General features: G+C 55.3%; 47 protein-coding genes and 2 pseudogenes (2 of these 49 running past the window's edge). 28 read left to right on the top strand and 21 right to left on the bottom strand.

Features of this window, described 5'->3' with window-relative positions:
• Positions 1-153: the 3' end of an ATP-binding protein gene (locus tag LCM31_RS07950; protein ID WP_224868974.1), read on the top strand. It extends 1,260 nt beyond the left edge of the window; only the last 153 of its 1,413 coding nucleotides appear in the window; its start codon lies off the left edge, out of view; the stop codon is at positions 151-153.
• Positions 154-315: 162 nt separating this feature from the next.
• Positions 316-1,014, top strand: a complete 699-nt coding sequence (locus LCM31_RS07945) for an SRPBCC family protein (protein WP_224868972.1) — start codon at positions 316-318, stop codon at positions 1,012-1,014.
• A 76-nt stretch (positions 1,015-1,090) separates the two neighbouring features.
• Here LCM31_RS07945 and rluB read toward each other — a convergent pair whose 3' ends face one another.
• The 5 genes and pseudogenes from rluB to LCM31_RS07920 all read right to left on the bottom strand — a co-directional run bounded on the left by rluB (position 1,091) and on the right by LCM31_RS07920 (position 6,018).
• A complete protein-coding gene (gene rluB, locus LCM31_RS07940; protein ID WP_224868970.1) occupies positions 1,091-1,960 on the bottom strand; it encodes a 23S rRNA pseudouridine(2605) synthase RluB in 870 nt (289 codons plus the stop codon).
• Positions 1,957-3,084: an SMC-Scp complex subunit ScpB gene (scpB, locus tag LCM31_RS07935; RefSeq protein WP_224868968.1), complete on the bottom strand. Its 1,128-nt coding sequence runs from the start codon at positions 3,082-3,084 to the stop codon at positions 1,957-1,959. Before scpB ends, rluB begins: the two co-directional genes overlap by 4 nt.
• A 311-nt stretch (positions 3,085-3,395) precedes the next feature.
• Positions 3,396-4,223 (bottom strand): annotated as a pseudogene (locus LCM31_RS07930) (segregation and condensation protein A); the annotation flags it as partial.
• Positions 4,224-4,451: 228 nt separating this feature from the next.
• Positions 4,452-5,075 (bottom strand): L-threonylcarbamoyladenylate synthase, encoded by a 624-nt coding sequence (locus tag LCM31_RS07925; RefSeq protein WP_222229094.1) that lies wholly within the window; start codon positions 5,073-5,075, stop codon positions 4,452-4,454.
• Between the two features lie 46 nt (positions 5,076-5,121).
• Positions 5,122-6,018 (bottom strand): PHP domain-containing protein, encoded by an 897-nt coding sequence (locus tag LCM31_RS07920; RefSeq protein WP_224868965.1) that lies wholly within the window; start codon positions 6,016-6,018, stop codon positions 5,122-5,124.
• A 261-nt stretch (positions 6,019-6,279) separates the two neighbouring features.
• Here LCM31_RS07920 and LCM31_RS07915 point away from each other — a divergent pair, with 261 nt between their 5' ends.
• The 7 genes from LCM31_RS07915 (at position 6,280) to LCM31_RS07885 (ending at position 11,362) form a co-directional block, all read left to right on the top strand.
• The gene (locus LCM31_RS07915) at positions 6,280-7,056 is read left to right on the top strand and encodes a VC0807 family protein (protein ID WP_224868963.1); all 777 of its coding nucleotides are present in this window, start codon (positions 6,280-6,282) and stop codon (positions 7,054-7,056) included.
• An 84-nt stretch (positions 7,057-7,140) separates the two neighbouring features.
• On the top strand, positions 7,141-7,440 hold the full coding sequence (locus LCM31_RS07910; protein WP_222229100.1) for a YciI family protein: 300 nt from the start codon (positions 7,141-7,143) through the stop codon (positions 7,438-7,440).
• Between the two features lie 50 nt (positions 7,441-7,490).
• On the top strand, positions 7,491-8,177 hold the full coding sequence (locus LCM31_RS07905; RefSeq protein WP_224868960.1) for a TIGR04211 family SH3 domain-containing protein: 687 nt from the start codon (positions 7,491-7,493) through the stop codon (positions 8,175-8,177).
• Between the two features lie 118 nt (positions 8,178-8,295).
• The gene (locus LCM31_RS07900) at positions 8,296-8,904 is read left to right on the top strand and encodes a peptidylprolyl isomerase (protein WP_224868958.1); all 609 of its coding nucleotides are present in this window, start codon (positions 8,296-8,298) and stop codon (positions 8,902-8,904) included.
• Entirely contained in the window at positions 8,901-9,656 is a 756-nt protein-coding gene (locus tag LCM31_RS07895; protein WP_224868956.1) for a pyridoxine 5'-phosphate synthase, read from the top strand. Before LCM31_RS07900 ends, LCM31_RS07895 begins: the two co-directional genes overlap by 4 nt.
• Positions 9,657-10,589 carry a Rossmann-like and DUF2520 domain-containing protein gene (locus tag LCM31_RS07890; protein WP_224868954.1) on the top strand — a complete coding sequence of 311 codons (933 nt, stop codon included), beginning with the start codon at positions 9,657-9,659 and terminating at the stop codon, positions 10,587-10,589.
• Between the two features lie 2 nt (positions 10,590-10,591).
• Positions 10,592-11,362, top strand: coding sequence for a TrmH family RNA methyltransferase (locus LCM31_RS07885; RefSeq protein WP_224868952.1), 771 nt, complete (start codon positions 10,592-10,594; stop codon positions 11,360-11,362).
• A 609-nt stretch (positions 11,363-11,971) separates the two neighbouring features.
• Here LCM31_RS07885 and LCM31_RS07880 read toward each other — a convergent pair.
• The 4 genes from LCM31_RS07880 to LCM31_RS07865 all read right to left on the bottom strand — a co-directional run bounded on the left by LCM31_RS07880 (position 11,972) and on the right by LCM31_RS07865 (position 16,485).
• A complete protein-coding gene (locus LCM31_RS07880) occupies positions 11,972-12,979 on the bottom strand; it encodes an ABC transporter ATP-binding protein (RefSeq protein WP_224868951.1) in 1,008 nt (335 codons plus the stop codon).
• Between the two features lie 8 nt (positions 12,980-12,987).
• Positions 12,988-14,499 (bottom strand): ABC transporter permease, encoded by a 1,512-nt coding sequence (locus LCM31_RS07875; RefSeq protein ID WP_224868949.1) that lies wholly within the window; start codon positions 14,497-14,499, stop codon positions 12,988-12,990.
• Positions 14,496-15,554 (bottom strand): ABC transporter substrate-binding protein, encoded by a 1,059-nt coding sequence (locus LCM31_RS07870; protein ID WP_224868947.1) that lies wholly within the window; start codon positions 15,552-15,554, stop codon positions 14,496-14,498. The genes LCM31_RS07875 and LCM31_RS07870 overlap by 4 nt, the downstream gene beginning before the upstream one ends.
• A 112-nt stretch (positions 15,555-15,666) precedes the next feature.
• On the bottom strand, positions 15,667-16,485 hold the full coding sequence (locus tag LCM31_RS07865) for a hypothetical protein (RefSeq protein WP_224868945.1): 819 nt from the start codon (positions 16,483-16,485) through the stop codon (positions 15,667-15,669).
• A 414-nt stretch (positions 16,486-16,899) separates the two neighbouring features.
• Here LCM31_RS07865 and LCM31_RS07860 point away from each other — a divergent pair, with 414 nt between their 5' ends.
• Complete coding sequence (locus LCM31_RS07860; RefSeq protein ID WP_224868943.1) at positions 16,900-18,423, top strand: adenylate/guanylate cyclase domain-containing protein; 1,524 nt, start codon at positions 16,900-16,902, stop codon at positions 18,421-18,423.
• 40 nt (positions 18,424-18,463) lie between these two features.
• Complete coding sequence (locus tag LCM31_RS07855) at positions 18,464-19,525, top strand: tetratricopeptide repeat protein (protein WP_224868940.1); 1,062 nt, start codon at positions 18,464-18,466, stop codon at positions 19,523-19,525.
• Positions 19,526-19,750: 225 nt separating this feature from the next.
• Here the strand turns inward: LCM31_RS07855 and LCM31_RS07850 are convergent, their stop codons facing one another.
• The gene (locus tag LCM31_RS07850; protein ID WP_224868938.1) at positions 19,751-20,797 is read right to left on the bottom strand and encodes an AraC family transcriptional regulator; all 1,047 of its coding nucleotides are present in this window, start codon (positions 20,795-20,797) and stop codon (positions 19,751-19,753) included.
• Positions 20,798-20,949: 152 nt separating this feature from the next.
• Between LCM31_RS07850 and LCM31_RS07845 the strand changes: the two genes are divergently transcribed.
• The 3 genes from LCM31_RS07845 to LCM31_RS07835 all read left to right on the top strand — a co-directional run bounded on the left by LCM31_RS07845 (position 20,950) and on the right by LCM31_RS07835 (position 25,801).
• Positions 20,950-22,626, top strand: a complete 1,677-nt coding sequence (locus tag LCM31_RS07845; RefSeq protein ID WP_224868936.1) for a sulfatase-like hydrolase/transferase — start codon at positions 20,950-20,952, stop codon at positions 22,624-22,626.
• A gap of 87 nt (positions 22,627-22,713) precedes the next feature.
• Complete coding sequence (locus LCM31_RS07840) at positions 22,714-24,486, top strand: arylsulfatase (protein ID WP_224868934.1); 1,773 nt, start codon at positions 22,714-22,716, stop codon at positions 24,484-24,486.
• A gap of 1 nt (position 24,487) precedes the next feature.
• A complete protein-coding gene (locus LCM31_RS07835; RefSeq protein ID WP_224868928.1) occupies positions 24,488-25,801 on the top strand; it encodes an NHL repeat-containing protein in 1,314 nt (437 codons plus the stop codon).
• Between the two features lie 116 nt (positions 25,802-25,917).
• Here LCM31_RS07835 and guaA read toward each other — a convergent pair whose 3' ends face one another.
• The gene (guaA, locus tag LCM31_RS07830; RefSeq protein ID WP_222229124.1) at positions 25,918-27,495 is read right to left on the bottom strand and encodes a glutamine-hydrolyzing GMP synthase; all 1,578 of its coding nucleotides are present in this window, start codon (positions 27,493-27,495) and stop codon (positions 25,918-25,920) included.
• 109 nt (positions 27,496-27,604) lie between these two features.
• A complete protein-coding gene (guaB, locus tag LCM31_RS07825) occupies positions 27,605-29,089 on the bottom strand; it encodes an IMP dehydrogenase (protein ID WP_224868926.1) in 1,485 nt (494 codons plus the stop codon).
• Between the two features lie 160 nt (positions 29,090-29,249).
• Here guaB and xseA point away from each other — a divergent pair, with 160 nt between their 5' ends.
• Positions 29,250-30,605, top strand: coding sequence for an exodeoxyribonuclease VII large subunit (gene xseA, locus LCM31_RS07820; protein ID WP_224868924.1), 1,356 nt, complete (start codon positions 29,250-29,252; stop codon positions 30,603-30,605).
• Between the two features lie 75 nt (positions 30,606-30,680).
• Positions 30,681-32,798: pseudogene (locus tag LCM31_RS07815) on the top strand (transporter substrate-binding domain-containing protein); the annotation flags it as partial.
• Between the two features lie 235 nt (positions 32,799-33,033).
• Here LCM31_RS07815 and LCM31_RS07810 read toward each other — a convergent pair.
• Positions 33,034-33,126, bottom strand: coding sequence for a hypothetical protein (locus LCM31_RS07810; RefSeq protein WP_318247444.1), 93 nt, complete (start codon positions 33,124-33,126; stop codon positions 33,034-33,036).
• A 135-nt stretch (positions 33,127-33,261) separates the two neighbouring features.
• On the opposite strand from LCM31_RS07810, the gene LCM31_RS07805 reads away from it, so the two are divergent.
• Positions 33,262-35,487 carry an MltF family protein gene (locus tag LCM31_RS07805; RefSeq protein WP_318247439.1) on the top strand — a complete coding sequence of 742 codons (2,226 nt, stop codon included), beginning with the start codon at positions 33,262-33,264 and terminating at the stop codon, positions 35,485-35,487.
• Here the strand turns inward: LCM31_RS07805 and LCM31_RS07800 are convergent.
• The 3 genes from LCM31_RS07800 to pdxH form a co-directional block, all read right to left on the bottom strand.
• Positions 35,402-36,379, bottom strand: a complete 978-nt coding sequence (locus LCM31_RS07800) for an NAD(P)H-quinone oxidoreductase (RefSeq protein ID WP_224868922.1) — start codon at positions 36,377-36,379, stop codon at positions 35,402-35,404. The two genes, LCM31_RS07805 and LCM31_RS07800, sit on opposite strands and share 86 nt — an antisense overlap.
• A gap of 62 nt (positions 36,380-36,441) precedes the next feature.
• Entirely contained in the window at positions 36,442-38,766 is a 2,325-nt protein-coding gene (locus tag LCM31_RS07795; protein WP_224868920.1) for a TonB-dependent receptor, read from the bottom strand.
• A gap of 488 nt (positions 38,767-39,254) precedes the next feature.
• Positions 39,255-39,893: a pyridoxamine 5'-phosphate oxidase gene (gene pdxH / locus LCM31_RS07790; protein ID WP_224868918.1), complete on the bottom strand. Its 639-nt coding sequence runs from the start codon at positions 39,891-39,893 to the stop codon at positions 39,255-39,257.
• Positions 39,894-40,326: 433 nt separating this feature from the next.
• Here pdxH and LCM31_RS07785 point away from each other — a divergent pair, with 433 nt between their 5' ends.
• The 5 genes from LCM31_RS07785 (at position 40,327) to tdh (ending at position 46,397) form a co-directional block, all read left to right on the top strand.
• Positions 40,327-41,982, top strand: coding sequence for a 5-guanidino-2-oxopentanoate decarboxylase (locus LCM31_RS07785; RefSeq protein ID WP_224868916.1), 1,656 nt, complete (start codon positions 40,327-40,329; stop codon positions 41,980-41,982).
• Positions 41,983-42,032: 50 nt separating this feature from the next.
• Positions 42,033-43,466 (top strand): aldehyde dehydrogenase family protein, encoded by a 1,434-nt coding sequence (locus LCM31_RS07780; RefSeq protein ID WP_224868914.1) that lies wholly within the window; start codon positions 42,033-42,035, stop codon positions 43,464-43,466.
• Positions 43,467-43,746: 280 nt separating this feature from the next.
• Positions 43,747-43,962 (top strand): hypothetical protein, encoded by a 216-nt coding sequence (locus LCM31_RS07775; RefSeq protein ID WP_077404741.1) that lies wholly within the window; start codon positions 43,747-43,749, stop codon positions 43,960-43,962.
• A 187-nt stretch (positions 43,963-44,149) separates the two neighbouring features.
• Entirely contained in the window at positions 44,150-45,349 is a 1,200-nt protein-coding gene (locus LCM31_RS07770; RefSeq protein ID WP_224868912.1) for a glycine C-acetyltransferase, read from the top strand.
• Between the two features lie 22 nt (positions 45,350-45,371).
• Positions 45,372-46,397, top strand: coding sequence for an L-threonine 3-dehydrogenase (gene tdh, locus LCM31_RS07765; RefSeq protein ID WP_224868910.1), 1,026 nt, complete (start codon positions 45,372-45,374; stop codon positions 46,395-46,397).
• 129 nt (positions 46,398-46,526) lie between these two features.
• On the opposite strand, the gene LCM31_RS07760 is transcribed toward tdh, so the two are convergent.
• Positions 46,527-47,405 carry an AraC family transcriptional regulator gene (locus LCM31_RS07760; protein ID WP_224868908.1) on the bottom strand — a complete coding sequence of 293 codons (879 nt, stop codon included), beginning with the start codon at positions 47,403-47,405 and terminating at the stop codon, positions 46,527-46,529.
• 236 nt (positions 47,406-47,641) lie between these two features.
• Here LCM31_RS07760 and LCM31_RS07755 point away from each other — a divergent pair, with 236 nt between their 5' ends.
• From LCM31_RS07755 to mmsB, 5 genes are all read left to right on the top strand, one after another.
• Entirely contained in the window at positions 47,642-49,135 is a 1,494-nt protein-coding gene (locus tag LCM31_RS07755; protein WP_224868906.1) for a CoA-acylating methylmalonate-semialdehyde dehydrogenase, read from the top strand.
• Between the two features lie 75 nt (positions 49,136-49,210).
• Positions 49,211-50,371 carry an acyl-CoA dehydrogenase family protein gene (locus tag LCM31_RS07750; RefSeq protein WP_224868904.1) on the top strand — a complete coding sequence of 387 codons (1,161 nt, stop codon included), beginning with the start codon at positions 49,211-49,213 and terminating at the stop codon, positions 50,369-50,371.
• 61 nt (positions 50,372-50,432) lie between these two features.
• Positions 50,433-51,218 carry an enoyl-CoA hydratase gene (locus LCM31_RS07745; RefSeq protein ID WP_404804274.1) on the top strand — a complete coding sequence of 262 codons (786 nt, stop codon included), beginning with the start codon at positions 50,433-50,435 and terminating at the stop codon, positions 51,216-51,218.
• 36 nt (positions 51,219-51,254) lie between these two features.
• Positions 51,255-52,361 (top strand): enoyl-CoA hydratase/isomerase family protein, encoded by a 1,107-nt coding sequence (locus tag LCM31_RS07740; protein ID WP_224868900.1) that lies wholly within the window; start codon positions 51,255-51,257, stop codon positions 52,359-52,361.
• A 24-nt stretch (positions 52,362-52,385) separates the two neighbouring features.
• Positions 52,386-53,279: a 3-hydroxyisobutyrate dehydrogenase gene (mmsB, locus tag LCM31_RS07735; protein WP_224868898.1), complete on the top strand. Its 894-nt coding sequence runs from the start codon at positions 52,386-52,388 to the stop codon at positions 53,277-53,279.
• Between the two features lie 79 nt (positions 53,280-53,358).
• Here the strand turns inward: mmsB and LCM31_RS07730 are convergent, their stop codons facing one another.
• The 3 genes from LCM31_RS07730 to LCM31_RS07720 form a co-directional block, all read right to left on the bottom strand.
• The gene (locus tag LCM31_RS07730) at positions 53,359-54,546 is read right to left on the bottom strand and encodes an acyl-CoA dehydrogenase family protein (protein WP_224868896.1); all 1,188 of its coding nucleotides are present in this window, start codon (positions 54,544-54,546) and stop codon (positions 53,359-53,361) included.
• A gap of 61 nt (positions 54,547-54,607) precedes the next feature.
• Positions 54,608-55,375, bottom strand: coding sequence for a ThuA domain-containing protein (locus LCM31_RS07725; RefSeq protein ID WP_224868894.1), 768 nt, complete (start codon positions 55,373-55,375; stop codon positions 54,608-54,610).
• A gap of 80 nt (positions 55,376-55,455) precedes the next feature.
• Positions 55,456-56,217, bottom strand: a complete 762-nt coding sequence (locus LCM31_RS07720; protein ID WP_224868892.1) for an SDR family NAD(P)-dependent oxidoreductase — start codon at positions 56,215-56,217, stop codon at positions 55,456-55,458.
• A 260-nt stretch (positions 56,218-56,477) separates the two neighbouring features.
• On the opposite strand from LCM31_RS07720, the gene LCM31_RS07715 reads away from it, so the two are divergent.
• The gene (locus LCM31_RS07715; protein WP_224868889.1) at positions 56,478-57,515 is read left to right on the top strand and encodes a zinc-binding dehydrogenase; all 1,038 of its coding nucleotides are present in this window, start codon (positions 56,478-56,480) and stop codon (positions 57,513-57,515) included.
• 98 nt (positions 57,516-57,613) lie between these two features.
• Here LCM31_RS07715 and cofH read toward each other — a convergent pair whose 3' ends face one another.
• Positions 57,614-57,671, bottom strand: the 3' end of a protein-coding gene (gene cofH / locus LCM31_RS07710) for a 5-amino-6-(D-ribitylamino)uracil--L-tyrosine 4-hydroxyphenyl transferase CofH (protein WP_224868887.1). It continues 2,417 nt past the right edge of the window; the window shows 58 of its 2,475 coding nt (coding positions 2,418-2,475); its start codon lies beyond the right edge, outside the window; it ends in the stop codon at positions 57,614-57,616.

Genomic DNA, 57,671 nt, shown 5'->3' with positions numbered 1-57,671 from the left:
GCCCGCAGTCGCGAGAGTGGAGGGTTTGGTTTGGGGCTCGCCATCGCACAGCGCACCGTGGCCCAGCACCAGGGTAATATTGAGGCATGCAACGCTGAACAGGGCGGCCTGAAGGTAAAAATCACCTTGCCTACCTTAGATAGCGGTTTCTAGATGTAGCCCGAGCCAGGAAAATATTCGCGCCAAATGCCGACTGGCGAACCACAATTCCAGCCAGTACACTTTGTCGAGCTATCGGCCACCCGCACGGCACCATATTTGCCCCTGCCAGTCGTCGACGCAGATATCTTGCACCTTTCCTACAGGGAGTCCGCCATGCGCTGGTTACTGTACCTTCTGATTTTCCTGGCTCTGCTGGTACTGGCCGGCTTTCTGTTTCCGCGCGAGGCGACCACCGAGCGCAGCGTGTATATCGCCGAACCTCCACAAGTGGTGTTCCCCTACCTGAACAACTTCCAGAATTTCAACAAATGGTCGCCCTGGTACCAGATTGATCCGAGCACGGAGTACACCTATACCGGGAGCCCTGAAGGAAAAGGCGCGGAGATGCACTGGAAGAGCGAAGATCCCAACGTGGGCAATGGCACCCAGACCATTACCGCCAGTGAGCCCTACTCCCGGATTGCAACCGATCTCGACTTCGGTACTCAGGGACAAGCCAAAGCAGAGTTCACCCTCAAACCTCAGGGTAGCGGTACCAACGTTACCTGGTCATTCAGTTCCGACATGGGCGGCAGCCCCATAGCGCGCTGGATGGGCCTGATGGTTTCAAAAATGGTTGGCGAGTCCTATGCCGAAGGCCTCGACAAACTCAAGACGCTGGTGGAATCCGAGGCCAATGCGGGGGCGCCGCCGGTAGACACCCGCGACGCGCCGCCTTCAGAGGGCAGCAATATTGAGCCGGAAAATATCGATCCGGGCATGGAAAACGAGATTATCGAGGGTGACGACGTTGAGTCACCGGATAGCAGCGGCGACGAACTGGGCGAGCCAAAACAAGAGATTCAACCCTAACACCATGCAGTTTGCGCGCATAACAACCAAAAAAGGCAGCCGATTGGCTGCCTTTTTCATCTCTATAAGCGCTCAATCAACGGCTCTTGCGTTTGGGCGCACGCCCGCCCGCTGGCACCGGCGACTTGCGCAGTTTGCGACGCTGACGCTGCAGAATTTCTTTTTCCGACTGGGTCAGCGAGCGCTGGCCAAGCTTCGGCAAACCCGCGGTAACGCACAGGTCGTCAATTTCCTTGGGTTCCATTTCGATCCACTGGCCCACACGTACGTGCGACGGAATAAACACGCTGCCGTAACGCACACGCTTCAGGCGGCTGACGCGCACGCCCTGTGATTCCCACAAACGACGCACCTCGCGGTTACGCCCTTCCATCACGACACAGTAGAACCAACGGTTGGTGCCTTCACCACCGCTTTCCACGATATCGGTAAATCGTGCTTGACCGTCATCCAGCAAAACGCCTTTGGTCAGGCGCTTTTTCATGTCGTCATCCACGTCACCCTGAATACGAACCAGGTACTCGCGGTCAATGACCGACGACGGGTGCATCAGTTTGTTGGCCAGCTCACCGCTATTGGTGAACAGGAGAAGACCACTGGTATTAAAGTCCAGACGCCCAACGGAAATCCAGCGCCCGCTTTTCAGGCGCGGCAGCCGATCGTACACCGTCGGGCGGCCTTCCGGGTCGTGACGGGAGCAGATTTCTCCCGTGGGCTTGTTATACAGAATCACACGTACGCGGTTTTCATCGCCACCGGAAATGTGCTTGCCGTCGAATTCGATCTGGTCGTCTTCGCTGACCCGCTCACCGAGTCCGGCGACTTCGCCGTTTACGGTGACCCGGCCGGCCTCAATGGCTCGCTCCATCTCCCGGCGCGAACCCATGCCAGCCCTGGCCAATACTTTTTGCAGTTTTTCGCCCAATGGCGCTGCTTCATTACTCATGAATGGAGGTTTTCCGGGGATTGTTGTTCATCTTCATCCTGCCCGTCGCCTTCGGCAACATCCTGCAGATTCTCTTCCGCCTGCGCATCTTGCTGCAGGTCGCCTTCGTCAAGTACGTCCTCTGCAACTGGTTCCTCGGCGGTCAGCTCTTGTGTGACGGGTTCTTCTGAAAGGTCCTGCGCTGCACTCTCCTCTTCGCCGGCAAGCACGTTTTCGTCTGCTGCCGCCTCTTCAGGGTAGACCTCGCTGTCGTCCTCCGCGATTTCTACTTGCGAGGCAGCGGCTTCGTCGGCTGCCGCGAACAGGCCTTTACTTTGCGCACCCTCGTAGAACGTCGCTACGGGTTCTTCATCGGTTTCTTCGTCGATTTCTTCATCAGCGTCTTCGTCGATGTCGTGATCGATGTGTTCGTCCGCAACCTCGTCCGAGTGCTCATCCGCGTCTTGAGCCGCTGCTTCACCAGCGTCTTCTGCCACAGTTTCGTCTGCGACTTCCGCTTCTGCCGCATCTTCTGCACCCGCCTCGGCAGCTTGCGCGTCACCCTCAGGGGCCGGCGCGCCATCCCCCAGGTCCAGCGCGGCGTTCAGGCTTTCAATATCGCGAATTTCCGCCAGCGTCGGCAGGTCGTCGAGGCTCTTCAGATTGAAGTAGTCGAGGAATTCTCGGGTGGTGGCATACAGCGAGGGTTTACCGGGCACATCTCTCTGGCCCACAACCTTGATCCAGCCCCGCTCGGAGAGGCTCTTAACGATATGCGAGCTTACGGCAACACCGCGGATTTCCTCGATGTCACCACGCGTAATCGGTTGGCGGTAGGCAATAATGGCGAGGGTTTCCAGGGTCGCACGGGAGTACTTCTGGGGTTTTTCTTCCCACAACTTATTGACCCAGGGCGCGAGCTCCTCAGGCACCTGAAAGCGCCAACCACTGGCCACCTGCTTGAGCTCAAAGCCGCGCTCGGCACAGCTTTCAGCAATTTCTTCCAGAGCCTGCTTCAACTCAGATTTTTCGGGGCGCTCCCCTTCGTCAATCAGGGAAAGCAGGCGATCTTCCGACAGCGGCTGGCCCGCCGCCATCAGCGCGCCTTCCACGATCCGGCGCAATAATTCCGGGGCGATACTCATGTTATTCGCTTCACTCACTCTTCGCTGAACAGCGATATAGGACGTACTCGAGCTGCGCTGCTCGATTCTTGTTCCGGCTCGACATCGTCACCGGCATCCGGCGTGTCTACGGGCTCCGATGCCTGAGACGCAAACTCTTGTGCGTCAGCTTCGGAGGCGAACGAAAACTCGTAGCTGTAGCGGCCATCTTTGGTTTCACCGCGATTTTCCGCGGGTATTTCAGTTTCCAGTGCACCCTCAGTGTCTGCAACAGTCCCCGCACCATACTCGGTTTCCGTCTCATCAACCCCTGGCTCGGTTCCATCGGCAACCTCACCGCGGGCACGCACGTGGATAGGGCCAAAGGATTCGTTCTGTACCAGCTCTACCAGGGACTCCTTCACCAGCTCCATCACGGCCAGGAAGGTAACCACCACCCCCAGGCGTCCCTCTTCCACCCGGAACAGGTTTACAAATGGCACAAACTGACGGTGTTTGATCGAGTCCAGCACCTGTGTCATACGCTCACGGGTGGAAAGCTTTTCCTTTTCCACCTGGTGACTTTCGAACATGTCCGCACGACGCAACACGTCCGCAAGGGCCACCAGTACCTCTTTCAGGTCCACCTCAGGCTCTGGACGGGTCAACTTGCGATCCGGCCCACTGGCGCTGGCCTGATGAATATCACGGCCCACCCGCGGCAGCTCGTCGATATCCTCGGCGGCGGTCTTGAAACGCTCGTATTCCTGCAGGCGGCGAATCAGTGCGGCGCGCGGATCTTCGCCCTCTTCCTCTTCCGCTTCTGGCGGACGCGGCAGCAGCATGCGGGATTTGATTTCCGCCAGCATCGCCGCCATCACCAGGTATTCCGCGGCCAGCTCGAAGCGCATGGAGGACATCATCTCCACGTAGCCCATGTACTGGCGGGTAATTTCAGCCACATTGATCTCGAGAATATCGAGGTTCTGGCGGCGGATAAGATACAGAAGCAGGTCGAGAGGCCCCTCAAAGGCCTCGAGAATAACCTCCAGCGCATCCGGTGGAATGTACAGATCGCTCGGCAGGTCGGTGAAGGCTTTGCCTTCCACCATGGCAAACGGCATCTCGCCCTGGCGCGGCCCAGCATCGGGGGCGGCAGAATCCTGTGCCTCAGGAGACACCTCAGACGGTTCTTCGGACACTTCCGCGGAGGGCTCTTCAGCCACTTGCGCTGAGGGCTCGGCAGCAGGCTCTGAGGCAGCTACGGGCGCCTGCGCGGCCTCATCCTCAACGGGGGCCACCTCTACCGTTTCTTGTAAATCTTCAATGGACACTGTTTCACCGAACCCAGCTTGACCGACTAACTGACCACCTTTCGGGCAGGCCAAACGCGCGATTATACATCAGGGTCAGCCGAGAATTTCATCTATTGCACCGCAACCCTGACGCACCAGTACTGGATCGTCGCCGGTAAGGTCCACCACGGTGGTCGCCTCAAAGCCACAGAAACCACCATCGATCACCAGCTCCACCTGATGCTCGAGGGTATCGCGAATGTCGTAAGGGTCGGTCAGCGGCTGCTCTTCACCGGGCATAATCAGGCTACAGCTCATCAGCGGCTCACCAAGGGTGCTGACGAGGGCCTGTACAATTGGGTTATCTGGAACGCGCAAACCAATGGTCTTGCGCTTGGCATGGGCCAGGCGGCGGGGCACTTCGGACGTCGCCGGCATAATAAAGGTGTAGGGACCGGGGGTGTGGTTCTTCAACAGGCGGAACATTTGATTGTCCACCTTGGCGTAAGTGGCGAGCTCAGACAGGTCTCGACACATCAGCGTGAAATTGTGGTCCTTGTCCAGCTGACGCAGCGCGCGAATGCGCTCCACCGCCATTTTTTCTCCCAATCGACAGCCGATCGCATACGCGGAGTCCGTCGGGAACACGATAACACCGCCCGATGACACGATATCCGCGGCCTGATTGATCAGCCGCGCCTGCGGGTTCTCCGGATGAATCTGGAAGAATTGCGCCATTAATACCCCCTTTGCCAATGTGAACAGGGCGCACCCTGCCCGAATACTATTTACTGGCGCCAGTTTGCCACAGATTCCATACGGGCTCGACGTTCGCCGGCAAGCGTACGCAACCCAGTGCTCGCCAGGGCTGGTCAGGCTGGTGGAAATCACTTCCCAGTGAACCGAGGAGCGGCCGTTCACCGTTACTCGCCTGCGCCAACAGCTGCAAGATTTCGCGGGTCTGCACCGGATTTTGCTGGCCGCATACCACTTCCGCCGCAGTGCCACCGGCCTGCTGAAAATCGCGTAACAACGCCTGCAGGCGAGTGCGCGTCAAACCGTATTTGAGCGGATGCGCCAGTACCGCTGCACCCCCAGCGGCCTCTATACTCGCGACCGTTGCTCCGAGATCCGGCCAGGGGACCGCTACGTCACCGATCTTGCCGGCTCCCAGATAGCGCTTGAACGCCTTCGCCGTATCCGTTACATGCCCTTCGGCGACCATCCAGCGGGCAAAATGCGGGCGACCAATCTCATCACCACTGGCCAGGTGCCGAGCCCCCTCAAACGCGCCGGCAAACCCCCGCTTTTCGAGGCGACGGGCAATCTCCATCGCTCGCTCGCGACGCAGTGCCGCGCGTACTGACACCGCTTCGGCGAGGGCTGCGGACGTACAGTCAACATTGAGCCCGACTACGTGAACCACCCGTCGCCCCCAGCATGCGGTAAACTCCACGCCAGGCAACAGGGTGATCCCCTGCTCGGCGGCGGCCTGACTGGCCTCTGCAATCCCGCCAACGGTGTCGTGGTCGGTTAGCGCCAACAGCGTCACACCAGCGGATTTGGCCCTCGACACCAGCGCTGCAGGACTTAAAATACCGTCCGACGCAGTGCTGTGGCAGTGTAGGTCGACCTGACCAGAAATAGCATCGTCGGTCACAACAGGTCGGGCAGTGTACATAGCAAGATCCATACTTTTGCGAGATCAGTTGGTCACCGTTAAACGGAACCATCGAGAACGGTTGCTGTCACAGAGAGTTGCAGGTTTGGAATCCTGCGCAGGCCATGTGGTGGCGCAGTAAGTGCCGCCGGCCGACAGGTTTTAAGACCTGCCGGGCTAACCGGATTGCCGGTTTCAGGGATAAGGCCCCTTACTGGGGAAAGCAACTTCGCCACTGACAGCTGTATCGTCAGCCAGCGGGCATTATCACCGGAACAGAACATGACCGATAGCAAACAAACACACTCAAATACGACGAACGTTGCCCCTCAGCCCGAAACTGCGGGCAAGAGTTCTGTGCAGCAAGCGCAGAAACCCGCGCACAAGGAAAGCCTGCTCGGCAACCTGCTGCTCAATATCGTGATCCCCACGCTGATTCTTACCAAGCTGTCCGGCGATGACTGGCTGGGCACCAAGTGGGCGATCGTCGTAGCGCTGGCCTTCCCCCTTATCTACGGGCTGCGCGACCTGCTGCGCTCCGGCAAGGTCAACTTCTTTTCCGCCCTGGGCGTCATCAGTATCCTGCTGACCGGCGGTATCAGCCTGCTAGAGCTGGACGCCAAGTACATCGCCATTAAAGAAGCGGCAATTCCCGGACTACTCGGTGTGGCCACGATCGCCAGCCTATACACCCGCTGGCCGCTGGTGCGCACGCTGATTTACAACGATCGCATACTCGATACCGGTAAGATCGCCGACCACCTTTCCGTGAATGGCAACGAGACCGCCTTCGAACGAACCCTGCAGCAAGCATCCTGGATGATTGCCGGTTCCTTTTTCCTGTCGTCCACACTGAATTACATTTTGGCCGAAGTACTTCTGCAAAGCCCCCCCGGAACCGAAGCGTTCAATGAAGAACTGGGCAAGATGACAGCCCTCAGCTTCCCGGTAATTGCCCTGCCCGCCACCATTATCTTAATGCTGGTGCTGGTATTCCTGTTCCGTCGTATCGGCAAACTGACCGGGCTTTCACTGGAAGAAATTATGGTGCAACAGTAAATAAGGCCGAGCACCCACTGCGCACTGTATACAGACCGATCGGCCACTCAACAACATAAAAAACTAAGGAATACGACACAGCTTATGTGGTACGCAATTATCAGTCAGGATGTAGAAAACAGCTTACCCTTGCGTAAAACCGCGCGCGCTGCGCATATCGCGCGACTCACCGCACTGAAAGACGAGGGACGTCTGCTGATCGCCGGGCCACACCCCGCCATCGACAGTGAAGAGCCGGGCGAAGCCGGTTTTACCGGTAGCCTGGTGGTTGCCGAGTTCCCGTCATTGGCCGAAGCCCAGAGCTGGGCCGACGACGACCCGTATATGAGTGCCGGCGTCTACGCATCGGTCACCGTTAAGCCCTACAAGCTGGTTCTGCCTTAAGCGCACCAGCAAAACCAAAACAAGATTTTCGAGTTCGATTTTTACTGGCCATGAAAAAACTGTTCACTACTGCCGTCACCTCAACCCTGCTCGCCATCGCCGCTAGCCCAGCACTGGCCATTAGCTCCGAACGCTATATTACCGACGAGCTGCATGTCCCGATGCGCTCCGGCCAGGGTAACGAATTCCGCATTCTGCACCGCGGCCTGCCCAGCGGCACCAAACTGACCCTACTGCAAGATTCCCCAGACACGGGCTGGGCACAGGTGCGCACACCCGGTGGTGAAGAGGGGTGGGTGCGTCGTCAATATCTGGAGTCTAAGCCGGTTGCCAAAATTAAACTGGCACAGGCACAACAACGACTGCAGCATATCGAAAGCTTGCAGGGCGACCTCGGTGGTGAGGTACGTCGCCTCGAAGAGGACAACACCAAACTGTCCACCGCCCTGAAGATTGAGCAGGAGCGCGCCCAGGCCCTGGCCAAAGAACTCAAGGATCTGAAGGCACTGTCCTCGGATGCTGTTGCCCTTAACCAGCGCCACCAGAAACTGCTCAACCAGCACGAGCTGCTCAAACAGAAACAGTCTATGGATCAGGCAGAAATCCAGCGCCTGTCCTCCAGCGACGCACACAAAACCTATATGTACGGTGCCTTCTCTGTTGCAATGGGGGCGCTCATCGCAATGATTGCACCGCATATGCGCCGCCGTAAGCGCCACTCCGAGTGGGCAAACTGATTCCTCTTTCGCCTACACGCGAGTTCCCCTACACGCGAGGCTACGGGTAGAATCCCTAGTCGGCTCTCCGGGCCTGGTCACTGACCGGGCCTTTTTGTGTTCGCTAATGGAAGAGATTATGAAACGCCTTACGCCCTTTCGCACCTTAATCCAAACCGCCCTCGCCACACTCTTACTGGGCCTCTCCAGCCTGGCACTGGCGGTTACCAACAACCCTCGAGTGGAATTGCAAACTGACCTCGGCACCATTGAGTTGGTCCTGTACGCCGATAAAGCGCCCATTACCGTGGAAAATTTCCTGAAGTACGTGGACAGTGGATTTTACGATGGCACCATTTTTCACCGCGTAATCCCCGGTTTTATGGCCCAGGGCGGCGGCTTTACCTTTGATTTTCAGGAAAAGCCGACAGACGATCCGATCAAGAACGAATCGGACAACGGGCTTTCCAATCAGCGCGGCACCATCGCCATGGCACGCACCAGCGTTCCCGACAGCGCCACCTCCCAGTTCTTTATTAACCTGGTGGACAACAGCCGCCTCGACGGTAGCGCCGATAAACCCGGCTACACCGTATTTGGCAAGGTATTGCTGGGAATGGGTGTCGTACAGCAAATCGCCGCAGAACCCCGCGGCCAACATCGCGCATTTCCCGACGCACCCAACATGGCGGTGCGTATACTGAAGGCGAAGCGAAAAGATTCGGACAGCGGAGAAAACGCCCAGTGATTGCACTCAGCGTCAACCTGAACAAGATCGCCCTGATTCGCAATTCCCGCGAGGGGAACTATCCCGATGTGGTCGCTCATGGCCGCACCTGCCTGGATGCCGGCGCCCACGGCATCACCGTGCACCCACGCCCGGACCAGCGCCACGTTCGCCCCGATGATGTGCGAAACCTGGCCGCGCTGTGCGCTGCACGCTCGGTGGAATTCAACGTAGAGGGCAACCCATTCGCGGGCCCGATGGGCAGCTACCCCGGCCTGTTGCCACTGGTGCTCGAAACTAAACCGCAACAATGCACACTGGTACCCGACAGCAACGACCAGCTCACCTCCGATCATGGCTTTGACCTCACCCGCGACGGCGAGCGCCTGGTGCCCATCATCCAGCAACTCAAAGACGCTGGTATCCGGGTAAGCCTGTTTATGGATCCGGACAAAAGCCAGATCAGCCTGGCCAAAGAGGTCGGCGCCGATCGTATCGAGCTGTACACCGGCCCTTTCGCCGAAGCCGTCACCCATCAATCCGGCCATGTTGAGAAGATCTTTGCCGAACACTGTGCCGCAGCGGAGCACGCACTCCACCTCGGGCTCGGTGTGAACGCTGGCCATGACCTGAATCTGATCAACCTGCGCCGCTATCGGACGCTACCTGGGTTGCAGGAAGTCTCTATCGGTCACGCACTGACTGTCGACGCCATCCAGATGGGCCTGGCGGATGCCACCGCGGCGTATGTGGCCTGCCTGGCGGGCAGTTAATTGCTCTCCCTTAATGTTGTAGGCGCGGGTAAACTCGGCCGCACGCTGGCCGCTCTTTGGCACCAAAACGGCGTGTTCGAGATTGCCGGCCTGTTCAGTCGCAGCGCGGCAAACACCCACGAAGCCCAGGACTTTATCGGCGCGGGCACGGCTGTCTCAGATTTGGACGAGCTGCCCCATGCACAAGTCTGGTTGCTGGCGGTGCCCGACGATCAAATTGAATCCACAGCGGCCGCCCTGGCCCCAATCATTGCGCGGCATCAGTCTCTGGTGAGCAAGCCCCTGATGTTATTTCACTGTAGCGGTGCCCTACCCGCTTCTGTGCTTGCCGCCAGTGGCGTAGATCTGCTCGCCAGCGCGCACCCGGTACACAGCTTTGCCGACCCGAAACGCTCGCTCGCGGATCTTCCCGGCTCCACTGTAGCCCTGGAAGGCCGCGAAGAAGTGATCAATGTTCTTGAGCCGGCATTCACGGCATTGCGCTGTAACTGTATTCACCTGAGCCCATCGCAAAAGGTGCTGTACCACACGGGCTCAGTAATGGCCTGTAACTATCTCACCGTACTTATGGATCTGAGCCTGCAGGTCTTCCAGGCCGCCGGTATCGATAACAAAAGCGCGATGACGCTGCTCGAACCTATTGTGGTACAGACAGTAAAAAACAATTTTGCCCTGGGGCCGGCCAGGGCGCTTACCGGTCCGCTGGTACGTGGCGATGTCGCAACGGTGGCGCGACAGATCGAAGCGCTACATCAACTGGCGGAATCAAGCAGCACAACCAACAACGACTCCGACAGCACGTCTGGCATCCAGGCCGCGACGCTTGCCGAAATGTATCGCGCGCTCGGAAAAGCTGCATTGCCTCTGGCGGAAAAAGCCGGCCTGAGCCAAGATGCTCGCCGACAACTGCAATCCATTTTTGACGAACCGTAACCGTGACCGACTCCCCCGAATACCTGAAAAAACGCGCGTTCTTCGACAGCCTGCTCACCATCTATGGGCGCAAGCCGGTTCTTGAAGCCCTGGAGGACAGCAGCCTGCCCGTGCACAAGCTGCACCTGGCAGAAAGTAACCGCAAGGACCAGCTGATTTCTCGCATTGAGCAGTTGGCCGAGGAACGCAGTATTCAGGTCGCCCACTGGGACCGCAAAGGCCTGTCTCGCATTTCAAAAAATGCCAAACAGGACCAGGGCGTAGCACTGGACCTGGCGCTACCGAAATACGGCAGTGCCGATACTTTCCTCAAAGAAAGCCAGAACAAACACTTTGAGTTACTCGCGCTGGACGGCATCACCAATCCGCAAAATTTGGGAATGATTATTCGCTCGGCGTGTGCAGGCGGTATCGATGGAATCTTGCTGCCGAAAAAAGGCGGTGCGCAAATAGACCCTCTGGTAATCAAGGCCAGTGTGGGCACGCTGTTTAAGACCCGTATTTTACGCTGTGATCAGCTGGCACCCGTGCTAAAAAAATTCGGTGAACAGGGTGCGCGCGTTTGCGCGCTTTCCTCACACGCGCAAGACACCCTGGGTACGCTGGATACCAGTGCGCCCACTGTATTCGTTTTGGGTAATGAAACCCACGGCGTAAGCCCCGCGGTGGAAAAGTCCTGCACCCATAAAATTCGCATCCCGATGAAGAACGACGTGGAAAGCCTGAATGTGGCAATTACCGCAGCGCTGATCAGCTTTCGCCATCAATTCTGACGCCCAACAAAAAAGTGCACAGTGCCCACTAATTATCGCCGCACTATCTGACGGCGCACAAAATCGCCGCGTCGAACTGACCTTCCGCTGATCAGACTGGTTTCTGTGCTTGAGGCCAAACTTCAGGTGCGGAATTAACCTGGTAGCACAATTGCCGGCAACTGCCGGCTTTTTTTATTCACAATCCACAGAATCTGTGGATATCTCTGTTAACAACACCCGGGAAAACGCCGCCAGCCCCCATGGTCCGTTGTAACCAGTTTGTGAAGAAAATTTAACCAAATAGTTTTTCTCTTTAGAAATCAAAAGGTTACAAAAAACTTCAAATCAGGATTGACAAATTTCTCTCGTAACTATCTAGCAGTATTCGTTCACACCGCGCTGTGGAAAGCTTTTCCCTCTAGCCCCAAAGGGCTAAAAATTTTTGGCATTTAATTAGTTAACTGGTGAAAAGTAAGCGGCTTGCCCACATACCGCACAGGCGCCCAACACTGGTCAACCAGCGGGCACCAAGGAAGAGCGTATAAAAGAGATTAGGCGCCGAGACAGCAAAGACCAGCCCCGTTGCCTTCAAGCCAATGAATACCAACGGGAACAGGTTGGGCGAGGTTATCTGAGAAACGCGGCCAGGGGGTGGGTTGTAGTGATCCCCATTTGCACGCGCGCGCCGGGCTCGGCCTGCACTTCGTGACTGGTACGTACCTTGAGCTGCACGCCGTCGCCAACTTGCACCGCATACAGGCGCGAGCAGCCCTCGTAGCGCACCCAATCCACCACTCCATTGCCAATTTCAGATGGCACCAGGGACAAATCGTCTGGCCGCAGAAGTAGATCAACCTCTCCACGGGCACCATCGATCGGAATGCCCGGTGCCGGGCCAAGGTCGGTGGTTACCTGGCGCCCATCGAGCACCCCGGGGAGAAAACTTGCCTCCCCCAGAAATCGTGCAACGAAACGGCTGGCAGGTTCGGCGAAGCATTTCTCCGGAGAGTCCAACTGCTCCAACTTGCCACCGTTGAGGATTCCCACACGGTCACCAACCGAAAGTGCCTCTTCCTGGTCGTGGGTAACCCAGATCGCGGGGATACCGGCGGCTTTGAGCGCCTCGCGGATTTCCCAGCGCAAACTGTCTTTCAGTGCCGCGTCCAGATTGGACAGCGGCTCATCGAGAAGAATAAACGCGGGCTGGTGCGCAATGGTTCGAGCCAGGGCGACACGCTGCTTCTGTCCACCCGAAAGGCTGGCGGGTTTGGCCTGACGGAACGCCTCCAGTCCCAGCAGCTTCAACCAGTGATCTGCCAGCGATGTATCTTTTAGGCGAAAGCACACATTTTCCTGTACGGAGAGGTGGGGAAACAGGGCGAAATCCTGAAACACCATGCCGACATTGCGCTTCTCGGGTGGCACCGGGCGCGTGGAGGTTGAACACCAGTTACCCAGTGAAATCTCACCCTCTGTTACCGGGATCAAACCTGCCAGCGCCTGCAGAATGGTGGTTTTGCCGCAGCCTGTCGGGCCGACAAGCATCAACACCTCGTCCTTTCCCAGGGCAAGGTTGAGATTGTCCACCACGCGCGTGGAACCGTAATCAACAGACAGGTTGCGAACGTTCAGCATTATCGCGACTATTTTCCAGAAACTTCGAGTTCGGCCCGGCGCTCACCGGACAACATCAGCGCCAGCCCCAGTGCTGACATCAACACCAGCAGCAGGCCGGGAATGGCTGCGCGGCCAAAATACCCCGCTTCGTATACACGCCACAAGTAGGTAGCCAGGGTTTCGAACCCGGTGGGCCCCAACATCAGCGTAGCGGGCAGCTCCCGCATAGCCTCAAGGAACACCAGTGCGGCGCCGGCAATCATACCGCGCATGGTCAGGGGTAACGTAACCCGCTGAAACGCTTCCCGGGGGCTGGCCCCCAGTACACGCGCCGCCTTTACCAGACTTGAATCCAAACCCTCGGCGGTTGAACGGACAGAGCTGACCGCCAGCGGCAAAAATCGCAATACGTAACACAGCACCAGCAAACCCAGCGTCTGGTACAGAAACGGCAGCTTCAGGCCCACATACACCAGTGCGGTACCCATTACGATACCGGGCACACCAAATCCAAAGTACGTCACCCGCTCCATGATGCGGCCCGCACGACCGGCAATGGCGGCATGCGCGACCGGAATCGCGAGCACCACCGCACATACCGCAGCGAGGAACGAAGCGTGTACCGAATTCCACGCATAGCGCAGGTCAAAACCCGCGCTGCCCTCGCGCGCAAGCCACACTGCGAAAATAGCGAGAGGTAACACTACCGCCAGCAGAATCACCGGGGAAACCGCCACACCAATCAGCCAACGCTGCCAGCCATTGGGCCAGAGCGTGAGGTGACGACCGGGTTTCTCACGACTGCCGCGCACCCGGGATTCCAAAAACAGCACCAGCCCGACGATTGCCAGCAGCTGCAGGGACAGCATCGCCGCCTGGCTCAAACCAAATGCGTTGTACTCGACAAAGATCACCCTGGTGAAAGTATCCAGCCGCATAATCGCCGGCGTACCAAAATCGGACAGGGTATAGAGGGCCACCAGTAATCCGCCGGCGGCAATTCCGGTAGCAACCCGCGGCAAGACGACCCTCAGCAGACTCATTCCCAGAGACATGCCCAGCGTGCGCGCCGCGTTCACCAGGCTCGCATCCAGACTCAACAGGGAAGCGCGGGTGGTCAGCATCACGAATGGGAAAGAGTAGAGAATCATTACCAGCGAGGCGCCGAGCAAACCGTCCATCGCAGGTAACGGGATTCCCAGCAAATTGTGAATTTCACCACCACGACCAAACGCCGCATAGATCGTAAACGCACCGATATAGCTGGGGATAGCGAGCGGTGCGGCAAGAATCACCAGCCAGAGCCTGCGCATGGGAAATTGCACGTAAGCGGTTACAAACGCCAGCGGTACGCCGATCAGCACCGAGCCCAGTACGGTAAATACCATCAGTAGCAGGGTGTTGGTGAGCACGCGCAAATTGTGCGCGTCGAAAAACTGCGCCTCGCTCGCCGCGAGGTCGAACAACACACCGATGGGCAGGATAGCCAGCAGCGCGATCAGCGCGGCCAGCGGATAGGACCGGGGCCAATGGGTCATAACACCCCAGTGCGACGCATCAGATTCAAGGTAGGACGCAAATCAGCCAGCTTGGTGAGATCCAGCTTGGGCGGCGAAATCTCACTCAGAGGTGGCAAGCCTTGCGGCGGCTGTACGCCATTGACGAGAGGAATCTCGTAGGCCTCACGCGCCAGGTAAGATTGCACTTCGCGGGTCAGCAGATAGCGGATGAAGTTGATCGGCAGATCCCCTTCGCTTAACGCCAGAATGCCGGAGGCATTCACCAGGCAACCCGCGTCATTCTTGGTAAACGCCAAGTCGACATTCGCATCGGGTTTGCCGGCTTTCAGGCGCAGGGTGTAATAGTGGTTGGCAAAGCCGATATCCACTTCGCCGCGCTCCACGCCCATTACCACACCCAGTTCACCCGCGTAGCTCTTGGCTCGCTGGTTTACTCCGCGCAGCCAATCTGCCGTGGCTTTTTCGCCCTCAAGCAAACGCATGGCAGTGACAAAGGATTGGAAGGAGGCATAGGCCGGCGCCCAGCCAATAGCAAAGTCGCTATCCGCCAGCGCCATAACGCTATCCGGAATTTGCGCGCGCGCCACCCGCTCGGTGTTGTATGGAATGGTCCGAATACGGCCAGTCACCGGTGCCCACTGCGGGTACTGGAACCCCGGGCGCAATGCTTCGGTAACATCGGCCGGCAATGGCCGCGCCAGGCCCGCATCGGCGACAAGGCCAATGGCTCCGGAGTCTACCGCCCAAAACACATCTGCCCGCCGCACGCCCGCCTTGGACTCGGCAACAATGGTATTAGCCAGCGCCGCAGTGACACCGCGGCGGACTTGTAGATTGAGCTTGGGATTGCGCTTGCGAATCGCATCGAGGACGTTTTCATATAGCCCGCCTTCCCCGCGCCCCAGATACAGGGTGAGGTCCCCTTCCAGCGGCGGCAATTGATCGACGGACACCGCATCCGGTCTTACACCCGCTACATCAGATGCAAATACAGGAAACGGCAGGGCCCCCAGGGCACCTGCCGCAGCAAAACTATTCAAACAGGCACTACGTAAAAAAGCTCTGCGCTGCACGGATAATCCTTAATCGAAAATTCACAAGCTCGGCAAGGGGCAATTAAGCCCCCCGCTTTTCCCTGGTGGAATGAATTGTGGCTTCTATCTAACTGTGGCTTCTATGAAGACCTTAAAAAACGTCCTTGCGTTTTTTCTCTGCGGCAGCCACCAGATCCTTCGCGCGATCCAGTTTTGCTTGCATGGATTCAACGACCTTGCGCACATCGTCAACACTGGACTTGCCGTCAATGGCCTGCGGCAGGGTTACGTTGAAGTCTTTTTCCAGATCTTCCACCAGATCAGCATCCTGTTCGATCAGAACACCTTCAACGCCCTCAAAGCGATGCAGGTAGGTGTCGTGAACGATGCTGGTGGCGGCTTCCGGCAGTTTTTCTGCGTATTTGGCGACCACGCGATCCAGGCGATGTTTAATGTCGTCCAGGGTCTCAGGCACCGTGGTGGGCTCGGTTTCAGTGGTTTGAACCTTGGCTAGCAGACCTTTTTCCTGATACTGGGAGGCCAGCTTAACGGCGCCCAGCGCCTGCCACAGGGCCTGGTTCAGCTTCTTTTGTTCTTCACGTACTTTGGCAATCGGTGCGCCGGCATCAATCGCCTGTTTTACGCCGAAAATGCCCTGCCAGATGTTGGCGTAAACGGGTACATAACTGGTTTCGATAGCGGAGTGGAAATCGACCTCTTCCCAGTACTCGAGCATCGCATTGGTGTTGGTGCCCTTTTGCCCTTTCTCTTCGTAGGTATCGACGACAGCGCCAAATTTGCCGACCAGCCAGTTCACCTCTTCTGAGTACTGCCCCAGATGGGACTTCAGATCATTCACGTGATCGCCGATTTCCCCATTCGCGGAAACCTGGCCTGCACCCAGCAGTGCCACAAGGCCCAGCACCATGCCGAGATTGCGAGGCTTGCGGATAAAAGATTTAGCTTGCATGAATTCCCACTCTCATTTGCGTTTCTTTATTACAGACAGTGCGCAAATGATACTCATTATCAAAAATGGAATAAAGTAGTCCGGTGCAAAGACTCGATGTTCTGCCTCCATCCGAGACACAGCTTGGAACAGGCTTCTAACATTGGCGCCAGAAAACGGCATATCGGATCAAATTGATGCCATTTCGGGCGCCCAGCAGCGCGAACAGCGACGGGATACTATCAGTCCGGGCCGGTTTTTTCATCTTCGCCGACAGCGATACGAACCTCTCCCGGGCCAAAATGGGCTAAATTCTCCGGTGGAAACCACCTACTCACGACAAACGAGCGAGGAGCTAACAGCAAAGAGCTGGTATAGTCTGTGTCCCGGCTCCCAGAGTCACACGGCCAACAAGATTTAAATAGAGCGCACCCGTTGATCATTAAGACCAAAGACAACTTGCGAACACTCGCCCGCGGTCTGCACGTGCGCCTGGCCCGGCTGTTGCCGCGCCACGTCCCCATCGCATTCAAACTGGCGTTGGTCATGACCCTCCTACTAGTGGTGGGAATGACCAGTCTCGGTCTAGTGATTAGCGACAATCAGAATCAATTGATCCGCACCCAGCTGGATGAATTTGGCAACGCCATGGCGCTGCAACTCGCCAAGCAGGCCAGCGAACCCATTCTCTCCGAGAATGGTCTCAACCTGCAGATGCTCACGAGCAATCTGGGGCAAGAAGAGAAAATCCTGGGTGCCGCCATTTATGCCCACGATGGCCAGCCTCTCTCCGGCACAGGCCGCCTGCCCAACCTGGGCAAAACCCTGTTCGAATCGAACGCCGTGATCGCCCACCCGTGGTTTGGCGTGGATGATAATGGCAACAGTGAACGCCTGATCAGCTTTATCGCGCCCGCCAACTATCAGGGCGTACGGGCCGGCTCGGTAGTCATCACCCTGTCCGCCTCCCTGATGGACCAGGCTGCAGCCGAGGCCCGCGAAGCCGTCATCTACGCCACACTGGCCATGACACTGCTGGCCTCCCTTTTCGCCTACTGGCTCAGCCGAAGACTCTCCCTGCCGATTCATCATTTAATGAAGGCCACCGAGGCCATCGGCCGTGGTGACCTCGCCACCCGCATCGACCAGCGCCGCAATGACGAACTCGGCTACCTGTTTGAAGGCTTCAACAATATGGCCGCAGGACTTCTGAAAAAGTCGCAGGTGGAACAGGTCTTCTCCCGCTACGTGTCGAAAAGCGTTGCCGATAAGGTACTCGCCAACCTCGATGAAGTCCGCCTGGTGGATCGCCCCATCGAGGCAACCGTACTATTTGCCGACATCAGCGGCTTCACTGCCATGTCGGAAAAACTGGAACCGAGCCAGGTCTCCGGGCTGCTTAACGAATACTTTTCGTATATTTCCCACGCTTGTGCGTTGCACGGCGGTGTGGTCGATAAATTTATCGGCGACTGCGCCATGCTGGTTTTTGGTGTCGCCGAAGACGATTCAGACCACGCATTTAACGCGGTGAGCTGTGGCGTGCTGATTCAGCAGCTGGCGGCAGAGCTGAATCAGCAGCGCCTGACAGAAGGCAAGCCGGAAGTGCATTTCCGCATCGGCATTAATTCCGGCACAATGCTGGCAGGCAACCTGGGTTCTGATGACCGGATGGAGTACACGGTGGTCGGTGATGCCGTAAACTTGGCCTCTCGCCTGTGCAGTGAAGCTGAGCCCGATCAAATTATTATTCGCGAGCAGCTGCACAATAATTTACAGTGCCGAATTGTGGCTCAAGCGGGCCAATCGATTAAGATTCGCGGCAAATCCGCACCTGTGCAGATCTACTCCGTCGATGACCTATCTAAAGAAGGAAGATCGCAGCTGCGCAACCACCTGAAGGCATTGCGCAAAAGCTTTAACGCGCAACAGGATGAAAAAACCGTCGACCATGCTTAACTGTCGAATAACACTCACGCGGTTATTCTTTTGCTTCTCAATGGCGGCACTGCTCCCTGCCTGCAGTCTGGTCCCCACCACACAACCAACACTCGAAGGTTTTCCTGCGGAAACAGCGCAGCGCGTCCGCCAGCAATCGACCGAACTCGACCAACTGCAAAGCCTCAACGCGCCATCGCCATCTCAACAGAGACAACTACGACAATTACGCCGTGAGCTGCATCGCTTTGAACGAGAAGTGCTGGAATCTGCAAGCCGCCTCGAGCGGAAAAACGAATGGTATCGCGCAGCTCAGCAGCTCGAGGGCGCTATTGCTGTTTTGCCCACCAGCCCGGTACTCACCGCCGCCTATGGTGAATTTCAAGAGCGTCGCAAACTGCGGGGTGAACGCGTCCGCATGGAAATCGCGATCCACCAAGGCGAACAACTGTTAAAAGACATCGACGCATACAAGCGCTTGCAGCAACTGCAGGGTCGCGATGTATTGACCTGGGTGGAGTTAAAAAATTTCAACCGCAAGCGACGCGCTTCTGCTGAAGAACTGCAGAAATACGCGGAGCTGGCGCTGCTGCGGAAAGATTACGGTTTGGCCCAGAGCGGCCTGAAAGTCGCCAAAGCCCTGTACGGCGACGACCTTGAACAGGATAAAGAAAACAAAGAACAGCTAGAACAAAGCCTCACAGAAGCCAACCACCAATTGCGCAAACGAAATCCTCGGCGTACAAAAGTCGCAGCCCGCAAACCCTCTCCCGCAAGTGCGCAGCCCATTCCTACAGCGGAACTGGAACAGACACTGGATAACGGAGACCTGCCCAGCGCACGTCAACAGCTCACCGAACTGGAACAACAGGCACCCGACCACCCTGAACTGCAGACTCTGCAGGCACGCTTTGATTCGATGGTGAGCGCTCAACTGGAGTCCGCGTTGCAGCGTGGCAATGAGCTATACAGCCAGGGGGAAATCGAACAGGCGCTGGCAGTATGGCGGGAAGCGCACACCCTCGCACCGGAAAATATGGAGTTGCGCGGCAACATCAGCCGCGCCGAAAGAGTGCTGGAAAACCTGAGAGCATTAAGCACACCCAACGGTGCTAAACCCTAATCGGTCCTGATCCTCCCTAACCTGCCGCACCAAGACTAACCCGGGATCCGAAGGCCCCAGGTTAAACGTTCAAGCCTTATTCCCACTCGATTATCAATAAGCCATTATCATCTTTTATATTCAATGACTTATTTTCCTGATCATTGGGAATACCATGAAAAATACCATGCTCTTAAACTATCTGTGAAAATTATGAGCCCTTGACCGGAGGCTTTGCCACACAAGTCATCCGGAACACATTCTTTGAACATACTCACTGGGTGAACATCCTACCCTGCGTTTAAAGAAATTTGAAAAGGCTGCTGAATCTGTAAAATGTAAACGTTCAGCAACAGCACTGACCGACAGTTCAGACTGGCATAAGTAGTGCTTTGACAGTTCCTCACGCGCGTTATCGTACAGAGCCTGATAACTGGTGCTCTTTTTCTTTAGTCGGTACTGTAAAGTGCGTAGCCGAATATTCAAAGCAAGGGCGACGTCATTTGCTGTAACGCCTTGATTATTGATCAAAGTACGAATGATACGCTCAACCCTCCAGACAAAACTCTTGCCTTGTCCGATTTTGGATTCCAGTTCACGTGTTACGAGCTTCTTAGCGTCACTGGATATCGTGTTATCAGGATTGCGATAATTCGGAGTTTGCGCATCCTCTCTAGTTAAATGAATCGCGTTGATATCCTGATTAAAAAACAGGTGTTCGCCAAAAACCTTCTTCAACGGCGTAATATCCTCTGGCGCTGAATGCCTTAACTGTATGTACTTGGGAAACCAGCTTCGCCCCAGTGAGCCCAGTAACTCCCTGTTGATTACGGCCATAATGTGCTCAACAACCTGAATGACACTGCTGTGTTTTGGGACCTTTTGAAAGTACTCTAGTGTTGGTGTGGAGATTTCAATTGCAACGGAAATACCGGCCTCGCCGTGATCATAGATGAAGATGCTAAAACCTTTGGCGTGCAGCGCTATGTTTTCTGATAGCAGAGTTAACACTTCTCCAACCGTACTTGCCTGCTGAACTAGTAACCATAGGGGGCCGATCATATCCAGATCCTTCAACTGCCCAGCTTTGAGCCCGAAGAAGCGATCATCACAAACTCGTGCCGCTTCTTCGAACAGATCATTGATCTTAACTTCGCTAATCGGAACATCGGACTGGTACAAGGCTGCAGGATTGAGTTCTACGGCCTCAGCGATCGCCGCAGGATCTTGTCCTGCTATTTCAATCAGGCTGGCAACGCCCTCTAAAACATAACTCGGTATGATGTCGGCCATATGTCTTTAATCCTGCGCCACTGGAAATTGCGCAATACTACAAACATGCTGCGCAATATTACAAGTTTGAAGTGGTAACTCTCTCTAGAATATGAGACTTTCCAAGCCAAGCTGTGCATCAAGTAGCAGCAGTAAAAAATAAGAGCAACAGCATGAAAAAGAGTCTTTCACTATTAGTAGTTGTAGCCATTGTCGGTTTCCTTGCCTACAGCCAAAAAACCAACATTTTGCTAGCGCTTATCAAATACAAAGGATCCAAGGTAGCCGTGGCCGAAGCCCGCGATGTCCCTTGGCAACAGGGGCCATTAGAGGCGCCTGTCGAAGTCGGTGAGCGCCCTCCCAATATCATCCTGATCGTTGCCGATGATCTGGGATACAACGACATTTCTACTTTGGGTGGAGGCATAAGCCGCAGCGATGGCAGCATCTTTCAAACACCGGGGATTGATCGCCTGGCTGCCGAAGGGGCGGTATTTAATCAGTCCTATTCCGGTGCCAGTACCTGCGCACCTTCCCGTGCCATGCTGATGACCGGGCGCTACCCCACCCGAACCGGCTTTGAATTCACGCCAACCCCCGACTCGATGGAGTCAATGGTTGCTCGCATCTATAACGAGATGGATAACAACTTGCCGCCCGCCATTTACGATGCAAGCATAAACGAAAGCAAAGCTACCTACGAACTGCAGGGTTTACCCGCAACAGAAATTACTCTGGCTGAAGTCCTTAAAGAGCGAGGTTACTACACTGCCCACATTGGTAAATGGCATTTGGGTAATGATGGCAATATGGGCCCCCACAAACAGGGATTCGATGACAGCTTGTTAATGACCAATGGCCTGTATTTACCAGAAGATGATCCAACTGTGGTCAATGCTAAACTCCCCTTTGATCCCATAGACCAGTTTCTGTGGGCGGCTCTGGGGTTCAGTAATTCCTTCAACTCCGGCAGTGCGGATCAATTTGAACCCGCCCGCTATATGACAGACTACTGGACAGACGAGTCCGTAAAAGTCATTCAGGCCAACAAGCATCGTCCCTTCTTTTTGTATTTAGCCCACTGGGGCCCACACACGCCACTGCAAGCCACGCGAGAAGACTATGAAGCCGTGGGTGATATCGAACCGCACCGCAGACGAGTATATGCCGCGATGATTAGAGCGGTGGATCGCAGTGTGTCACGCATTCTGGAAACACTTGAAGAAGAAGGTCTTGCCGATAACACCATCGTCATGTTTACCAGCGATAATGGTGGCGCCGGTTATGTTGGCCTGCCCGAATCCAATAGCCCCTTCCGCGGCTGGAAAATCACCATGTTTGAAGGTGGTCTGCGCGTGCCGATGTTTGTTAAATGGCCAAAACAAATTTCCGCAGGTAAAACCGTAGACACGCCGGTAGCTCATATTGATGTGATGCCAACCCTGGCTGCCGCCGCAGGTACCGCAACGCCTAAAGGCGTTGAGATCGATGGCAAAAATATACTGCCTCTGCTGGACGACGAAACCAACTGGCCGCGCAAAACCCTGTTTTGGCAAAACGGCCACTACCAGGTCGTGCGCCACGGTGATTGGAAATTACAAATTAATGATCGCCCTGCTGACGGGCTGCAAACCTGGTTATTCAATTTGGAAAAAGATCCGACCGAGCAAAACAATGTCAGCAGCGAACACCCCGAAAAGGTCAATGAACTGCGACAACTTTTAGCCGATCATCAAGCCAGCGCCCGTGGACCGCTCCATAAATCAGCCATCCAGATACCGGTGATGATTGATAAAACTCTGGCAGAGAAGTTCGAAATCGGTGACGAGTACATCTACACGCCTAACTAAATAAATAAAAGATTCAAACACCCTACGTATTTGACGGATGCACTCTATAAAATGCCTTTAACATTTACACGTCTAAAGAAAAGCTGGGTGCTGCTGCTATCCAGCCTCGCTACGGTGAGCTTCGCGGCAACAGAAAACACTGAATCAGTCACAGGGAAATCACAACCCAACATTGTTGTTATTGTGGTGGACGATGCAGGATTAATGGATTTCGCTCCTTTCGGCGGTGAAGCCAATATGCCCAGCATTCAACAACTCGCCGATCAGGGTACGCGTTTTAGCGAATATAGAACTTCGCCACTATGCTCCCCGTCTCGCGCCATGCTGCTGACCGGTATCGATAATCACCGTACCGGTATTGCCACCATCCCTGAAGTGCTACCCAGAGAACATAAAAATGCCCCCGGCTATTCCATGCACTTGGAACCTGGTGTTAAAACCATTGCTGATAGATTACGTGACAATGGATATCGCACTTACATGACAGGTAAATGGCATTTGGGGAGTCGAGTAGAAGATTTACCCGTAAGCCATGGTTTTGATCGCTCCTTTGCCTTGGATGCTTCCGGCGCTGACAACTGGGAACAAAAGTCTTACATGCCTTACTATGATACAGCGCCCTGGTTTGAAGATGACAAGCCCGCAACCCTGCCAGAAGATTTTTATTCTTCTGCATTTATTGTCGACAAGATGATCGACTACATTGCTGCCGATGAAGTAACAACAGAGAGACAAGAACAGCCGTTTTTTGCTTACATGGCTTTTCAGGCAATCCACATCCCTATTCAGGCCCCTCGGGAATTCACCGAAAACTATGAAGGCCTTTACGATCAAGGCTGGCACGTTCTGCGCGAGAAACGCTGGCAAAAAGCCCAAGCATTAGGATTGATCCCCCAGGGAGCTCCCTTGGGCGACATGCCTAACAACCTGCGCGATTGGAACGTTCTGTCTAATGACGAACGTCGTTATTATTCGAAGGCCATGGCCGTTAATGCCGGCATGCTTGAAGCAATGGATCATCATATTGGTCGCTTAATGGAATGGCTGGACAAGCAAGGCAAACTGGAAAACACCCTGTTTGTGGTGACATCTGATAATGGCCCGGAATTTAATGACATAGTCAACACACCGGGCATAGGGCTATGGTATGCCATAAGCGGCTATAACCGTGACATAGACTCCATGGGTGAAAAAGGCAGCCTGGTATCCATCGGCCCAGAATGGGCCGCAGCCGCAGCGTCCCCAAACAGTAAATTTAAGTTTTATAGCAATGACGGTGGCATTCGTGTGCCGCTGATTATTTCAGGCCCTGGAATTCCTCAGGGAAAAACGCAATCGTCACTCAGCCTGGTGACCGATATTACGCCAACCCTGCTCGATTATCTCGATATCTCAGCAACACCGCTATCACAAGAAGAAGTTGCCATTACCGGCCGTAGTTTACTGCCCGTAATACAGGATGAAGCAAAATACACCTACGGCCCTGATGAAGCCGTTGGTCTCGAAGTAGCGGGTAATATCGCTCTATTTAAAGGCCAATATAAATTGACCCGTAACCTGCCACCCTATGGCGACGGTAACTGGCAGCTGTTTGATATACATGCTGATCCCGGTGAAAGTAACAATCTGGCCTCTACTGAACCCATGATTCTAAATGCACTGAAAGAAGACTATAAAACCTACGCCACCAGCGTTGGTGCTCTGGAAATGCCCGAGAATTATCATTCGGTAGACCAAATCATGATCAACACATACATCAAGCTTGCGCAAAATCATTGGGTATTGCTCTTAGTTGGGGCAAGTGGTGTCTTGATTTTGTTACCCCTACTGCTTATTCGCAGAAGAAACAAGGTCAACTGAGATGACCGTACAGAAAGTTAAGAGTCGCCAGACCGTAGCGAAAGGTTACTATTCAAGCCCCTGGTCCTGCGAAGATGGTGGCCCGGAACGACAACAAGTCCCGACCGGGTTAAATGGTTTAAACATAACAGCCAGCGACTCAATAAAAACCGTTAGTCGCCGCTTACAAGTAGGCAATATGGTTCTGCTGCGTGATCCAGGCGAAGTCTATTTGATGTGCCATGACTCACTCCGGGATTTGGTGGGCTTGTCTTGTTCTGCTTACATCGAAAAAATCGATCCAAAAACACTGCAACCAATAAAGAAATCACCACGACTTCCCGGCGGCCCTATGTGGCCCGGAGGGTTTGCGATTCACCGAAATGGCGATCTTTATGTCACCTTCGGCCGCTGCATGCATAGACTAAATCCCGAGTGCGAGCTGGTTAACAGTTACCAACTACCTCAAAATCTTGCCTACAACTCACATGTGATTTTGGACTCGGGTTATCTGGTTACCAAACCTATAGCATCAACAGGGGCAACCCAATTGCTGTTCATGGATCCAGATAGCCTCACTCCTGCCTGCATTATAGATATGCCAGAACCATCCATTTCCCGCTTAAGTGCCAGCGGTAATACGGTTTACGTCACAGGTGTGACCACCATATATCGTTATTACTTTGATGCTGATACCAAAACCGCCACGCTGGATGAAAACTGGTCTCTGGATTACGTTGGAAATAGCACTCAAAGCTACGGCTGGGATCCGGTAATTGACGACGATAATATTTGGTTTATGGATAATGGCGAGCACACAGCCTACACATCTATGCTTAACGCAGGCGTATCTCCGACCCCCAATAATATTATTCGTGTCAGTACCCGCGACTGCCAGGATTACAGCATCACACCCATAGTAAACGCAGCCTACGGTAGCGTTACCAACCCACCACTTTACTGTAAACAGCGGCGAATTTTGGTGGCTTATGATTCTGCTAATTCCGTAGTGCAAGCTTGGCGTCACGACGTCAAAACCAATGAGTTATCACCGCTGTGGCAACGTCAGGGGTTCGGTATGGTAGGCCACGGCATATACTATCCCAATACCGGTGAGCTCATCACGGAAGACTACCAAAGCCTTAAAACCTTACAAGGCCTCAAGAACGGGGAACAGAGTGTCATTCTCGATATCGAAACCGGACGCGAGAGAGCCAGATTCCCAATGAAACACTATATTCAGTCTTTCTGTTTTCCTTCGCCGGGCTTTAATCGCGACTACTACTGGTTAGGGATGGATAAACTGACTTATGTTTCTTTTCAACCTATAGCTTAACTGTTGATTTGCGCGTAAAAATGACTTGGCTTATGAGCTTCTTCATAGTAACTCCCTGATAGACTGATGTCGTGATCATCGTCTATCAGGGGGTTCAGCCCGGCATATAACACCAGTCACTCCCACTCAATGGTGGCAGGCGGCTTGCTGGAAACGTCATAGGCCACACGCGAGATATGTTCGATCTCGTTGATGATACGGTTGGAGACTTTCTCGATAAGCTCGTAAGGCAGGTGCGCCCAACGCGCGGTCATAAAGTCCACGGTTTCCACCGCCCGCAGTGCAACCACGTACTCGTAGCGACGGCCATCACCGACCACACCCACCGATTTCACCGGCAGGAATACGACAAACGCCTGACTGGTTTTGTGGTACCAATCGGCGTTGTGCAGTTCCTCAATGAAGATCGCATCGGCTTCCCGCAGGATATCCGCGTACTCTTTCTTCACTTCACCCAGGATACGTACACCCAGGCCCGGCCCCGGGAACGGGTGACGGTAGACCATGTCGTACGGCAGGCCCAGTTCCAGGCCGATCTTGCGCACTTCGTCTTTGAACAGTTCGCGCAGTGGCTCGACCAGCTCAAACGCCATATCTTCCGGCAAGCCACCCACGTTGTGGTGCGACTTGATCACGTGCGCCTTGCCGGTTTTGGCGGCGGCAGATTCGATCACGTCCGGGTAAATGGTGCCCTGAGCGAGGAATTTCACATCCTTGAGCTTGGTGGCTTCCTTGTCGAAGATTTCGATAAAGGTGTTGCCGATAATCTTGCGCTTGGCTTCCGGCTCGTCCACACCGGCAAGGCGGGATAAAAATGCTTCTTCCGCATCGCTGCGAATCACGCGTACGCCCATGTTGTCGGCGAACATCTGCATGACCTGGTCGCCTTCGTTTTTACGCAACAGGCCGTTATCCACGAATACACAGGTCAGCTGATCACCGATGGCTTTGTGCAGCAGGGCCGCAACAACAGAGCTGTCGACACCACCAGACAGGCCCAGCAGCACTTTTGAGTCGCCCACCTGCTCACGCACCTTGGCGATGGAATCTTCGATAATATTTTCCGGCGTCCACAGCTTTTCACAGCCGCACAGGCCAATCACGAAGTGTTCGTAGATGCGGGTGCCCTGCAGGGTGTGGGTAACTTCCGGGTGGAACTGCACACCGAAGAATTTCTTCTCTGCGTTGTACATGCCGGCAATCGGACAGGATGGGGTAGACGCCATCAGCTCGAAGCCTTCCGGCATTTTTACCACTTTGTCACCGTGGCTCATCCACACGTCCAGCAGTGCGCTACCGGCGTCATCCAGGTGGTCTTTGATGTCGTGCAGCAATGCAGACTCACCTTCCACCTTTACCTGCGCATAGCCAAACTCACGCACGTCACTGCCTTCCACAGCGCCACCCAACTGGTGCGCCATGGTTTGCATGCCGTAGCAAATACCCAGTACCGGCACGCCCAGCTCATACACCGCCTGCGGCGCACGCGGTGAGCCCTCCTCCGGCACCGACTCGGGGCCACCGGCGAGAATGATGCCCTTCGGGTTGTATTCGCGAATCTCTTCATCGGTCATGTCGAACGCGCGAATTTCGGAGAAAACCCCCAGCTCACGCACGCGGCGGGCAATCAGCTGGGTGTACTGAGATCCAAAGTCGAGGATCAGAATTCGGCTGGAATGGATGTCTTGGCTCATGACTTACTCGTAACGGTTATATAAACGGCAAACGGACCCTGAGAGGTCCGTTTGCGGTTCACTTAAAGTGTACTTCTATTTTTCAGGACACAAAATTTGCGTACAGGAATTAACGGCCGCCTACCGGGTAGTTCGGCGCTTCCTTGGTAATCTGCACATCGTGCACATGGGATTCGCCCATGCCCGCAGCAGTTACCCGCACAAACTCAGGCTTGGTGCGCATAATTTCCATATCCAGACTGCCGGTATAGCCCATCGCGGAGCGCAGGCCACCCATCATCTGGTGCACGATTGCGGAAATCGGGCCTTTGTACGGTACGCGACCCTCAATGCCTTCCGGCACCAGCTTTTCCGCGCCCTTGCTGGCGTCCTGGAAGTAGCGGTCAGAAGAACCCTGAGTGCGCGACATGGCACCGAGGGAACCCATACCACGGTAAGACTTGTAGGTACGGCCCTGATACAGTTCAACCTCGCCCGGTGCCTCTTCGGTACCGGCGAACATGGAACCCATCATGACGGAATAAGCACCGGCAGCGATCGCCTTGGAGATATCGCCAGAGAAGCGGATACCGCCATCGGCAATCAGAGGAACTCCACTATCGGCCAGTGCCGCTGCCACTTCGGCAATCGCGGTCACCTGAGGCACGCCGATACCGGTCACAATGCGGGTAGTACAGATGGAACCGGGGCCAATGCCCACTTTCACCGCATCGGCGCCCGCTTCTACCAGCGCACTTGCCGCTGCGCCGGTGGCAATGTTGCCGCCGATTACGTCGACTTGCGGATGCATTTCCTTGATGCGACGTACGCGATCAATCACATTCTTACTGTGGCCATGTGCAGTATCCACCACCAATACGTCGACACCGGCTTCCACCAGGGCCGCAACGCGGTCATCGGTATCCGGGCTGGTACCTACAGAGGCGCCGACACGGAGGCGACCATCGGCATCTTTACAGGAATTCGGGTACTGCTCTGCCTTGTTGTAGTCGGTAACGGTAATCAGGCCGCGCAGCTGGAAATTGCTGTTCACCACCAGCACCTTTTCGATGCGGTGTTTGTGCAGTAATTCGCGCACTTCTTCCGGTGATGCGCCTTCGTCGCAAGTCACCAGACGCTCTTTCGGCGTCATGACCTGGGCAACCGGCAGTTCCAGGTTGGTCTGGAAACGCACGTCGCGGCTGGTCACGATACCGACCAGGTCACCCTTCTCCATCACCGGCACGCCGGAAATGTTGTGGTGGCTGGTGAGCGCGATCAGCTCGCGCAGGGTGGCGTCGGATTCGATGGTGATCGGATCCTTTACCACACCGGCTTCAAACTTCTTCACCGCGCGTACCGCCAGAGCCTGTTCTTCAATAGACATGCTCTTGTGAATGATGCCGATACCGCCTTCTTGGGCCAAAGCAATGGCCAGGCGCGACTCGGTCACGGTATCCATAGCGGCGGACACCAGCGGAATATTCAGGGTGATGTTGCGAGACAGTTTTGTCTTCAGGGAAACGTCTTTCGCCGTAACCTCGGAATATCCGGGCACAAGTAGGACGTCGTCAAAAGTGAGGGCTTCGCGTGCTATACGCAGAGATTCAGACATGGACACTCAAACCTCAAAGGAGCGGGAATGGGTATCGGCGCGATTATAGCCGCAACCTTCGCGGAAACAAAAGAGTATTTACGCCGGAATGGCAAATCCCTTTACGTGAACGCACATCCTTGCAATATTGGCTGCCCAACTGACCCCTGCAGAGGCTGAAATGCTCAACAACCCACCCGGCGCACCCAATCCACTCCCCACTGACGGCCGTCCGGTGATGACTGTCAGTGAACTGAACAGGGAAGTGAAGCAGCTTTTGGAGGGGAGCGTCCCTCTCCTGTGGGTGGGCGGCGAGATTTCCAACTTCGCCGCGCCCAGCTCGGGACACTGGTATTTCACCCTAAAGGATGCCCGCGCCCAGGTCCGCTGCGCCATGTTCCGTGGACGTAACCGCAATGTGCGCTTCCAGCCCGGTAACGGACGTGAAGTACTGGCGCGCGCGCGGGTCAGCCTGTATGAAGGGCGCGGCGAGTTTCAGCTGATCATCGAGCATCTGGAAGAAGCCGGCTTCGGCGCACTGATGCGCCAGCTGGAGGAACTCAAGGCCAAGCTACAGGCAGAAGGACTGTTCGAGCTGAGCCGGAAAAAGCCCCTGCCCTACCTGCCAGCCACTATCGGCATCATCACCTCGCCGACCGGCGCTGCCGTGCGGGATATGATCCAGGTACTCGGGCGCCGCTATCCCGCAGCGAAAGTCGAACTCATCCCGGTGGCGGTCCAAGGCCAGGGGGCAGCTCAGCAGATTGCCAACGCTATCGCTCTGGCCGGGCGCCTGCAGCGCCATGATCTGCTGATTGTGGGGCGTGGCGGCGGCTCCCTGGAAGATCTGTGGGCCTTCAATGAAGAATCCGTCGCACGCGCGCTAGCCGCCTGCCCGATACCGACTATTTCGGCAGTCGGTCATGAGACCGACAACACCATCGCGGATCTGGTGGCCGATGTGCGCGCACCCACCCCATCGGCCGCAGCGGAGATTGCCAGCGCCAACGCCGCGGCACTGCGCGAGGAAATCGAGGGTGCGCGCGGGCAACTGGTGCGCGCCATGGCACTGCAATTGCGCCACCTGCGACAACATGTCCAACTGGTGAGCAACCGCATTCGGCACCCGCGGGAGCAACTGCAAAATCGCGCCCAGCGTCTGGACCACCTGGAAATGCGCCTGCACACCGCAGTAACCAACCGCGCGCAGGTGAATACCCAGCGTTTAGTGCAATTGGAAAGAGCGTTAGCTCGGGTACACCCGCGCCATCACCTGAAACAGGCATTTCTGCAACTCGCCCAGCACAATCTGCAATTGAACAAGTCGATCAAAGTTTTACTGCAACACAAGCAGGAACAAGCGCTACACAGCGCCCAGTTGCTCAACAGCGTGAGTCCGCTCGCAGTGCTCGAGCGCGGCTATGCGATCGTCCGGGATGAGCAACAGCGGGTCATCCGACGCGCTTCTGACACTCAAAGTGGACAAAAAATCCACGCAAAGCTCGCAGAGGGAAATATTTCCGCAATTATAGAGTAATTCAAGGTAGAGCTTCCCGCGCGACCAATAGTGGCAACAGGGCACTAACATTCATCAACGCTTTCGTGCCAATGAATGGAGTCCGCCATGGCTCTACCGAATACCGAGGGAATAACTCCCGCGCATAATTCCACCAAAGCCTTTGTTCGTAGGCTTTATCACACCGTCGCTTGCGATCCTCCCCACTTTTCACATGCCCGCGGGATATTCTTACTTCTTCTGATATGCCTGATATCGTTGTTCGGTTGCGAAAAGAAATCGCACAACGAAGAAAACAGCACAAGGGAAAACAGCACCTCATCAGGAACCCGTGCTGCGCACGAACGCAACCTCCAGCACGAAAGCAACCTCGAGAAAGAAAGTGAAAGATCGGAAACGTCTAAGTCAGCACATAGCGATGCAAATACTGGCGATCTGGATGCGATTAAAAAACGTGGCCTGATCCGCTTCGTGAGAATTGGCAGTGTCGATGACGACATGCTGCATCGCATCACAATTGTCACTCGTCACCACCAAGAACTCGCCGAGGCCCTGGCCAAAAATCTCGGCGTAGAGGCACGCTGGATAAAAGCGAAAGACCCTGAAGAGGCACTCACTATGCTGGATTCGGGCGACGCCGATGTCCTCGCGGGCAACCTCACCAAAACAAAAATGCGCGCCGAGCGGTATGACCTCTCTGAAACAATCAAAACCTCATACAAGCAACTGGTGGCCGGCCGCGAAGGCCCCGACATTGACAAGCCCGATGACTTACAGAACCTGAGGCTTGTGATACTGAATGACAGCACCTATATAAACACAGCTCGAACGCTCCAGAAAAATAACCCATCTGTCGAGATGGAAGTACGTGACCTTTCGAATATCGAAGATATAGATCAGATTATCGACCTACTCAACCAGAACCCTGGTTGGGCGACCATTCTCGACACAGCCGTGGTCAGTGAGTTGACCAGTTATCGCAACGATATGAAGGGCGGGGCGAAGGTCAGCGGTGAGGAAGAAATCGTTTGGGCAATGCGCAAGGGATCACCCAAGCTCAAACAGCAAGTAGACAAACTACTCAGTAAAACTAAGGTGCAAGCTCCGGAAAAATCCCTACCCAACTGGAAAGCAATTAAAAATACCAGAGTACTACGATTCCTCACTTACAACGGGCCAACCAGCTACTTTATGTGGAAAGGCATATTAATGGGATTCGATTATGACCTGGCAAAAGAATTTGCTGAGCTACACAACATAGATTTACAAGTAATAGCCGTGCCTCACGATCAATCACTGATAGAGTGGCTCCAAGCCGGGCGCGGAGACTTTGCCGGGGCCGCCCTAACCATATCGGAAAGACGTCGCCAGCAAGGCGTTGATTTCAGCACTCCCTACAGGGAGGCCGCCGTCCAAGTTTTGACAAATAGCGATATTCCACCCATCAACCGCCTTCAGGACCTACATGGCCGAACTCTAACGCTACGCGCATTTTCAATTTTTGAAGGAGTCGCCAAAAATCTCCAAAAACAAGGAATCAAAGTGAAAATCCAGTTGGCACCGGAAGATGTCAGCTATGAACGCCTAATCAACATGGTTGCAGACGGCGAAGTGGAAGCGACTCTTGTCGATGCCAATGACGCAGAGGTCGGCAGCAAACTCCGAGACTCACTAACTGCGGGACCAATCGTAACCGACCCACTTCCGCAAGGATGGATGGTATTAAAAGGAAACAATTCCCTGCGGAGAAAACTTGATGCGTTTATCAAGAAGTATCGAAGAACTGAAAGCTACCAGAAGAAAATCGCCTACTACTTTCAACCAGGGAAATCAGCAGGCAAACGGTATTTGGAAAAGCTGCAGCCTGGTGATGACCTATCTCCGTATGATGAACTGGTAAAGACCGAAGCGAAAAAATATCAATTTGACTGGCGAATTATCATTGCGCAAATGTGGCAAGAAAGCAGCTTCAACCCAAAAGCTGAGTCTTCAGTAGGTGCGCAAGGGTTATTGCAGGTAATGCCACTCACAGCAGAAGATATGGGCTACCCGCACCCACTAACTGATCCTGAGCGCGGAATCAAGGCCGGCGTAAAATACCTGAACTGGATAAATGGGCGGTTTCCCGCAAGCGTCAGCCGGGAAAACCGCATTTGGTTTGCGCTCGCTGCCTACAATGCAGGCATCGGCCACCTGTACGACGCACAAAGGTTGGCCAAAAAGTTGCAGCTAGACCCCAATGTCTGGTTCGACAATGTCGAGTGGGCCATGCTCAAACTATCCGAGCCACGCTACTTTAAGAATGCCCGGTATGGCTATGTCAGGGGCGCGGAACCAGTGCATTACGTCAATAACATCAGCAACCTTTATCGAGCCTACACAGAGGTCATGCCGCTCCAAGGCACGTGGGTTCCTGATCGGCAACCTAGAACTCCCCACACCAGCCGTCTCATATGGTTAGCACGATCTTGCCAATATGATCACTGGACTCTATCAAACGGTGTGTCTCCGAAGCTTCCGAAAGCGGGAAGCTGGCAGCGATCAGCGGACGAATTTTCCCGCTCCCACAACATCCTGCTCTCTAGCTGGGAGGCTGTCGCGTGCGCCCGTTTTCCTTAAGCTGACTTACCGGCAGAGCCCGCTGAGCTATGCGCATATTTTCTTTATCACTGCGTTGATGCTTTTTGCGATGGGTTGCGAAAAGACGAGCAAATCTCCAGAGCCCAAAGACGCCGCGCCAGAACTCGAGAGCCAAGAAATCGTCGCTACCACGAGTTCATATACCGAAACGGGCGATCTCGATGCCATTCGCAAGCGCGGCTATATCCGATTTGCGAATGTCACCGGCGGCTACCCGGAAATGCTGCCGCGCGACAGTATTATCAACCAGAGCACCCGATTTCTCGCCAACGAGTTTGCCGAGCGACTGGGCATAAAACCAATATGGATCATCGCGCGCAGCCCTCAGGCCGCAATCGACATGATAAAAAATGGGAAGGCCGATATCGTCGCCGACTACATCACCTTGAGCCTCGCCAAAGATGATGCCATTACTCGGAGTGTTCCCCTGCTCCAAACCTTTCGCGCCTTACTTTCCACGACAGATGGCCCGGATGTTTCGGACATCAGCAAATTAAAAGGCACTACTATCTACTTGTGGGAAGGCACCGCACACTTGCTATTCGGACAGCAGCTGCTTAAGGAGCATCCCGAGGCATTTGCCCGAATCCAAATTGACCCAACACCGGGCGATGATACCGACCATTTTCTCGATCAGATGGTCCGCTACCCGAACGCGGTTACTATCGGAAGCCTGGCCCTTACGAATGAAGTAGCCAGTTATCGAAGTGATCTCAAGATCGGCCAGAAGGTGGGGGATGAAATCAACGTGAGCTGGGCGATACGCGAAGCATCACCGGACCTGCTAAACCGCCTTAATACCTTCCTGACACGACAACTGATCCAGGATACCGCAGACCGGGCTCCCAACTGGCGGGCGATCAAAAAATCCGGCGTGATTCGGTTCGCAACCTATAACAAGGCGACCAGCTGCTTCATCTGGCGCGGTGTATTAATGGGATTCGATTACGAGCTCGCCAAACTATTCGCCGATGAACACAACCTGCAGTTAAATGTCATCGTAGTACCCACTCATGAACCGCTCACCAAGTGGGTGACCGAAGGGCGGGCAGATTTTGCCGGCGCGTCAACCACGATTACTGAAAAACGCAAAGCCGAAGGCGTCGACTTTACTAACACACATTTTGAGTCAGGCATTCGCGTAATCAGCAATGAAAACGACACTCCGATTGAAACCCTGGCAGACCTCAATGGGCGCACACTGACGGTCAGGGCACACTCCATCTACATTGAAACGGCCAAGCAACTGCGGGAACGCGGCATTGACGTCAAAGTAGAGGAAGCTCCGGAGGAGGTTTCCCAGGCACAAATAATCAACGGTGTCGCCGAGGGAAAATACGATGCAACGCTGGAAGATACCCACAGAGTTGAGATATGGGCCGCCTTCAATCCCAATTTACGTGTAGGTATACAAGTGGAGGAAGCTCTACCTCAGGGATGGATGATAGTCCGGGGAAATCGCAGCCTACTCAGGAGGCTCAATCGTTTCGTCAAAAAATACAAACACCACCCCGAAGCCAACGCTATTTTTGAGCGCTACTTCCAACCCAATGCCGATTTTCTGGAAAAAGCGACCGCAAAAGTCAAACCCGGCGAACCGCTTTCACCCTTTGACGACTTGATAAAAGGCGCTGCGAAAAGGCACGACTTTGACTGGCGTATGATCGTCGCGCAAATGTGGACCGAGAGCAGCTTCAACCCCAAAGCAGTATCGTCCACCGGTGCCCAGGGACTTTTACAGGTGATGCCCGGAACCGCCCGCGATATGGGGTTTCCACCACCGGTTTTCGACCCTCAGAGAGGTATCGACGCCGGGGTGAAATACCTCAACTGGGTACGCGACCGGTTTGAAGAAAACCTGCCAGCCACGGAAAGACTCTGGTTTACCCTTGCCTCCTACAATGCCGGCTTTGGCCACGTCCGCGACGCGCGCCGACTGGCAGCGAAACTAGGACTCGATCCCAACAAGTGGTTCGACAATGTGGAAGTTGCCATGCGTAAGTTGTCAGAGCCACGCTATTTCGAAAAGGCGCGGTACGGCTTTGTTCATGGGGATGAACCGGTAGCCTATGTACGCAAGATCAGCCACCTGTACCAGTCGTATACCCAGATCACCAGCGGTGATGTGAGTTGGCGCCCGCCAATGAAGACGCCCCATCAATGGTTTATCGGTCTCTTTAAACAGTCAGTACAATTTTGCCGATATGGCTGCTCGACTCCATCAACCGATGCGCCTCCGCAACGTCAGCCAGTGGGAAGCTAGCGGCAATCAGCGGGCGAATTTTACCCGCCTCAACCAACGGCCAGACCTGTTCACGCAAGTCACTCGCAATCGCAGCTTTCACCTCTGGTGACTGTGGCCGCAAGGTAGAGCCGGTCAGGGTCAGGCGCTTCAGCATCACTGGCAACATATTGACCTCGACTTTCGCACCCTGCAGGAAGGCGATATTCACGATGCGGCCGTCACGCGCGGCACACTGGATATTGCGCTCTACATAGTCGCCACCGACCATATCGAGGATGACGTCTGCCCCCTTGCCATCGGTTGCCGCTTTTACCGCTTCCACAAAATCCTGCTCGCGGTAATTGATTGCAAGCTCCGCACCCAGCTGCTCACAGGCGGCACACTTTTCCGCACTGCCCGCGGTGGCAATCACACGCACACCCAGGTTTACCGCGATTTGGATTGCAGTAGTTCCAATACCCGACGATCCGCCGTGCACCAACAAAACTTCACCTTCTCGCAACTTGGCACGATGTATCAGGTTGCTCCATACCGTAAAAAACGTTTCCGGCAATGCCGCAGCCTCTATATCGCTCAACCCACTGGGTACCGGCAGGCACTGCCCTTCTGGTGCTACTGCGTATTCCGCATAGCCCCCACCATTGGTAAGTGCACACACCCGGTCGCCGACTTTCCAGCGCTGCACGCCCGCGCCGATGGCAATGACTTCCCCCGCCACTTCCAACCCGAGCACCGGCGAAGCGCCTGGTGGTGGAGGATAGAATCCTGCGCGTTGAACGATATCCGGGCGGTTAACCCCAGCGGCCGCGACCCGGATCAATACCTCGCCCTCACCCGCCGCAGGCGCATCTCCCTGCGCGAGCACCATCTTCTCGGGGCCGCCATGTTCCGGCAGATCAATAAAACGCATGAAATTTCCTTACATTACAAATAAAAAAGCCCGGCAGTGCCGGGCTTTTGACTTCAGGCTGATTACAGCTCGTAGGTCAGCTCCACCCCAATCACACGGCCCTTGTTGAGCGGCGTAAAGCTGGCACCCGCTCCACCGAGGGAGGCGGGCAACTGGGTATTGTTGCCTTCGGTCACTTCATCCAGGATGTTTTTGCCAAACATCGACACGCGATAGCTGCCGGAGTCTGGCACAAAGCCGAAGCTCAGATCCAGCATATCCGTTTCTGACAACATGCCGAGGTTATTGTCAGTATACGGGGATGCATCGCGATGGTTGAAGTTCACGCGTGAGGTGAGCACACCGAGGTTACCCAGCTGCAGGTCGTGCACGACACCCACACCATAAGTCCACGGTGCCAGGCGCGGGATATCCAGTCCCAGGTCGATTGCGTCCACCACACCGTCGCCGCTGATATCACCGCGCACAGAGTCATACTCACCATCCACATAACCAACGTTCATGGTGAACAGCAGGTTATCGGTGGCCGCAGCCATGGCCTCAAACTCGGCCCCCTGAATGGTTGCGTCAGCTGTGTTGCGAATGTACTGAACAACAGAGAAAACCGGGTCTGCCAAGTTTTCCTCACGCTGCATATCGTCAATGGTGTTGTGGAACAGTGCAAAGTTGGTACGTACACGTCCGTCAAACCAGTCGGCTTTACCACCGATTTCGAAGCTGGTCTGCTCTTCCTGGTCAGTGGGGCCCGGCTGATACAGCAGACCGGTGTTACGCATGTTGTAACCACCGCTGCGGAAGCCTTTGGTCCAATAGCTGTAGAGCTGGGCATTGTCTGCCAGGTTCCACTGCAGGCCGATTTTCGGCGTGAAAGCATTCCAATCTTCACTGTCATTGAAGTCGTATACCGCACAGCCGCCGAGCTGACACATGGTGGTCGCGGCCACAACTGGGTTAATGGTTGCTACCTGAGCATCCTTTTCTTCCACTGAGTAGCGGCCACCCAGTGTCAGAATCCACTCTTCGTTGAGGTCAATATCCGCCTGCGCGAAGATACCCATGGCCTCATGATCCTGCAGGCCACCACCGGTAATATCCAAACCGTTCAATGGCAACAGGCGGTTTTCAAAATACTCCAGATCCTGGCTAAACCAGTAAAGACCAGTGGTAACGGCGGTGGAGCCAAAACGGCCAGCATAGCGCAGCTCATTGGAAAGCTGGCTTTGGTCGACACTGGTATTAGCGTGGAAGGCGGTAATCGGCAGGGAGTCGATATCACCGAGGCCAATTGCGCTGTACTCACGCCAGGCCAGAATATTGGTGATGGTACCGTTGCCAAATGCCACGTCGTGGTTGTACTCGGCAATGACCTGGGTCCATTCGTCGTCCTGGAAACCTTCCTCGTTCTGGGCTACCTCAAAAGAGTCACCGCTATTGTCCCAGTCGGTGATCCCGAAGAGACCGGCAAGCTGCTGAGCGCCAGGAGCAATCAGGGAGCCGTCAGGGCCAAAGATTGGCTGGCCACGGTTTTGCGCGACGACACCGTCGGAATCCATCTTGCCGTGCTCCATGCGCACCAGAAGCTCGGAGGACTCACCCAAGTCAACACTGAAACTCGGGCGAATAAACCAGCTCTGGGAGGCGCCGGCGTTATCGTTGCCGGTAGCGACATTCTCAAACCAGCCCTGATCATCGTTGTAATAAACGGTGACACGGCCATTGACGGTATCGGAGATCGCACCATTTACATTGGCCGCCACAACCGAATCGAGGTTGTCGGTGGTGGAAACTTTGAACTTACTGGAAAACTCTTCTGTTGGGCGTGCAGTCTTGATGACCACCGCACCACCGGTCACGTTGCGGCCAAACAGCAGCCCCTGAGGCCCACGCAGGACCTCAATACCTTCGAGGTCAAACATGTCCGTCACAACCCCAGCGTTGATACCCATATACATGCCATCGACAAACACGCCGACAGTAGGGTCAATGGAGGGGATTGAACTGTTCACACCAAGGCCGCGCACTGTGAAGTTCGCAGTGTTCTTAACGGTACCGATATCGTCCAGCTGAACGTTCGGCATTTTGAAAGCAAGGCTTTGCAGGTCGCGGGTCTGCAGAGCTTCCAACTGATCGCCAGAATAGGCTGTGGCGGCAACAGGTATTTCCTGCAGCATTTCAGCTTCCGCACGCTTACGCGCAGTCACCTGGACTTCGTCCATTAACGTACTGACAGAACCCTCCGCTGCGGCAGCATGCACGCTACCTACACCACAAGCCAGTGACAAAGCAGCCAGCGAGCAGGCCGAAGCCAGCACCAGATTCTTGCTTTTGCCATTGGCAGTGTTCAGACGAAAGGAATTGGACGCGATGCCGTCAGTTTGACTTCCCATGTTTTCTCTCCATTGCACTGAGTTATTTTTATGTAATTTGCAGCAACAGAACCACAGCGACCTCTCCAAAAACCACCGCTAGCAGAGGTCAGCAACCGTGCTCAAAATGGTCGCACCTGATAAAAAGTGCGGACACGCGAAAGATTACAAGAGGTTTAGCTATTGCAAAACCCCCAACATATCGAGAAATTCATTCTACCTGTCGCAAAAGCGACAAATACAAAGTCGCGGCATTAGGCTAAAAAATGTGACCGGAGCGTCAACCCACAGAGAAAGCGAAAAACTGTTTCGTTATTTCTCCAATGCGTTGCTCAGGTAGCAACCTTAAAAAAGTATGAGTCTCTGGGTAACGTTTCCCAGAAACCCCTCATCGCTGACATCAATAGTAAAAATTACTGGGGCAAATGCGCGGCCGACTTCAAAAAGCCCAATTCTTTTACAAAATTGGCAAAATACTCACTCGACGCAGGTCAATGGCAGCCCTGCCCTCAGGGGCTTAGCCGTTCCACTTGCCACACACCGTCTTCCATCGCGCGATAAATGAGACGATCGTGCAGGCGAGATGCTCGCCCCTGCCAGAATTCCACCGCGTGAGGCACTACCCGATAACCGCCCCAGAACTCCGGCCGAGGTACTTCAGCCCCTTCAAATTTTTTCTCACACGCGGCGAACTGCTCTTCCAGCACCTCACGGGAAACAATCGCATCACTTTGGTGTGAAGCCCAAGCGGCAATCTGACTTTCGCGCGGGCGACTGGAAAAATAGGCATCGGCCTCTGCGTCTGCCAGCTGCCGTGCTTCACCGCGCACAATCACCTGGCGCTCCAGAAAATGCCAGGGGAACAACAGTGAAACCTTCGGGTTGGCGGTAATATCCCACGCCTTCTGACTTTTCAGATTGGTATAGAACACAAAACCGGACTCATCGAACCCTTTCAACAACACGATGCGCTGGGACGGCTGCCCGCTGGCATCGGCGGTACTCAGGCACATGGCACTGGGGTCGGAGATATCCGCCTTTACCGCCTCCTCGAGCCAATTGCGAAACTGGCTGATCGGGTCATCCGCCAGGTCGCCCCGCTCCAGGCCGCCCTGCAAATACTCTCTACGCCACTGATCGATTTCCATCGCTGTCATATCCTTTACAACTATTTACTGGATCAAGATCTCTCTAGATCACTTGGTACAAAAAACTCTGGATAGTGTACGCAGTTTATACAGCCATCCCCACTCAACCTAGACCCTCACCACCCCCATCCTACTCACCACACCCATCCTAATAGTAAGGGGCGCACACCAGGGTTACCTCACCGCTACTGGCCACCTCAGCCACTTATTACAAATATCCTGCCGCCAAAGGTGCCCTTTCTCAATTTTCCTGCGTTTTTAGCCACGGGGAAGCAGACTCTGCGGCCCCTTGCGGACCGCTCACCGCGAGACTAGGCTCGCTGCATTCGATAGTGGTTCCAAGGACCGATTGACCAGCCAAAAGCCACTCAGTCTCACCCATTACGCGCTATCCAAGCACCTGCAATACAAGAAAGAAGAACAGGAAAAAAGAATGTCTTCCGCTGCTTCACAAACTACTTCTTCGTCGTCAACTGCACAGCAGCCCCTGCCCAGTTGTGCCCAGGTACTGATGCACCTGCTTCGCCAATACGAGGTAGACACCGTATTTGGCATCCCCGGTGTGCACACCATCGAACTATACCGGGGGCTCCCCGGCAGTGGCCTGATCCATATCACGCCGCGTCATGAACAAGGTGCCGCATTTATGGCCGATGGCTACTCCCGCGCCAGCGGCAAACCCGGTGTATGTTTTCTGATCACAGGGCCTGGAGTAACCAACGCCGCCACAGCCATGGCACAAGCGTATTCCGACTCTATCCCGATGCTGGTGATCAGTGCCGTCAACCGCCGCGCGGACCTCGGTACCGGCCGCGGCCGCCTGCACGAGTTGCCACGCCAACAAGACGTAACCCGTGGCTTCTGTGTCTGGCAGCACGCCGTGACGAGTGCGGAACAGCTGCCGGAGACTCTGGCGCGCGCGTTTCAGGTTATGCACGCCCCACGCCCGGGCCCCGTGCATATCGAGATCCCCATCGACCTGTTCCCTGCCCCCATGCAGCGTCCTCTCGCGGACTATCGCGCGGTAGCGCCGACGGCGTTGCCTGCAGCCGCCGCCGATACTGTAGCGACCGCAGCCAAATGGCTCGGCGCTGCGAAAAACCCGGTTATCCTGCTTGGCGGTGGTGCCCAGGAAGCGGGTAAAGAGGCCACCGCGCTGGCAGAGAAACTGGCGGCACCGGTATTCCAGTCCCTCGCCGCCAAAGGCATCGTGGATGAACGCCACCCGTTATGTGGTGGCGCCAACCTGAGCTTCTCCAATGTGCGCGAGCGTATCGAAAATGCGGATGTGGTACTGGCAGTTGCGACGGAACTGGCGGAGACCGACCGCAACCTGGTGCGGGATAACTATGCCTTCAACGGTAAAGTGATCCGCGTGGATCTGGACCCGGCCCAGCTGGTGTGCAACGCCAACCCGGACCTGGCCATCTGCGCCGACGCGAAAGCTACCCTGCAGCAATTGCTGGACGCTCTGCCGACTAAGAACAACACAAAAGCGCAACAGCAAACCGCTACCGAGGTAGAAGAACTGCTGCGCGGCTGCCGCAACGAATGGTGGCCGGGATCCGAAGGCCGCTACCCCTGGGTGCAGGCCCTGCGCGATGCGCTGCCGGACAACGGTATTTTTGTTACCGACTCCACCCAGCTGGCGTATAACACCAACCACGCCCTGCGCCTGTTCCAACCCCGCAGCCACATCACCTGCACCACTGGCTACGGCACCCTGGGCTTTGCCCTGCCCGCCGCAATCGGCGCCGCGCTGGCCAGCCCGCGCCCGGTGATCGGCTTGATTGGTGACGGTGGCATCATGTTTACTCTCGGGGAACTGGCCGCCGCCGTTGAGCAGAAGCTGTCACTGCCGATTCTGGTATGGAACAACAGTGGCTACGGCGAAATCCGCGATTTTATGGACGAGGCTGCGGTTGAACAGGAAGGCGTCAACCTGCACGCGCCGGACTTTGTCGGTCTCGCGCGCTCTTTCGGCGCGGAAGGCTGTCGCATCGATAGCCCGGAACAACTGAGCGAAGCGGTAGCCGATGCCTTTGCGCGCAAGGGACCGACGCTTATTGAGATTACTGCACCTTCCTGACGGCGGGCACGCAGAGAAATTCAGGGATTTACTAGGACTGCGAACACAACATGACAGATCTGAAAGCATTACCGACTCAAAAACTCTACATCAACGGCGAGTGGCGCGATTCCAAGGGTGGCAGCCTGCACGCGGTGATCAACCCGGCCACAGAGGAGACCCTGTGCGAAGTCATCCAGGGCTCAATGGAAGATGTCGACGACGCCGTAGCGGCAGCCAAAGCTGCGTTTAAAGAGTGGCGCCACAGCCGCGCGGCCAAACGCCAGGCACTGATGCATGCCATTGCCGACGGCATGGAAGCGCGCAAGCAGGATCTGGTTGCCGCGGTTTCCGAGGCACTGGGCTGCCCGGCGCATATCGCCGAGTGGCTGCACGTGGATGGCCCCATTTACTCCATGCGCTATTACGCAGATCGCGCTGCGCTGATGGAGGAAACCGAAAAAGCCGCGCACTCGGTGGTAATGAAAGACCCCGTAGGCGTGTGCGGGTTTATCACCCCGTGGAACTACCCCCTGCACCAGTTTGTGGGCAAGGTGGCCCCCGCGCTGGCCGCCGGCTGCACCATGATCCAGAAGCCGTCAGAGATGACGCCGCTGCAGGATTACGTGATGGCGGAAATCATCGACGCCGCAGGCGTGCCGGCCGGTGTATTCAACCTGGTGCCCGGTGCCGGCCCCATCGTGGGTGCGGCCCTGTCCAGCCACGTGGATATCGACATGGTTTCGTTTACCGGCTCCACCCGTGCCGGTATCGAAGTGGCCAAAAGTGCCGCACCAACCGTCAAGCGTGTTACTCAGGAACTGGGCGGCAAATCGCCATTCATCATCACCCCGGACGCCGACCTCGAAGCCGCGGTACGCTGGGGCTGTGAAGATGTATTCATCAACACCGGGCAGACCTGTACCGCGCTGACCCGCATGCTGGTACCCGCGGAACGCTATGAAGAAGCGGTTGCCATCGCCAAGCAGGTTGCGGAAGAAGTCGCGATCGGCACCGATGAGAATGCCTTTATGGGCCCGCTGTCTTCTTCCCGCCAGCGAGAGATTGTGCGCGGCTATATCGACAAAGGCATCGCCGAAGGCGCCCGCCTGGTGACCGGAGGCAGCGAAGCACCGGAAGGCTTGGCGCAGGGCTTTTACGTGAAGCCCACCGTCTTTGCCGATGTGAACAACGACATGGCGATCGCCCGCGAAGAGATCTTCGGCCCGGTGACCTGCATGATCCCGTACAAGGACATGGATGAAGCCATCGCCATCGCCAACGATTCCGAATACGGACTTTCCAGCGGCGTGTGGGCCAAGGACGCGGAAGCGGCAATGCCGGTAGTGCGACGCCTCGAAGCCGGCCTGTGCTTCGTCAACGGAGGCGAGTTCAACTACGACGCACCATTTGGCGGTGTGAAACGTTCCGGCAATGGCCGCGAATTTGGCAATGCTGGCCTGGACGAGTTTATTGAACTGAAATCCGTGCAGCTGCCCGCATAAAAATCTGCGAGCGCCCGGACAGTGGCGACGTGGTTGACGAGTCGCAATCACGTCGCTATCTTTGCCCCCGAACATCAAGAGAGTGGCTGACGCCAACGCCAACCTGCCTACCGGGGCAAGGTGGTTTCTCTTCGCAGCAATGCACTTGTGCAGCGCTGTGTAGGGGATGGGGCTGTCGCTGGAACATTTAGGTTTCAGCACTGCAATCCAACCGGGATGCGATTTTTTACTGACGAATCGCCGCTTCCGCCGTCAGCCCTCCAGAACTTTTGGAGGGAACATGTCCGAATTCAAGCTTACCAGTACCGACGTTATCGAAATCCAGATTGCCTCCCAGCGCTGCCGCACTGCAGTCCGGGCGGTCAAACGCAGTGATCGACAACTGCTGTGGCAATTGCTGTTCGACACAACGGAAGAGGCGCTGGCCTTCGCTACCCATTGCCGCGCCAGCGAAACGCCCGTCACGGCCCACAAGGCCTGTGAACTGGCGGTATAAACACGACTGAATACAGCGCTGGGGAGAATCGTCATCAATGACTCCCCGGCCTACACTTACGGCTATTCACACGCGTCTGTTCACATGCGAGTTTTCCACGTGCGTGACGCTGCGGCCGTTAACTGGGAAGACCTCCCCGAAAAATAGCCCTACTGCCAAAAGCACAACAGGAGCCAATAACAACGTCATGTCCAAGCCCGAGCAATTTTTCCAGCACCTGCGCGACGAACTGAAGCAGATTGAGGCCGACGGTCTCTACAAGCGCGAGCGCATCATCACCTCTCAGCAAAGCGCCGAGATTCAGGTAAACAACGACTCCCAGGTACTGAACTTCTGCGCCAACAACTATTTGGGGCTGGCCAATGACCCGCAGTTGATCCAGGCGGCCAAAGAAGGGCTCGACCAGTACGGCTTCGGCATGGCCTCCGTGCGCTTTATCTGTGGCACCCAGGACATCCACAAGGCGCTGGAGTCCCGCCTGTCTGAATTCCTGCAGACCGAAGACACCATCCTCTACACCTCCTGCTTCGATGCCAACGGCGGTTTGTTTGAAACCATACTAGGCCCGGATGATGCCATCATCTCCGACGCTTTGAACCACGCCTCCATCATCGACGGCGTGCGTCTGTGTAAGGCAAAGCGCTTCCGCTACGCCAATAACGATCTGAACGATCTGGAAGAGCAGCTGAAAGCGGCCGACGCCGCCGGCGCCAGAACCAAGCTGATCGCCACCGATGGCGTGTTTTCCATGGACGGTGTGATCGCCGACCTGAAAGGCATCTGCGACCTGGCCGACAAGTACAATGCCCTGGTGATGGTGGACGACTCCCACGCCGTCGGCTTCCTCGGCCAGCACGGCCGTGGCACCCATGAATACTGCGATGTTGTCGAACGCGTCGATATCATTACCGGCACCCTCGGCAAGGCACTGGGCGGCGCGTCCGGTGGTTTCACTTCCGGCCGCAAAGAGATCATTGACCTGCTGCGCCAGCGCTCACGCCCTTACCTGTTCTCCAACTCCGTGGCCCCCGCCATCGTCACCGCATCCCTCAAGGTGCTGGACATGCTGGTGGAAGGTGGCGAGTTGCGAGAAAAGGTGCAGGCGAACTCCGAGTATTTCCGCAAGCGCATGAGCGAAGCGGGCTTCACCCTCGCCGGCGCCGACCACGCGATCATTCCAGTCATGATCGGCGACGCCGCACTGGCGCAGAAAATGGCCGACAAGATGCTGGAGCAAGGCATCTATGTGGTGGGCTTCTTCTACCCGGTAGTCCCCAAAGGCCAGGCGCGTATCCGCACCCAGATGTCTGCCGCGCACACCCGCGAGCAACTGGACCGCTGCATCGATGCGTTTATCGAAGTCGGCAAAGAGCTGGAAATTATTTGAGCTGGGAGTTTTGAGTCGAATTATGAAAGCACTATCCAAGCTCAAGTCCGAACCCGGCATCTGGATGACGGATGTCGAGGTGCCGGAACCGGGCCACAACGACCTGCTGATTAAAATCCGCAAGACCGCAATTTGCGGTACCGACATGCACATCTACAACTGGGACGAATGGTCGCAAAAAACCATTCCGGTACCCATGGTAGTGGGCCACGAATATGTGGGTGAAGTGGTCGGTATGGGGCAGGAAGTCGCTGGCTTTAACGTGGGCGACCGCGTTTCCGGCGAAGGCCACATTACCTGTGGTCATTGCCGCAACTGCCGCGCCGGCCGACGCCACCTGTGCCGCAACACCTATGGTGTTGGCGTGGACCGCCAGGGTGCGTTTGCCGAATACCTGGTAATCCCTGCGCTCAATGCGTTCAAGATTCCCGACAATATTTCTGATGAACTCGCGTCGATCTTCGACCCCTTTGGCAACGCGGTACATACCGCACTGTCATTTGACCTGGTGGGCGAAGACGTACTGATCACCGGCGCCGGCCCGATCGGCATCATGGCTGCGGCGGTGGCCCGCCACGTAGGTGCCCGTCACGTCGTGGTAACCGATATCAACGAATATCGCCTCGAGCTGGCGGCAAAGATGGGCGCGACCCGCACCGTCAACGTCAGCAAGGAAAACCTGCCGGATGTGATGAAAGACATCGGCATGACGGAGGGTTTCGACGTGGGTCTGGAAATGTCCGGCGTTGCCGTCGCCTTCCGCGATATGCTGTCGGCAATGAACCACGGCGGCAAGATTGCAATGCTGGGTATTCCCCCGGGCGAAATGGCCATCGACTGGAGCCAGGTGATTTTCAAAGGCCTGGTATTGAAAGGCATTTATGGCCGGGAGATGTTCGAGACCTGGTACAAGATGGCCAGCCTGATTCAATCGGGACTCGATCTGTCACCCATCATTACCCACCAGTTCTCCGTGGATCAGTTCCAGCAGGGCTTTGACACCATGGGCTCCGGCGAATCCGGCAAAGTCATTCTCAACTGGCAATAGTCGCACACGTATTTTACGGGAGAGGTATCCTCTCCCGTATTAGCCGACCACGCCACACACGCCTTTTTGCCCCTGTAGAGCTGAATCAGCGCCCACGCTGAACCCATCACAGCCACAATATTTATAGCACTAACGATGAGCCGACTGGCGGTACGTTGTTGGTGAAAGGCCCGTCACCTTCTTGAAGGTCCGCGAGAAATACAGCGGGTCCTCAAAGCCCAGCTGAAAAGAAATCTCACCAATGCTCAGCTCTGAGCTATCCAACAGAAAACAGGCATGCTCGACCTTCAGATGGGTGAAATGCTGAAGTGGCGCGTAGCCGGTCAGCTCTTTATATTTTCGCGCAAAATGGTATTTGGACAGGTTGCACACTGAAGCCAGCGTTTCCAGTGTGAGTGGCAAATCAATATTGTCGAGCATATAGGTATGCACGACCTCATAATCGAAATTTTTCTGAATACGTTCGCGCCTGTTCCGCAATCGTGCCAATAGCGTGAGTATTTGGCGTAACTGGTTCGCCGCATGTACAAAGGCGGTTTTGCCATAGCCAGTCCGCGCAATGCTGAGCAGCGATTTAAAACTGGACTGCAACGCTGGCTCGGCAATGCCTTTAAGCACCGGAGTGTCACTGTCCAGACCAACGTGCTGAAAGAAAACATCCGCTAAAGCACCGCGAAAATGACACCAGTAGATAGTCCAGGGCTCATCATCATCCGCCTGATATTGATGTGCCAATCCCGGCGGTAATATCAGTACATCACCGCGACCAATCGCACCATCAAATGTACCTGCACTCAGGTGCCCAGCTCCACTATCACAATACAACAACAGGTAATCATCATGGCTAGCGCGACGCATCGAATGCCCCTTGGCAGCAGGGTAGTAGCCCAACGCCGTGGGGTAACACTCACGTGTCAGCAGGTTCTCGCTCAAGTGATTGAGAATGAATTGGGGGGCAAGATAGCGCAGTCCGCTACTGGGGAGAGGCCAGGAAGATGGTTCGCTCATAGGCAAGCATTCTAAACCTGATCACCCTAAATCAGCAATATCGTCCATGCATGCCGCAATTTCGTCAATGTTAGTGAGGGCTAATCACAGTAAAGTTTACTGGTTAAGCGCAATCTTTCTTCCCGAGGCTAACCGCTCAACCGCAAATCCAGTCGCAGAAACAGTCGCAATTGGTAGCACCTGCAGCGCAAGACTGACGGAAAGGACCGCACACCACCGACGCAAGCAAGGCGGCTATGATGACAAGACAAGTACCGATGCTGATCAATGGCGAATTCATTGAGAGTCAATCGTCAGACAAGCAAGATGTGATAAACCCGGCCACACAAGCGGTACTGGCCCAAGTCCCCTTCTCCACCCCGGAGGAAATTGATCAGGCCGTTGCCGGAGCCAAAGCCGCTTTTCAGGAATGGCGCAACACGCCCGTTCCGAAACGCGCGCGACTGATGCTCGAGTATCAGCACCTACTCAAGGCACACCAGCGCGAGATTGCGGAAATCCTAGCGCAAGACAACGGTAAAAACCTTGAAGATGCCATGGGCGATGTCTGGCGCGGTATCGAGGTTGTGGAACATGCGTGCAACGTCCCCTCATTACTGATGGGCGAAACGGTCGAGAATGTCGCCTCCGGTGTCGACACCTATAGTCTGGTACAGCCGCTTGGTGTCACCCTTGGCATCACCCCGTTTAACTTCCCGGCAATGATCCCACTGTGGATGTTCCCGATGGCCGTGGCCTGCGGCAATGCAATGATCCTGAAGCCCTCGGAACAGGTACCTTTGGCCACCGTACGCCTACTCGAACTGTTCCAGCAGGCCGGTGCACCCGCAGGTATCGTGCAGATGATTCACGGCGGCAAGGAACAAGTCGACCAGCTCATCAATCACCCGGACATTGTAGCCACCTCTTTTGTGGGCTCGGTGCCGGTGGCCGAACATGTCTACCGCTCCACCACCAACCTGCTGAAGCGTTCGCAATGCTTCGCCGGCGCGAAAAACCACATGGTGGTGATGCCGGATGCCGATAAAGAAACGGTAATGAATACCCTCGTGGGCTCGACCGTTGGCGCCGCCGGCCAGCGCTGCATGGCCATTAGTGTGATTGTGTTTGTCGGCGATACGATTGAGTGGGCTGGCGAATTGGCAGATCGTCTGAAGCGCATACGTCCCGGAGTATGGGATGATCCCGAGGCGGCCTTTGGCCCCCTTGTCAGCAAGGCCGCGACACAGCGTGTAAAAGGGCTGATTCAATCTGGAATCGATCAGGGAGCCACCTGTGTCATTGACGGTCGGGATATCAAAGTCGACGGCTATCCCGACGGCAACTGGGTCGGCCCGACCCTGTTTACCGACGTCTCCACAGACATGGACATTTATCGGGAAGAAATTTTCGGTCCTGTGGTTTGCTGCATCAATGCCAATGATCTGGATGACGCATTGCGGATTGTGAACAACAGCCCCTATGGCAACGGCACCTCCATCTTTACCACTTCCGGAGTAAACGCGCGTCGATACCAGCATGAGGTGGAAGTGGGCCAGGTGGGTGTGAATATTCCGATTCCAGTACCCCTACCCTTCTTCTCTTTCACCGGTTGGAAGAAATCGTTTATGGGTGACCTGCATGCCTATGGTAAGCAGGCGGTGCGCTTCTACAGCGAAACCAAGACGATCACCACCGCGTGGAAAGAGACTCGGGTCTCCGCACCAAATATGAGTATCGCACTCAAGTAAACCAACCTTTCGCTTGTGGCTGCGCGCAGGGTCCTCCCTGCGCGCGCTCTTCATTCCGATAGGAGCGGGACATCCATGCACTACGAACTCAATGAAGACCAGATTGCGTTCCAGGAAACTGCGCGTAAGTTTGCGGAAACCTCCATGGCGCCATTCGCAGCCAAGTGGGACGCGGAACATATTTTTCCAACCGAACTATTTATCGAAGCAGGTGCGCTGGGATTTATGTCCCTCTATGTACCAGAGGAAGATGGAGGCATTGGTCTTAGCCGGTTGGATAGCACACTGGTAATTGAAGAGCTGGCAACCGGATGCACTTCCACAGCAGCCTATATCAGTATCCATAATATGGCTCTGAATATGCTCGCCCGCTATGGCAGTCCCGCGCTCAAGGCCTATTGGTGCGAGGCGCTCGCTTCCGGGCACAGGCTGGCGAGTTACTGCCTAACGGAGCCGGGCTCCGGCTCTGATGCCGCATCCCTTTCCACCCGAGCCGAGCGGGATGGGGATCACTACCTCATCAATGGCAGCAAGTGCTTTATTTCCGGCGCTGGGGATACTGACCTGCTGATCACTATGGTACGCACCGGCGAACCAGGCCCCCGCGGGATCACCTGCGTAGCCATTCCCGCCGACACACCGGGCATCCACTACGGCAAAACCGAAGAAAAAATGGGCTGGAACAGCCAACCTACCCGCACCGTCACGTTTGAAAACGTAAAGGTGCCCGTAGAAAACCGCCTCGCTGAAGAAGGGCAGGGATTCAAGCTGGCCATGGAAGCGCTCGATGGTGGGCGAATCAATATTGCGGCCTGCTCCGTGGGGGCAGCCAGAGCATGCGTGGAACTGTCCAGTACTTATGTGCAAGAGCGAAAACAGTTCAACCGCCTTATCGCCGACTTCCAGAACACTCAATTCAAACTTGCCGACATGGCCACTCAGCTGGTTGCGTCCCGCCAAATGATCCGACTGGCCGCCGCCAAGCTCGACCAGGGTTCACCCGATCGCGCGAGTTTTTGCGCGATGGCCAAGCGATTTGCCACCGATACCTGTTTCTCCATTTGCGACGAGGCGATCCAGCTCCACGGTGGCTATGGCTACATCCGCGAGTACCCGATCGAACGCTACTTTCGCGATACACGCGTACACAGGATTCTGGAAGGCACCAACGAAATCATGCGCTTAGTCATCGCACGACAACTATTATCCGAGCGACGCGGTACCTTGATTGAGTAACCTCTGCGGACTTTGTACCGCCCACAGAAAAGCAAACGATAAAAACAACCGGGAGTAGATGATGAAAGAAATCAGTCCGACTGAAAAACTGCTGGTCGAGATTCACGATCACATTGCCGTCTTGACGATCAACAACCCACCCGCCAACACCTGGGATCGGGAAAGTCTCGCTGGGCTCAAAACCATCATCCATCGCCTGAATACGCTACGGGACATCACGGCCCTCGTAATTCACGGCCAGGGAGATAAATTCTTTTCAGCCGGTGCGGACCTGAAGCAGTTCGCTTCCGGGGACAAGACAACTGCCGCTGAAGTCGCCCGACGGTTCGGGGAGGCCTTTGAAGCTTTGGCGCAATTTGAAGGCGTGGCGATTGCTGCGGTGAACGGCTATGCGATGGGTGGCGGGCTCGAGTGCGCCCTCGCCTGTGACGTTCGTCTCTTCGAAGCACATGCACAGGCTGCGTTACCCGAGGCTAAGGTCGGGCTGCTGCCCTGTGCCGGGGGCACCCAACGCCTTAGCTGGCTTGTAGGCGAAGGGTGGACCTCCCGCATGATTCTGTGCGGTGAGCGCGTCAACGCAGAAACCGCCGAAAAGATAGGCCTCGCGCAAGAACTTGTTCCGAAGGGGCAAGCTCTCGAGCGGGCCATCCTGCTCGCCAGCCAGGTCGCCCTGCAGAGCCCCGATGCAATCCGCAGCTGCAAACGTTTGATGATACAAGCGCGAGAGCAAGCCCTTTCGCCGGGCCTGAAATCTGAACGCACGCTTTTTGTCGACCTTATCGGCGAACAAAACCAGCTCGAAGGCACCAACGCGTTTCTCGAAAAGCGCAGCCCAGTCTGGCAATAATACAAAATACGACCATAAACTGATCATGGAAGGCGCATGAACGAAGAGATCACCGCAGAGGTCCGGCCGGCTCAGGGCGGCGCTATAGGCGTCCTCACTCTCAATGCCAGCCAGAGGTTAAACAGCTTGTCACTGGACATGGTACGGGCACTGTCCAGACAACTGCTGGCATGGCGGGCAGACGACTCCATTGCCGCAGTATTCCTACAGGGCGCCGGTGAAAAAGCCTTTTGTGCGGGGGGGGACGTGCAACAACTCTACCGCTCAGCGGTGGCGGCAAACGGAGGACCCAACACCTACGCGGAAACGTTTTTTCACGAAGAATATCGCCTGGACTATTTGATCCACACGTTTGGCAAACCGGTCATTTGTTGGGGGCATGGCATCGTCATGGGTGGGGGGCTCGGCCTGATGGCCGGTGCCAGCCACAAGGTAGGCACTGAACGCACACGCATTGCCATGCCAGAAATTACCATCGGTCTTTACCCGGATGTTGGCGGTAGCTACTTTCTCAACCGCATGCCCCATCATATCGGCCTGTTTCTGGGACTCACGGCAACTTCACTGAACCTAACCGATGCGCTGTATGTTGGCCTCGTGGACTATTCGGCTCCCGCCGAAAAGCGTGAGGAAGTACTTGCACAACTCTGTAACCAGGTTTGGCTCCCTGGTACAGAAGGGAAGATTAATCATGCAATCGCCAGCGAGATCTTATCCACCTACCAACTCGACGCAATGCCCCCGGGGCAATTGCAACCGTATTGCCAGCAAATTGAAAGCGCCTGTAGTGAGGGCACACTCACCGAGATCAGTGACGCCATCTTGGGTTTGCCGGGCGATACCAAGTGGTTGCAAAAAGCCAAGGCCGCACTCAAGGCCGGATCGCCCCTATCGGCGAGACTGATTCACGAACAACTGCAGCGCTGCGCAGATATGTCCCTCGCCGATGTTTTTAGGGCTGAGTTGCTGCTCTCCACCCACGTGGTGCGTCAACCGGACTTTGCCGAGGGCGTACGGGCGCTACTCATCGACAAGGACAATAAGCCCCAATGGCAATTCGACAGTATCGAGCAGATTCCACAGGCACTGATCGACGCCTGCTTCGAACCACCCTGGGCAAGTAATCCCCTTTCAGACTTGTAACCGCATCCTCAAGAGGGAACACCAATGACAACGATTGCATTTATCGGGCTGGGCAATATGGGCGGCCCCATGGCAGCCAACCTTGTAGCGGCAGGTCACGACGTTCGCGTGTACGACCTGTCCGATACCGCCATCGCGACCCTAGTCAAGCAAGGCGCGACCGGCACAAAGAGCCCAAGAGAAGCGGCTGAAAATACCGAAGTAGTGATCTCAATGTTACCCGCCGGGCAACATGTGGCCGGTCTCTATTTAGGCAGCGATGGTAACGCGGGACTGCTCGATACGATCAGCGCGGATTGCCTGGTACTGGATTGCTCGACCATCGATGTTGATACCGTACGACGGGTGCAAAAGAAAGCCACAGAACGAGGACAGCAATTTCTCGATGCGCCCGTCTCCGGCGGTGTGGCGGCAGCCCAGGCCGGAACGCTAACGTTTATGTGCGGCGGCGAGGAAGCCGGGTTTGAGCGGGCAGAGCCCATTTTGTCTGCAATGGGTAAAAATATTTTCCATGCGGGCGGCCACGGCGCGGGACAGGTTGCCAAGATGTGCAACAACATGTTGCTTGCCATACATATGATTGGAACCAGTGAGGCCCTGAAAATGGGCGCAAACAGCGGGCTAGACCCCAGTATTCTCTCCGAGATCATGCTCAAGAGCTCCGGACGCAACTGGTCACTGGAACTGTACAATCCCTATCCAGGCGTCATGGACAGCCCGGCTTCACGCGGCTATCAACCAGGCTTTATGGTGGACCTGATGACCAAAGATCTCGGGCTCGCTATTGAAAATGCGAAGAAAACCAACAGCAAAATACCGCTGGGTGAACATGCCGAATCGCTCTATCGTGAAAAGCAATCGGCAGGTGACGGCAAGAAAGACTTTTCCAGTATATTGGAAATACTCGAGCCCGCCTGATAATACGGCAAGCACAACTAAACAGTTACAGCGCAACTCGGCCGGGTCGTGTGGTAAAAAAAGGGCTCTTGAGCGAGCCCTACAACCCCAACACAAATTTGGAAACGATATTGCGCTGAACTTCCTGTGAGCCGCCAAAAATAGACGCGGCACGATTGTTCAGGTAACGCGGAACAATGGAACTGATATAGTCTGGCCTCTCGTCACTGCCGTCTTCGACAGGGTTCATTGGAATACCCTGGTATCCGATCACTTCAACCGCCAGCTCATTGACCGCCTGCTCAATGCGAGTATAGGTAAGCTTCATCACCGACGACTCGGGCCCCGGCGTCCCCCCACTACTGAGCGACGATAAAATGCGTAGCTCGATAATCTCCAGCGCCTTCAGATCAATATCAATTCTCGCCACTTTACGGGCAATCGAACCGGTACGATCAAACCCCGAGGTTGACTTCTGCACATCCGCAATGAGGTCTTTGAGCTGATTGAGGTCGTGGCGTATTCTGTCACCACTGAAACCACCACCCCGCTCAAACTCAAGAAGATACTTGGCATAGGTCCAGCCCTTGTTCTCTTCGCCAATACGGTTGGATTGTGGAACCCGTACATTGTCGAAGAAGACTTGATTCACCTCATGGTCACCCGCCATCGTTATAATGGGCTCGACGGTAATTCCCGGCGTGCGCATATCAACCAGTAAAAAGCTGATGCCGTGCTGGGGCTTGCACTGACTATCGGTACGAACCAGACAGAAAATATGGTCCGCAAGGTGAGCATGCGTCGTCCAGATCTTAGAACCGTTCAGGACATAATCGTCACCATCGGCTTCCGCTTTCAGCTTCAGACTGGCCAGGTCAGACCCAGCACCCGGTTCGGAATACCCCTGACACCAGTAATGTTCCCCACTTAACATCTTGGGTAAATATTCCGCCTTTTGCTCTTCCGTGCCAAACGCCATGATGACCGGCGCGAGCATGAGCAAGCCAAGAGGAATCAGCATGGGTGCACCTGCGTGGTAACACTCTTTACTGAAGAGATACTTCTGGGTTGCTGTCCACCCGGTGCCACCATGCTCTACCGGCCATTGCGGTACCGCCCATCCTTTTTCGGCCAGAATCCCCTGCCACTCCAGTGCAATGCCCTTATCTACGAACACACCACTACCATGGCGCGTCGCTTCGACAATATGTGCCGGCAAATTTTCCTGAAGAAATACGCGCACTTCCTGCTGAAAAGCCAGCTCTTCCTGGCTAAACGATAGGTCCATACTCACCGTTCCCTATTATTAATTCGCTAATAGCTGACCTTGGTCCGTCTGCGGCCGACATTTACTGTGCAATAGGATCCATCGCCCAGCAGATACCTCTACGAAGCAATTCGTAGAACTCTTCCGTACGCCAAGCACCTTCCTCGGGTTCCGGATACTCTTCAATCTCCGGCTGCATATCGTATTTGCCACGACAATGACCTAGCGTGAGATACAAAACCTGCCCCTGGCCATACGGGTGGATATACAGCACCGGCTGTATGTCATCCTCCTTGACCCATTCGTTGCTGGTGAAATTTTCTACCGGATCATTCCAGTGGGTATGCAGCAAGGTCTGGTATTCACCATGAAATTTACTCAGGTACAGCTCGTCATCGACCTTGAACGATGGAATGCCCTTCACCAGTGGATGGTCAGGCTCCGTAGCCTTGACCTCGTATTCATGAATTGGCGGATGCGCCATAAACTGGCTGCCAAGCATCTGCATAAAAGGAATGTTCTCTTCCGGACAGTCAACAGTGAAATCACCATCGTTCACCAGAAAACGCAGAATCGAATTGGTACCGTGCAACGCGAACCATTTTTTGCCCGAGCGGACGTACTCACATAAGCGTGTCGTTTGCTCAGAGGTCGGGATCACATCACAGGTATAGGTAACAATGAAATCAGATTCGCATATGGCATCGATATCACTGTAGTCAGCGCCCACCTTGACCTTAACTCTGGATTGCTCTGCAAGCAGCTTCAACAATTCAACCCGCGCGTGGTCAATGTTGTGGTATTTACCACCAGCAACGAGATAGACATCAATACGATCACTTTTACCCATAGCATCCCCCGATCATTCGCGAAGAAAATAACGGGGCGCAACCGTCCTTGCGCCCCTTGTGATACAGCTAGAGCTTCAGGTTATAGCTGTACCCGTTTAGTAAAGCCGCCATCAGCCACCAGATTTACTCCAGTGATGAGACTCGCTGCCGGGCTTGCCAGGAAAGTCACCGCATTAGCGATTTCCTCAGGGCTACCCATACGACCCTGTGGAATTTGAGCCAGCGTACCCTCGTAGAGGTCCGCCATATTTTCCTTGATGAAATCCCAGGCTCCGCCCTCGACAAATACCGGCCCGGGGGAAACACAATTCACGCGCACACCCTGCTCTGCAACGGCCTGACTCAACTGCTTACCGTAAATCACCAAAGCGCCTTTCAATGCGTTGTAGGGCTGCGGCCCCATGAAGGTCTCAACGCCCGCGGTGCTTGCGATAATCACGATAGAGGCTGCTTTTGAATGCTCAAGGAACGGCATCGCCGCTTCTACACCTCGCGTCGTGCCAAGCACATCGACGTTGAGGTTATTGATCCACCCCTCATCCCCCATGTTGCCGCCACCAGCGCTCACGTTAGGCACGAAGATATCGATACCACCAAGCGCATCCCCAGCGCTGGCTATCCATGCCTGATAAGACGCCTTATCCGCAACATCCACCACCGCACCAATGACTTTGACACCCTTTCCACTCAGTGCATTTACCGCCGTATCGACTTCTTCCTGATTTCTGGAACATATGGCGAGGTCAACACCTTCGCTGGCCAATTGTTCTGCTATCGCACGCCCAATACCGCGCGTTGCCCCTGTAATGACTGCCTTTTTTCCGGAAAGTCCGAGATCCATAACAATCTCCTAGTGTGTTGGTAGCTGCCCGATTAGATAGGTCGACCTTACCGGGGCAGCATTGTTGGTTATTTAGCGACCATCTGACAGCAGGGTAACAAACCTGAAAATTAAAAACAATCAGTGTTGACTGTTTGTTTTTGCTTGGATAGGCTGTCTGCAAGAGTTGAGATTCAGGCGTTCTACCAATGAAAGGAAACACGCTTTGCATCTCGCTGTCAGCCGTACATAAAAGCCACTTAAATCATTGGGATACCACTATGAAAGCAGCGGTGTTTAAAGAGGTTGGCCAGCCACTGAGTGTTGAAACCGTTGAGGATCCAACACCCCAGCCCGGCGAACTGGTTATGAAGGTCGCCTACTGTGGCGTTTGTGGCACCGATCTCCACGCTACCCGGGAAGGTTTGACCACTGCCTGTTGTGGGCAAATCCTCGGACACGAATTTGTCGGCGAGATTGCAGAAGTCGGCAAAGAGGCTGAGGGCAACTGGGCGGTTGGCGACCGAGTTTGCTCAATACCGTTTATCGGTTGCGGGAAGTGTGCAGCCTGTGTCACTGGGCAATTCTTCCAGTGTGAGGAAAAAAAGATATCTGGCGTAAATGATCAGGGCGGTTTTGCCGAATACGTAACCGCTGGCGCGCGCGAAACCATCCTCATCCCAGACAGCCTGGATCTCAAAACCGCAGCCTTGATTGAACCGCTCGCCGTCGGGCTACACGCAGTACGTGTCGCCAATCTGAAAGCCGGTGACCGCGTACTGATCACAGGTGCAGGCCCCATTGGGCTAACGGTCGCACTTTGGGCCAAATTCTTTGGGGCGCGGGACGTGGTTGTCAGTGAACTTGCCGAATCCCGCGCGGAGCTGGCGAAAAAGATGGGCGCCAATCACGTTATCCAACCGGATGTAAGTGCCGGTGCCATGGCGTTGCTCGAGCAATTTAGTGACCTGACCGGTTCGGCGCCGGACATCATTTTTGAATGCGTTGGTGCGCCCGGCCTGCTGCAACAGTGTATGGAAATGGCCCCCTATGGTGGCAAGATCGTGCCGGTTGGCGTCTGCGAACAACCTGACAACATCATGCCCTTTCTGGGGCTGGTCAAAGAACTCAGCCTGCAATTCGCCATTGCCTACACCAAAGACGATTTTGAAACATCTATCGCGATGCTCGCCGAGCGACGCATTGATATCGAGCCAATGATTACCGATGTGGTGAGCCTCGATGACTTGCCCGGTGTCTTTGAATCGTTAAGAACGCCGACCCACCAGTGCAAGGTGCTTACGCAGATCGGCCAGTAGCCATACAGTCTTTATCGCACCCCTGAATGCCTCCAGGAGGCCAGGTTTGGGCCCACAGTTGTGGGCCCTTTTTTTGTTTCTCAATGTGGCATGCGCAACTAGCTGGTTGCGATCAGCTCGTCCTGCACACGCACACTGGAACGAACCAACACCTGC

Source organism: Microbulbifer agarilyticus (genome assembly GCF_020171345.1).
GTDB classification, from domain to species: domain Bacteria; phylum Pseudomonadota; class Gammaproteobacteria; order Pseudomonadales; family Cellvibrionaceae; genus Microbulbifer; species Microbulbifer agarilyticus_D.
This window is presented reverse-complemented; position numbering and strand designations above follow the sequence as displayed.

What these genes read in the sequence shown, in the direction of transcription:
- LCM31_RS07945 (WP_224868972.1), top strand. Translation starts at nt 316, where the DNA reads ATGCGCTGGTTACTGTACCTTCTGATTTTCCTGGCTCTGCTGGTACTG.
- rluB (WP_224868970.1), bottom strand. Translation starts at nt 1,960, where the DNA reads ATGAGTAATGAAGCAGCGCCATTGGGCGAAAAACTGCAAAAAGTATTG.
- scpB (WP_224868968.1), bottom strand. Translation starts at nt 3,084, where the DNA reads ATGAGTATCGCCCCGGAATTATTGCGCCGGATCGTGGAAGGCGCGCTG.
- LCM31_RS07925 (WP_222229094.1), bottom strand. Translation starts at nt 5,075, where the DNA reads ATGGCGCAATTCTTCCAGATTCATCCGGAGAACCCGCAGGCGCGGCTG.
- LCM31_RS07920 (WP_224868965.1), bottom strand. Translation starts at nt 6,018, where the DNA reads ATGTACACTGCCCGACCTGTTGTGACCGACGATGCTATTTCTGGTCAG.
- LCM31_RS07915 (WP_224868963.1), top strand. Translation starts at nt 6,280, where the DNA reads ATGACCGATAGCAAACAAACACACTCAAATACGACGAACGTTGCCCCT.
- LCM31_RS07910 (WP_222229100.1), top strand. Translation starts at nt 7,141, where the DNA reads ATGTGGTACGCAATTATCAGTCAGGATGTAGAAAACAGCTTACCCTTG.
- LCM31_RS07905 (WP_224868960.1), top strand. Translation starts at nt 7,491, where the DNA reads ATGAAAAAACTGTTCACTACTGCCGTCACCTCAACCCTGCTCGCCATC.
- LCM31_RS07900 (WP_224868958.1), top strand. Translation starts at nt 8,296, where the DNA reads ATGAAACGCCTTACGCCCTTTCGCACCTTAATCCAAACCGCCCTCGCC.
- LCM31_RS07880 (WP_224868951.1), bottom strand. Translation starts at nt 12,979, where the DNA reads ATGCTGAACGTTCGCAACCTGTCTGTTGATTACGGTTCCACGCGCGTG.
- LCM31_RS07875 (WP_224868949.1), bottom strand. Translation starts at nt 14,499, where the DNA reads ATGACCCATTGGCCCCGGTCCTATCCGCTGGCCGCGCTGATCGCGCTG.
- LCM31_RS07865 (WP_224868945.1), bottom strand. Translation starts at nt 16,485, where the DNA reads ATGCAAGCTAAATCTTTTATCCGCAAGCCTCGCAATCTCGGCATGGTG.
- LCM31_RS07855 (WP_224868940.1), top strand. Translation starts at nt 18,464, where the DNA reads ATGGCGGCACTGCTCCCTGCCTGCAGTCTGGTCCCCACCACACAACCA.
- LCM31_RS07850 (WP_224868938.1), bottom strand. Translation starts at nt 20,797, where the DNA reads ATGGCCGACATCATACCGAGTTATGTTTTAGAGGGCGTTGCCAGCCTG.
- LCM31_RS07845 (WP_224868936.1), top strand. Translation starts at nt 20,950, where the DNA reads ATGAAAAAGAGTCTTTCACTATTAGTAGTTGTAGCCATTGTCGGTTTC.
- LCM31_RS07835 (WP_224868928.1), top strand. Translation starts at nt 24,488, where the DNA reads ATGACCGTACAGAAAGTTAAGAGTCGCCAGACCGTAGCGAAAGGTTAC.
- guaA (WP_222229124.1), bottom strand. Translation starts at nt 27,495, where the DNA reads ATGAGCCAAGACATCCATTCCAGCCGAATTCTGATCCTCGACTTTGGA.
- guaB (WP_224868926.1), bottom strand. Translation starts at nt 29,089, where the DNA reads ATGTCTGAATCTCTGCGTATAGCACGCGAAGCCCTCACTTTTGACGAC.
- xseA (WP_224868924.1), top strand. Translation starts at nt 29,250, where the DNA reads ATGCTCAACAACCCACCCGGCGCACCCAATCCACTCCCCACTGACGGC.
- LCM31_RS07805 (WP_318247439.1), top strand. Translation starts at nt 33,262, where the DNA reads ATGCTTTTTGCGATGGGTTGCGAAAAGACGAGCAAATCTCCAGAGCCC.
- LCM31_RS07800 (WP_224868922.1), bottom strand. Translation starts at nt 36,379, where the DNA reads ATGCGTTTTATTGATCTGCCGGAACATGGCGGCCCCGAGAAGATGGTG.
- LCM31_RS07795 (WP_224868920.1), bottom strand. Translation starts at nt 38,766, where the DNA reads ATGGGAAGTCAAACTGACGGCATCGCGTCCAATTCCTTTCGTCTGAAC.
- pdxH (WP_224868918.1), bottom strand. Translation starts at nt 39,893, where the DNA reads ATGGAAATCGATCAGTGGCGTAGAGAGTATTTGCAGGGCGGCCTGGAG.
- LCM31_RS07785 (WP_224868916.1), top strand. Translation starts at nt 40,327, where the DNA reads ATGTCTTCCGCTGCTTCACAAACTACTTCTTCGTCGTCAACTGCACAG.
- LCM31_RS07780 (WP_224868914.1), top strand. Translation starts at nt 42,033, where the DNA reads ATGACAGATCTGAAAGCATTACCGACTCAAAAACTCTACATCAACGGC.
- LCM31_RS07775 (WP_077404741.1), top strand. Translation starts at nt 43,747, where the DNA reads ATGTCCGAATTCAAGCTTACCAGTACCGACGTTATCGAAATCCAGATT.
- LCM31_RS07770 (WP_224868912.1), top strand. Translation starts at nt 44,150, where the DNA reads ATGTCCAAGCCCGAGCAATTTTTCCAGCACCTGCGCGACGAACTGAAG.
- tdh (WP_224868910.1), top strand. Translation starts at nt 45,372, where the DNA reads ATGAAAGCACTATCCAAGCTCAAGTCCGAACCCGGCATCTGGATGACG.
- LCM31_RS07760 (WP_224868908.1), bottom strand. Translation starts at nt 47,405, where the DNA reads ATGAGCGAACCATCTTCCTGGCCTCTCCCCAGTAGCGGACTGCGCTAT.
- LCM31_RS07755 (WP_224868906.1), top strand. Translation starts at nt 47,642, where the DNA reads ATGATGACAAGACAAGTACCGATGCTGATCAATGGCGAATTCATTGAG.
- LCM31_RS07750 (WP_224868904.1), top strand. Translation starts at nt 49,211, where the DNA reads ATGCACTACGAACTCAATGAAGACCAGATTGCGTTCCAGGAAACTGCG.
- LCM31_RS07745 (WP_404804274.1), top strand. Translation starts at nt 50,433, where the DNA reads ATGAAAGAAATCAGTCCGACTGAAAAACTGCTGGTCGAGATTCACGAT.
- LCM31_RS07740 (WP_224868900.1), top strand. Translation starts at nt 51,255, where the DNA reads ATGAACGAAGAGATCACCGCAGAGGTCCGGCCGGCTCAGGGCGGCGCT.
- mmsB (WP_224868898.1), top strand. Translation starts at nt 52,386, where the DNA reads ATGACAACGATTGCATTTATCGGGCTGGGCAATATGGGCGGCCCCATG.
- LCM31_RS07730 (WP_224868896.1), bottom strand. Translation starts at nt 54,546, where the DNA reads ATGGACCTATCGTTTAGCCAGGAAGAGCTGGCTTTTCAGCAGGAAGTG.
- LCM31_RS07725 (WP_224868894.1), bottom strand. Translation starts at nt 55,375, where the DNA reads ATGGGTAAAAGTGATCGTATTGATGTCTATCTCGTTGCTGGTGGTAAA.
- LCM31_RS07720 (WP_224868892.1), bottom strand. Translation starts at nt 56,217, where the DNA reads ATGGATCTCGGACTTTCCGGAAAAAAGGCAGTCATTACAGGGGCAACG.
- LCM31_RS07715 (WP_224868889.1), top strand. Translation starts at nt 56,478, where the DNA reads ATGAAAGCAGCGGTGTTTAAAGAGGTTGGCCAGCCACTGAGTGTTGAA.